Source organism: Leptospira chreensis (assembly GCF_016919165.1).
Taxonomy (GTDB): domain Bacteria; phylum Spirochaetota; class Leptospiria; order Leptospirales; family Leptospiraceae; genus Leptospira_A; species Leptospira_A chreensis.
Map to the genome: position 1 here is coordinate 57,672 of NZ_JAFFPS010000011.1, position 52,048 is coordinate 109,719.

At 40.3% G+C, this 52,048-nt stretch carries 46 protein-coding genes (1 of these 46 running past the window's edge); 22 read left to right on the forward strand and 24 right to left on the reverse strand.

The window, feature by feature from the left end:
* A protein-coding gene (locus JWG41_RS04270) for an HAD family hydrolase (protein ID WP_205268706.1) crosses the window boundary here: on the reverse strand, positions 1–457 show its 5' portion. The gene continues 200 nt to the left of window position 1, outside the view; the window shows 457 of its 657 coding nt (coding positions 1–457); it begins with the start codon at positions 455–457; its stop codon lies off the left edge, out of view.
* 97 nt (positions 458–554) lie between these two features.
* Positions 555–1,205 (reverse strand): TetR/AcrR family transcriptional regulator, encoded by a 651-nt coding sequence (locus JWG41_RS04275; RefSeq protein ID WP_205268707.1) that lies wholly within the window; start codon positions 1,203–1,205, stop codon positions 555–557.
* Positions 1,206–1,366: 161 nt separating this feature from the next.
* Here JWG41_RS04275 and JWG41_RS04280 point away from each other — a divergent pair, with 161 nt between their 5' ends.
* Positions 1,367–2,836: an aspartate aminotransferase family protein gene (locus JWG41_RS04280; protein WP_205268708.1), complete on the forward strand. Its 1,470-nt coding sequence runs from the start codon at positions 1,367–1,369 to the stop codon at positions 2,834–2,836.
* Between the two features lie 55 nt (positions 2,837–2,891).
* Here the strand turns inward: JWG41_RS04280 and JWG41_RS04285 are convergent, their stop codons facing one another.
* Complete coding sequence (locus JWG41_RS04285) at positions 2,892–3,215, reverse strand: type II toxin-antitoxin system PemK/MazF family toxin (protein ID WP_205268709.1); 324 nt, start codon at positions 3,213–3,215, stop codon at positions 2,892–2,894.
* Positions 3,209–3,457, reverse strand: coding sequence for an AbrB/MazE/SpoVT family DNA-binding domain-containing protein (locus JWG41_RS04290; protein WP_205268710.1), 249 nt, complete (start codon positions 3,455–3,457; stop codon positions 3,209–3,211). The genes JWG41_RS04285 and JWG41_RS04290 overlap by 7 nt, the downstream gene beginning before the upstream one ends.
* A 145-nt stretch (positions 3,458–3,602) precedes the next feature.
* Between JWG41_RS04290 and fliF the strand changes: the two genes are divergently transcribed.
* On the forward strand, positions 3,603–5,303 hold the full coding sequence (gene fliF, locus JWG41_RS04295) for a flagellar basal-body MS-ring/collar protein FliF (protein ID WP_205268711.1): 1,701 nt from the start codon (positions 3,603–3,605) through the stop codon (positions 5,301–5,303).
* On the opposite strand, the gene JWG41_RS04300 is transcribed toward fliF, so the two are convergent.
* Positions 5,300–7,861 carry an adenylate/guanylate cyclase domain-containing protein gene (locus JWG41_RS04300; RefSeq protein ID WP_205268712.1) on the reverse strand — a complete coding sequence of 854 codons (2,562 nt, stop codon included), beginning with the start codon at positions 7,859–7,861 and terminating at the stop codon, positions 5,300–5,302. The two genes, fliF and JWG41_RS04300, sit on opposite strands and share 4 nt — an antisense overlap.
* A 50-nt stretch (positions 7,862–7,911) precedes the next feature.
* Between JWG41_RS04300 and JWG41_RS04305 the strand changes: the two genes are divergently transcribed.
* Positions 7,912–8,835 carry an alpha/beta fold hydrolase gene (locus JWG41_RS04305; RefSeq protein WP_232373670.1) on the forward strand — a complete coding sequence of 308 codons (924 nt, stop codon included), beginning with the start codon at positions 7,912–7,914 and terminating at the stop codon, positions 8,833–8,835.
* Positions 8,836–8,911: 76 nt separating this feature from the next.
* Here the strand turns inward: JWG41_RS04305 and JWG41_RS04310 are convergent, their stop codons facing one another.
* Genes JWG41_RS04310 through dapA form a run of 4 tightly spaced genes read right to left on the reverse strand, consistent with a single transcriptional unit; the run spans position 8,912 to position 12,467 of the window.
* A complete protein-coding gene (locus tag JWG41_RS04310; protein ID WP_205268713.1) occupies positions 8,912–9,958 on the reverse strand; it encodes a CdaR family protein in 1,047 nt (348 codons plus the stop codon).
* A complete protein-coding gene (gene cdaA / locus JWG41_RS04315; RefSeq protein ID WP_205268714.1) occupies positions 9,955–10,785 on the reverse strand; it encodes a diadenylate cyclase CdaA in 831 nt (276 codons plus the stop codon). Before cdaA ends, JWG41_RS04310 begins: the two co-directional genes overlap by 4 nt.
* 1 nt (position 10,786) lies before the next feature.
* Complete coding sequence (gene dapB, locus JWG41_RS04320; RefSeq protein WP_205268715.1) at positions 10,787–11,590, reverse strand: 4-hydroxy-tetrahydrodipicolinate reductase; 804 nt, start codon at positions 11,588–11,590, stop codon at positions 10,787–10,789.
* Complete coding sequence (gene dapA / locus JWG41_RS04325) at positions 11,583–12,467, reverse strand: 4-hydroxy-tetrahydrodipicolinate synthase (RefSeq protein ID WP_205268716.1); 885 nt, start codon at positions 12,465–12,467, stop codon at positions 11,583–11,585. The genes dapB and dapA overlap by 8 nt, the downstream gene beginning before the upstream one ends.
* Positions 12,468–12,544: 77 nt before the next feature.
* On the opposite strand from dapA, the gene JWG41_RS04330 reads away from it, so the two are divergent.
* A complete protein-coding gene (locus tag JWG41_RS04330; protein ID WP_205268717.1) occupies positions 12,545–13,612 on the forward strand; it encodes an MraY family glycosyltransferase in 1,068 nt (355 codons plus the stop codon).
* 27 nt (positions 13,613–13,639) lie between these two features.
* Positions 13,640–14,623, forward strand: a complete 984-nt coding sequence (locus tag JWG41_RS04335; RefSeq protein ID WP_205268718.1) for a DUF368 domain-containing protein — start codon at positions 13,640–13,642, stop codon at positions 14,621–14,623.
* A gap of 255 nt (positions 14,624–14,878) precedes the next feature.
* On the opposite strand, the gene JWG41_RS04340 is transcribed toward JWG41_RS04335, so the two are convergent.
* On the reverse strand, positions 14,879–16,342 hold the full coding sequence (locus JWG41_RS04340; protein ID WP_205268751.1) for a sodium:proton antiporter: 1,464 nt from the start codon (positions 16,340–16,342) through the stop codon (positions 14,879–14,881).
* Positions 16,343–16,400: 58 nt separating this feature from the next.
* On the reverse strand, positions 16,401–17,405 hold the full coding sequence (locus tag JWG41_RS04345; protein ID WP_232373671.1) for an MBL fold metallo-hydrolase: 1,005 nt from the start codon (positions 17,403–17,405) through the stop codon (positions 16,401–16,403).
* A 108-nt stretch (positions 17,406–17,513) separates the two neighbouring features.
* Between JWG41_RS04345 and JWG41_RS04350 the strand changes: the two genes are divergently transcribed.
* From JWG41_RS04350 to JWG41_RS04370, 5 genes are all read left to right on the forward strand, one after another.
* A complete protein-coding gene (locus JWG41_RS04350) occupies positions 17,514–17,915 on the forward strand; it encodes a hypothetical protein (RefSeq protein ID WP_205268719.1) in 402 nt (133 codons plus the stop codon).
* 30 nt (positions 17,916–17,945) lie between these two features.
* Positions 17,946–18,722, forward strand: coding sequence for a YdcF family protein (locus JWG41_RS04355; RefSeq protein ID WP_205268720.1), 777 nt, complete (start codon positions 17,946–17,948; stop codon positions 18,720–18,722).
* Positions 18,723–18,821: 99 nt separating this feature from the next.
* Positions 18,822–19,214, forward strand: a complete 393-nt coding sequence (locus JWG41_RS04360; RefSeq protein WP_205268721.1) for a cytochrome c maturation protein CcmE domain-containing protein — start codon at positions 18,822–18,824, stop codon at positions 19,212–19,214.
* Positions 19,211–21,409, forward strand: coding sequence for a heme lyase CcmF/NrfE family subunit (locus JWG41_RS04365; protein ID WP_205268722.1), 2,199 nt, complete (start codon positions 19,211–19,213; stop codon positions 21,407–21,409). The genes JWG41_RS04360 and JWG41_RS04365 overlap by 4 nt, the downstream gene beginning before the upstream one ends.
* Positions 21,410–21,520: 111 nt before the next feature.
* On the forward strand, positions 21,521–22,081 hold the full coding sequence (locus tag JWG41_RS04370; protein WP_408611731.1) for a cytochrome c-type biogenesis protein CcmH: 561 nt from the start codon (positions 21,521–21,523) through the stop codon (positions 22,079–22,081).
* 128 nt (positions 22,082–22,209) lie between these two features.
* Here the strand turns inward: JWG41_RS04370 and JWG41_RS04375 are convergent, their stop codons facing one another.
* Positions 22,210–23,367 (reverse strand): aminotransferase class I/II-fold pyridoxal phosphate-dependent enzyme, encoded by a 1,158-nt coding sequence (locus JWG41_RS04375; protein WP_205268724.1) that lies wholly within the window; start codon positions 23,365–23,367, stop codon positions 22,210–22,212.
* A 74-nt stretch (positions 23,368–23,441) separates the two neighbouring features.
* Between JWG41_RS04375 and JWG41_RS04380 the strand changes: the two genes are divergently transcribed.
* On the forward strand, positions 23,442–24,197 hold the full coding sequence (locus JWG41_RS04380; protein ID WP_205268725.1) for an SIR2 family NAD-dependent protein deacylase: 756 nt from the start codon (positions 23,442–23,444) through the stop codon (positions 24,195–24,197).
* Between the two features lie 33 nt (positions 24,198–24,230).
* Entirely contained in the window at positions 24,231–24,587 is a 357-nt protein-coding gene (locus JWG41_RS04385) for a DMT family protein (protein WP_205268726.1), read from the forward strand.
* Here the strand turns inward: JWG41_RS04385 and JWG41_RS04390 are convergent.
* The 4 genes from JWG41_RS04390 to JWG41_RS04405 form a co-directional block, all read right to left on the reverse strand.
* Positions 24,573–25,250 (reverse strand): phosphopantothenoylcysteine decarboxylase domain-containing protein, encoded by a 678-nt coding sequence (locus tag JWG41_RS04390; RefSeq protein ID WP_205268727.1) that lies wholly within the window; start codon positions 25,248–25,250, stop codon positions 24,573–24,575. The two genes, JWG41_RS04385 and JWG41_RS04390, sit on opposite strands and share 15 nt — an antisense overlap.
* A complete protein-coding gene (locus tag JWG41_RS04395; protein WP_205268728.1) occupies positions 25,247–25,777 on the reverse strand; it encodes a phosphopantothenoylcysteine decarboxylase in 531 nt (176 codons plus the stop codon). The genes JWG41_RS04390 and JWG41_RS04395 overlap by 4 nt, the downstream gene beginning before the upstream one ends.
* Complete coding sequence (locus JWG41_RS04400) at positions 25,778–27,148, reverse strand: hemolysin family protein (RefSeq protein WP_205268729.1); 1,371 nt, start codon at positions 27,146–27,148, stop codon at positions 25,778–25,780.
* Positions 27,149–27,320: 172 nt separating this feature from the next.
* Complete coding sequence (locus tag JWG41_RS04405) at positions 27,321–29,930, reverse strand: hypothetical protein (RefSeq protein ID WP_205268753.1); 2,610 nt, start codon at positions 29,928–29,930, stop codon at positions 27,321–27,323.
* 56 nt (positions 29,931–29,986) lie between these two features.
* Between JWG41_RS04405 and JWG41_RS04410 the strand changes: the two genes are divergently transcribed.
* From JWG41_RS04410 to JWG41_RS04420, 3 genes are all read left to right on the forward strand, one after another.
* The gene (locus JWG41_RS04410) at positions 29,987–33,481 is read left to right on the forward strand and encodes a PAS domain-containing hybrid sensor histidine kinase/response regulator (protein ID WP_205268730.1); all 3,495 of its coding nucleotides are present in this window, start codon (positions 29,987–29,989) and stop codon (positions 33,479–33,481) included.
* 136 nt (positions 33,482–33,617) lie between these two features.
* Complete coding sequence (locus tag JWG41_RS04415) at positions 33,618–34,553, forward strand: family 2A encapsulin nanocompartment shell protein (RefSeq protein ID WP_205268731.1); 936 nt, start codon at positions 33,618–33,620, stop codon at positions 34,551–34,553.
* On the forward strand, positions 34,540–36,048 hold the full coding sequence (locus tag JWG41_RS04420; protein WP_205268732.1) for a family 2A encapsulin nanocompartment cargo protein cysteine desulfurase: 1,509 nt from the start codon (positions 34,540–34,542) through the stop codon (positions 36,046–36,048). Before JWG41_RS04415 ends, JWG41_RS04420 begins: the two co-directional genes overlap by 14 nt.
* Position 36,049: 1 nt before the next feature.
* Here JWG41_RS04420 and epsC read toward each other — a convergent pair whose 3' ends face one another.
* On the reverse strand, positions 36,050–36,916 hold the full coding sequence (gene epsC, locus JWG41_RS04425; RefSeq protein WP_205268733.1) for a serine O-acetyltransferase EpsC: 867 nt from the start codon (positions 36,914–36,916) through the stop codon (positions 36,050–36,052).
* 142 nt (positions 36,917–37,058) lie between these two features.
* Here epsC and JWG41_RS04430 point away from each other — a divergent pair, with 142 nt between their 5' ends.
* Complete coding sequence (locus tag JWG41_RS04430; RefSeq protein ID WP_205268734.1) at positions 37,059–38,936, forward strand: ABC-F family ATP-binding cassette domain-containing protein; 1,878 nt, start codon at positions 37,059–37,061, stop codon at positions 38,934–38,936.
* A complete protein-coding gene (locus tag JWG41_RS04435) occupies positions 38,933–40,690 on the forward strand; it encodes a PP2C family protein-serine/threonine phosphatase (RefSeq protein WP_205268735.1) in 1,758 nt (585 codons plus the stop codon). Before JWG41_RS04430 ends, JWG41_RS04435 begins: the two co-directional genes overlap by 4 nt.
* Here JWG41_RS04435 and JWG41_RS04440 read toward each other — a convergent pair.
* The 3 genes from JWG41_RS04440 to JWG41_RS04450 all read right to left on the reverse strand — a co-directional run bounded on the left by JWG41_RS04440 (position 40,687) and on the right by JWG41_RS04450 (position 42,319).
* Positions 40,687–41,358, reverse strand: coding sequence for a hypothetical protein (locus tag JWG41_RS04440; RefSeq protein WP_205268736.1), 672 nt, complete (start codon positions 41,356–41,358; stop codon positions 40,687–40,689). The genes JWG41_RS04435 and JWG41_RS04440 overlap by 4 nt on opposite strands.
* A 7-nt stretch (positions 41,359–41,365) precedes the next feature.
* On the reverse strand, positions 41,366–41,731 hold the full coding sequence (locus JWG41_RS04445) for a hypothetical protein (protein ID WP_232373672.1): 366 nt from the start codon (positions 41,729–41,731) through the stop codon (positions 41,366–41,368).
* A 177-nt stretch (positions 41,732–41,908) separates the two neighbouring features.
* On the reverse strand, positions 41,909–42,319 hold the full coding sequence (locus JWG41_RS04450) for a hypothetical protein (protein WP_205268738.1): 411 nt from the start codon (positions 42,317–42,319) through the stop codon (positions 41,909–41,911).
* Positions 42,320–42,560: 241 nt separating this feature from the next.
* Between JWG41_RS04450 and ilvC the strand changes: the two genes are divergently transcribed.
* From ilvC to JWG41_RS04465, 3 genes are all read left to right on the forward strand, one after another.
* A complete protein-coding gene (gene ilvC, locus JWG41_RS04455; RefSeq protein WP_015682044.1) occupies positions 42,561–43,562 on the forward strand; it encodes a ketol-acid reductoisomerase in 1,002 nt (333 codons plus the stop codon).
* A 51-nt stretch (positions 43,563–43,613) separates the two neighbouring features.
* Positions 43,614–44,933, forward strand: coding sequence for a thiolase family protein (locus tag JWG41_RS04460; protein ID WP_205268739.1), 1,320 nt, complete (start codon positions 43,614–43,616; stop codon positions 44,931–44,933).
* 282 nt (positions 44,934–45,215) lie between these two features.
* Complete coding sequence (locus JWG41_RS04465; protein ID WP_205268740.1) at positions 45,216–45,872, forward strand: HD domain-containing protein; 657 nt, start codon at positions 45,216–45,218, stop codon at positions 45,870–45,872.
* A gap of 114 nt (positions 45,873–45,986) precedes the next feature.
* On the opposite strand, the gene JWG41_RS04470 is transcribed toward JWG41_RS04465, so the two are convergent.
* Positions 45,987–46,853 carry a hypothetical protein gene (locus JWG41_RS04470; RefSeq protein ID WP_205268741.1) on the reverse strand — a complete coding sequence of 289 codons (867 nt, stop codon included), beginning with the start codon at positions 46,851–46,853 and terminating at the stop codon, positions 45,987–45,989.
* Positions 46,854–46,972: 119 nt separating this feature from the next.
* On the opposite strand from JWG41_RS04470, the gene JWG41_RS04475 reads away from it, so the two are divergent.
* Together JWG41_RS04475 and JWG41_RS04480 are read left to right on the forward strand one after the other, a co-directional pair.
* Complete coding sequence (locus JWG41_RS04475; RefSeq protein WP_205268742.1) at positions 46,973–47,815, forward strand: SH3 domain-containing protein; 843 nt, start codon at positions 46,973–46,975, stop codon at positions 47,813–47,815.
* Between the two features lie 5 nt (positions 47,816–47,820).
* Positions 47,821–49,074: a phospholipase C/P1 nuclease family protein gene (locus tag JWG41_RS04480; protein WP_205268743.1), complete on the forward strand. Its 1,254-nt coding sequence runs from the start codon at positions 47,821–47,823 to the stop codon at positions 49,072–49,074.
* Here JWG41_RS04480 and JWG41_RS04485 read toward each other — a convergent pair.
* The 3 genes from JWG41_RS04485 to JWG41_RS04495 all read right to left on the reverse strand — a co-directional run bounded on the left by JWG41_RS04485 (position 49,071) and on the right by JWG41_RS04495 (position 52,011).
* Positions 49,071–49,451: a DUF2237 family protein gene (locus JWG41_RS04485; RefSeq protein WP_205268744.1), complete on the reverse strand. Its 381-nt coding sequence runs from the start codon at positions 49,449–49,451 to the stop codon at positions 49,071–49,073. The genes JWG41_RS04480 and JWG41_RS04485 overlap by 4 nt on opposite strands.
* 155 nt (positions 49,452–49,606) lie before the next feature.
* On the reverse strand, positions 49,607–50,809 hold the full coding sequence (locus JWG41_RS04490) for a M23 family metallopeptidase (protein ID WP_205268745.1): 1,203 nt from the start codon (positions 50,807–50,809) through the stop codon (positions 49,607–49,609).
* The gene (locus JWG41_RS04495) at positions 50,806–52,011 is read right to left on the reverse strand and encodes a M23 family metallopeptidase (RefSeq protein ID WP_205268746.1); all 1,206 of its coding nucleotides are present in this window, start codon (positions 52,009–52,011) and stop codon (positions 50,806–50,808) included. The genes JWG41_RS04490 and JWG41_RS04495 overlap by 4 nt, the downstream gene beginning before the upstream one ends.
* Between the last annotated feature and the right edge of the window lie 37 nt (positions 52,012–52,048).

Genomic DNA, 52,048 nt, shown 5'->3' on the forward strand with positions numbered 1-52,048 from the left:
CTTCCATTAATAATGCATACATTGGCTGAAAGACCATTGGATTGGGTTTATGAACTGTTGTGTGTTCGGAGCCCTGAATTTGTAGAAACAAATTTGTATTGATTTGAAGTTCACTCAACTCACGAATGACGACCTTCTCACTTGATGAAGTTACAATTCCAAACCGAAAGGAGTTTTGATATTTTCTAATAAATTCAAAGGCATATAAGTGCGGAACATTCAAATCTTTCTTTGAAAATTCGATATATATGCTCCATAAGTAATGGATATCCTTAGAAAATCGCCCAAAAAGTTTAAGTAAAAATGCTTCTGCAGGAAGGCCCCAAGCCTCATCAATTTCTTTTTCGGTGATATTGGCCTTAAATATTTCTTTCGTTAGTTTATAGATCGTGTTGTAACGAGTTTTTCTTGTTTGGACCAAAGTGTCATCGTAATCGAAAATAATAGCCTTTATCATATCATCAATGTTATGGAATTAGTAAATTTCAAATCCCAACTTGTAATTAAATAAAACCGATCTCCCCACTCAAGCGTCGCCATCCAAACAAATCCCCTTAACCACCTAACGCCCTTCGAATCACTTTCATGACTCCTGCCACAACTTCTTCATCTTTCTCAAATACATCATTTCCTAAATAAATCTTCATTCGTTCTTTATAATATACTGTGGAATAGGAAAACTGTAAGGTCATAAAGATACTATCCAGTAAAAACGCAGACAGATTACTATCCACTTCAGAGGAAATGTTTCCTTCCTTTTTGGCTAGGTTTATCATTTCAATATAACATTTTGCGGACAAAGATTCTAACTCACCGGACAAACGCGTGATGAGTTCATAATTACTTTCCGTTGTCATTTCGTTGTAGAGACGGATGATGTCTTGGTTGATCCGCGAATGGGTTTGGATGATGCGAATGATCTTTTCTATTTTACCAAACAAATCCAAGTCCATGGCAAGCACAGACTCCAAAGTTTTTTCCAACTGTGTGATTCCATGATCCACAACGGTGAGAAAAAAATCCTCTTTGGTTTCAAAGTATTTATAAAGAGAACCAACACTGATCCCTGCTTTTTGGGCAATGGTATTAGTATTGGCACTTGTGAATCCGCGATTGGCGAATTCAGAAATGGCTATGGTTAAAATCCGGTTCCGCTTTTCTTCAGAAATCCGCTCAAAACTATCATTAAAATGCTTCGTTACCATATTTCCCTGTCCAATAAACGAAAAAGGCTGGATTTCTCCAGGAAATTTAAGCGAATTTCCAAAGAATCCGGCTTTCTCGCACTATTTTGTGAATTCCTTCTTGACAATGAGTGATGACTCACTCATTGTCAAGAAAAAAGACCCGGAAGAGGAAAGATTATATGGCCCAAGGCTTTTCCATGAACGAATACCCCAATGTAGACCAAATCTACAAAGACCTAAGGAAATTAATTTCCCTTCCCATCCGCTCCATTCGTAAAGACGCGATGGATGACATCCTTCATAACTACTTTGAAAAAAAATGCAGCAAATCCAAAGCCATGATCACAAAGGCTTCGGAGTATATTCCTGGCGGAGTACAACACAATCTTTCTTTTAACCATCCCTTTCCTCTTGTTTTTACAAAAGCATCCGGTGCCTATTTGTATGATTTAGATGGAAACAAATACATCGATTTTTTACAAGCGGGTGGGCCAACAGTGCTTGGTAGCAATCCTAGTATTGTTCGCAAAAAGGTCATCGAACTTCTAGATACAACAGGACCGGTTACGGGTCTCTTTCATGAATACGAATATAAGTTAGCACAGAAAATTGTAGAGTTAGTTCCTTCTGTCGAAATGTTTCGCATGTTAGGTTCTGGAACGGAAGCTTGTATGGCATCCATCCGAGTGGCAAGACTTGCCACAAAGAAAAAAAATATCGTAAAGATGGGTGGAGCTTACCACGGCTGGAGTGACCAATTGGCTTATGGACTAAGAATCCCAGGCACAAGACATTTCGAAGCCAATGGAGTTCCTAAATCCATTTTCAAATACACACAAGAATTTTATCCGAACGATTTGAACGCTTTGGAATCTGTATTAAAACGAAATCGTTTTCGCGGAGGCACGGCAGCCGTTCTTATCGAACCTGTGGGTCCAGAGAGTGGAACAAGACCTCTTGACTTTGATTTCAACAAAGGAGTGAGAGAACTTTGTAACAAATATGGTGCCCTCCTGATCTTTGACGAAGTGGTGACTGCTTTCCGAATTGGTCTCAGTGGGGCCCAAGGATACTTTGGTGTGGATCCTGACCTAACTATTTTTGGTAAAGTAGTTGCGGGAGGATATCCATCTGCCGGTGGACTTGGTGGTAAAAAAGAATACATGAAATATGTTTCTGCAGGACTCCAAACCGGCACCAAAAAGGCGTTAATCGGTGGAACCATGGCAGCCAATCCACTCAGTTCCGCTGCGGGTTACTTTACACTTTGTGAAATGGAAAAAACAGGAGCCCTCGAAAAATCGGGAAGGGCGGGCGACCGTTTAACCAAAGGTTTACAAAAACTAATTAAAAAATACGATCTCCCTTTTGTTGCCTTCAACCAAGGTTCCATTTGTCACTTAGAGACCGTCGGTACAATGTTACTCGATATCAATATTAAGAAGTTCTGGACCATTAAAAAAACCATAGCCGAAGCACACAAAAGAAAACACGCAATGGAAGAAATGGGAGCGGCTTATATGTCAGAAGGTCTTGTGACGCTCGCGGGAAGCAGGCTTTATACAAGTGCTTCCGATACAGATGCCGTGATTGATGATGCCCTCAAACGATTTGATCGAGTGTTCCAAAAAGTGGAAGGTGTGGCTTAATTAAAGATTATCCGATACAAGGAAATTGAATCAGAAGTCATAAAAGAAAATAAGTTCAGTCGACTAACATTTCTTTTATGACTTTTTTAATTTTTTGAATTGTTTTAGGATCAGACGAACCCAGTTTTTGAATCAACCTTGACTTATCAACAGTTCGAATTTGATCCAAAACGATAGAACCTTTTTTTCCCTGAAATGTTAATTCTACCCTTGTTGGGTAAGTTCTAGAACGAGTGGTCATAGGTGCTATCATCACAGTTCCAATAAACTGATTCATTTCGTTCGGAGAAATGACAATACAAGGTCTAGATTTTTTAATCTCAAAACCAATCGTTGGATCAAAATTGATTAGGTAGATGTCATATTGATGGATTACCATTCCCAATCCTTTGTTTCCAAATCAATGGAATCTGGAATGAGTAACTGATCCTCTTTTCTTTCCGCCATCGCTTTGAATTGGTCTTCCCAACCCACGCGCGGTTTGTTTTTATAAGGAGTGATGATGATTTTATTGCCCTCTACCAGTAGATCGACTTCATCTTCGATCTGACATTCCGCTAAAACAGTTTTAGGAATACGGATCCCTTTTGAATTTCCGATCTGTATGACAGTGGCCTTCATTGTAATTACAATGTAATCACATCAAAAACAGGTCAATTCCAATTCTGAGTCCAAACCCTTCGAATTTCCTTCCCTCCCCGAAAAGTACTTGTACGTTTCAGGAGAATCATGGCATTATGTCTCAAATCTCGACGAGGCCCGAACTATGCCTGAACCACTGCAAAAAATCATCGATAATCTCAAAGAGTTGCTAAACAAACTCGATAAAACCAAAAAAATGATTTTGGGTGGTGTACTCGCCGTTGTGGTGGTGGCAGTCATCATCCTCTCCAACGTCTCGTCTCAAAGAAACCGCGTGGTTCTCTTTAAGGATTTGGATTCCAAAGATTTCTCTGAAGTCACAAAGAAGCTAGATGCCCTTGGTTATTCTTATGGATCAAGCGAAACAAGCCTCATCACAGTAGATCCCGAACAAAGACAAGAGATCGTCACCAAACTCGCACAAGAGAATTTGATTCCTGCAGGTGTGACTGGTTGGGAACTTTTTGATATCGAAAAGTTTACAGAAACCCAATTCGACAAAGACATTAAAAAATACAGAGCCCTAAAAGGTGCGATTGAAAAATCACTCAATACATTAAGACCGATCGAAAGATCCGATGTCAACATTGCAATCCCTGAAGGTGATCTTTTCGAATCCAACTCCTATCCGGTAAAGGCAAGTGTCATTTTACACTTCAAACCGGGTGTTGAGGGAATGAGTAAAAAAGAAATCAAAGGGATTGTGAACTTAGTCGCACGTGCTGTTCCCAAATTAAAACCGGAAAACGTAAGTGTGGCCGATCCCGACGGAAAGATCATTTCTGATTTTGAAGAAGATTTAGAAAAAGAAAGATTAGAACTTCGTATCGTCCAAGAAAAACTTAGAATCGAAGAAGAAGAACGTGTCAAACGACTCATCGACATTCGTAATACCCTTCGCTGGTATTTGGGTGGAGAAGATCGAGTGGACATCACTCGTTTCGAATATTCATTTAATTGGGACCAAGAGTCCTTAACGGAAAACGAAGTATTACCAGTCGTTGCCGAAGAAGATAACCCAGATACACCATATAACGAAAGAAAGTTGGTAGATGGATACTCACTAAAAGTATCTTCCAAAGAAACCAAAGAATCTTTTAAAGGACGTGGGTTTACTCCCGATGGTCCTGCAGGAACAGAACCAAACCTTCCTCCTGGATACAAAGACACAGACTACCAAAAAGCAGAATACTCTAAAGACGAAAATATCAATAACTACGAGTTCAACAAACGTGTGAAAGATATCAAACGCCAACCTTGGAAGATCGAAAAGATTGGTCTTTCTGTGGTGGTCGATGGTGTTTGGGAAAGGAAAGAACGGGAAGACGGTCTTGGATACGATAGAAAATACGTTCCTGTTGCTGAAGGGGATTTAAAACTCGTTCGTAAAAACTTAGAAGCTGCGATTGGTTACACTAGATCACGTGGGGATCAAATCAGTGTCATCACGATTCCAAAAGATAGGACAGAACAGTTCCGTGCCGAAGATGAAGAGTTCCAAAAACAAAGAGCCATTCGAAATATGGTCATTGCTTCTCTCGTAATTTTAATCCTACTCATCCTTGCAATCCTCGTATATCGAGCGATCAAAAAAGAAATCGCAAGAAGAAGAAGACTCAGAGAAGAAGAACTTGCTGCTCAACAACAAATGATGCGGGAAGCTGCTCTTCGAGTGATGGACGAAGGGGGAGCCGAAGTCGAACTCTCCCTCGACGAAAAACTCAGACGAGAGTTACTCGAAAACGCAATCAACCTGGCAAAAGAAAAACCGGAAGATGTGGCTCAGTTACTTCGCACTTGGCTTGCCGAAGAAGAACAAACTTAAGCGCCGTTTTTCCAACGAATATTGGCACCATTTGAAATCCGGGAATAAACTTCCCGGAAGTATTGGTTCGGTGCCTTGCCATCAGGATCTTGCGAATAACGAGGCCTTAGGCGATTGACAAAATACATATCCAATTCCCCTTTATTTTTTCCGTGAATTTTCCCTCGATACTCCGTTACAAAAAAATACTTCACAAGTTCATAGGTTTCTTTGGAGACATTGATTTTTCCGGTTTCCCCACCCGACTCCATTCGCGAAGCCGTATTGACCGTATCTCCCCAAATATCATAAGCAAACTTGAATCGCCCCACAACTCCTGCTACCACAGGGCCAGTATGAAGTCCAAGTCGCAGCTCCCAAAAAGGTAAGTTCAGTGCGGATTTAATCTCTTTCAATTGGTTCATAAAACTTTGGATCTCGAGAGCCGCCAAACAAGCGTCAATGGCACTGGTTCTTGTTTCCACAGGAAGACCACCGGCACACATATAACTATCACCAATGGTTTTTAGTTTTTCTAAATTGTTTCTGAGAATGATTTCATCGAACTGGGTAAAACAAGCATCGAGTTCTTCGATTAGGCTTTGTTCATCCATTCCTTCCGCCACTTTAGTAAACCCTTTGAAGTCAGTGAATAAAACCGTTACGTTCTCAATTCGAGAAGGTGTGACACTTCCCTTTTGTTTTAACTCTTGAGCTATTTTGTAAGGTAAGATGTTGAGAAGTAACTTTTCTGATTCTTCTCTCGCCTCTTCTGCTTTGTCCTGCGCAATGAGAGCTTTTTCTCTTTCTTCATCAGCCTTTTGTTTTTCTAAATCCAATAGAAAATAACTGATATCGAGTTCTTCCGCTAAAGGACGAGACATGATGTAGACCACAAGGTAATTGAACAATACCAACGGTAACACAATCATTGTTAAATGGAATGCTGATTCCCCCACTCCATATTGTTCTCGAATCAGTGGAAAATATAAAATGGCCGCAATGGCCATAGTAATGAGACCTAAATTTGCCAAACGTTGGCTCAGTTGGATGGTTCGTCCTTCTAAAGACAAAGCACCATGACGAAGCACCGCATAACCAAGTAAAAATGCCGGCACAAATTGGAAATCTGCTAAAGGATAAATGGGGATTCCATGACTGGGTAACAATGCTGCTAAAAGTAAAATCGCAGATAATAAAAAGGAACCAATGATCCATTTAGAGGCAAAGTTAATATAATCTTTGTTTCTAAAAAAGGTCACAAGTATCAAAATCAAAGCAATGGCACCATTGACTCCCACAAGTAACTCCGCAGGACCTCCGTGATGGACTCTCGACCAAGGATAATCAAAATAACCTACAAATAAATAAGGGGACGGTGCAAGAACCGCTGCTGTCACACAAAGAAAATCAATGCCTTGGATCCAGAGAGGTGATTTTTGCCCAATGGCTTCAAATACCAAACGCACCATAATACTTGGAGCAAAGGCAAAAGCCACAAAGGTCATCTGTGAAATTCGCAGTTGTACTACATAAGATATATTTAACTTTAAGGGAACCGATTGGATGACATAAAAACCAGTAAGAATGAGTGCAAAGGCACAAAGTTGGTTGATCCTTGCCGATGGATTGGCTCCTGCCACGATAATCGAAAGGAACACTGCACCAAACACGGATACTACGGGAGGGATTCCCCAAGGATACCATTTTGCCGATTCATAAGCATCGGGAGAGAGTCCAAAAGAAACTCCAAAGGAAATAAAAATCAAAACAAAAGATAAAAGAGCAAATAAGAAATAGAACATCCCATTCTTTTGGAACAAAAGTTCATTTACGTCAAAGAAATCGGATCGGAAGACTCCATATGCGACAAGTAACATAGGAATGAATAAAAAGAATCCACCAGGATACACTTTGAAACCAAGAATACTCGGTGCATTCATCGTTGTGAGTAAAAATAATAAATTCACCCCATGAAACAAAGTGAGATGATAGTGTTTACGAATGTATTGGTAGTGTTTGATAAACGAAGGTAAAATGAGTAAAAAGTAACCTAGCGGTGCCAAAATCCCCCATGGCCGAACATAAGAACTTCCTCTCGGATATTTTCCAAAAGTGAATTCAAATACTGTTGTTTCAAATCCCTGACCAATCAAAACTCCGAAGTACAATACGAAACTGGCAAACCAACAAAGATAAGAATAATACAATAACAACTTACTTTGTTTTCCTGTCATATGATAAGCCAGGTAAAAGGCCGTAGGAGCCAAAGGAGCTACGAGGAAGTATAGTAGATCATTCCAAAAAACTAATGTTTCTACATCCTGAATCCAAGCCCTTGTCGTAAGTACAAGCCCAACAGATCCAAAACTAATAAAGGCGATGGTTAAGTTTAAATGGAAGATTTTATTATCATCATCCGATTTGCGAAATTTTTGAAAGGCAAAGTAACTAAGAAATAATCCTACAAAAAATGTAAGGATTCCGGGAGCTCCGTAAGGAATCTGATACCAAAAGTATTCCCAATCCGATACAATTCCTTCTGGTCTTACAAAATAAATAAGAGGGTATGATTCCATCTCTTTAAAGATCGGCTTTCGGGAAATCAGAAAGTAGCAAATTCTTCTATTTGACTCACTTCCTCTTTTGTTGTGCTATGTCGGATATGGTGGATCTTAACTTTCCAAAAAAGAACGCAACAGAATGGTTGGCAGCTGGTAAATTTTTTGAATATAAAAAATTTCAAATCTTCTTCATCCAAGAAGGAAGAGGACAAAACCTAATCCTACTCCACGGGTTTCCCACATCTTCTTGGGACTATTCCAAAATTTTCAACGGCCTTTCTCGATACTTCAATACCATTGCTATTGATTTTTTAGGATTTGGATATTCATCTAAACCCAAAAAACACAAATACACACTCATCGAACAAACCGATATCATTGAAAATTTTATCGAAAAAAATGCTCTCCGACGAGTGAAGTTTGTTTTTCATGATTATGCTGTCAGTGTGGGCCAAGAAATCTTAGCAAGGCATTTAGAACGTGCGGATCGTAAGTATGAAATCGATGGCGCTGTATTCATGAATGGAGGTCTTTTTCCCCATCTGCATAGACCCACATTCAAACAGAAACTTCTCGCCACACCCATATTAGGTGCTTTTCTATCAAGATTCTATGATGAAAAAAAATTTGGAGTGGCTTTTAGCCAAGTTTTTGGAAAAAATACAAAACCAAATGACAAAGAAATTTCTGTTCTTTGGAAATTGATTACTTATCCAAACAAAGTATTAATTCCGCACAAACTTCTCAAATACATCAAAGAAAGAAGATTACATGGGGAACGTTGGAAAAATGCCTTACTCCAAACAGAAGTGCCACTTCTATTCATCAATGGGGGAGAAGACCCCGTGAGTGGAAGTCACTTAGCGGATGAGATAGAAAAACTTCCGATCAAAAATAAAAAACTCATTCGTTGGGATGAGATCGGACATTACCCACAATGGGAAAATCCAGAAGAAAGTTTTAAAGAAATTTACGAATTTCTAAAATAGAATCATCCGCATGATATGATGTGATAAAGTTTGGGATTGATCAAATGTTACAGACTATCATGGAATGCGATGTTGTTTAAGATCTGTCAGAAGGAACGGAGCTGGGACCTTCCATTCCAGTTCCATCATCTGTTGGATCTGCATCCGGAATTTGTTCTTTGACTTTGTAACGAATTTCGATTTTTTCCGGACTGATTTGTAAAATCTCAATTCCTTTTAAATCTTTGTTTTTAATGATTCGGACTTTAGCAACTTGCGGCTGTAATTCGGGAACAATTTTGTTTTTGATAGGATCAAAGATATAGTTACAGGGAACTTGTGCAATAATTCCCGTAAGGATTTGTGCTGAACGAATTGGTTTTAAAGAAAAATACCGAATGGCTACTTGTTCTTCGGAAAGTTCCGCATCTAACTTACCATCAAGTCCCGAACAAACAATAGGAATCCCGGCGGCCGTTTGTTCTCCCGTTTTATAAGAAAGAGGGATGATGTTTACATTCACAGTCACATCCCGAGAACCAAGAACATTGACCCCTTTCGGAAGATCAGGAATCCGAACGGTCTTTGCAAACGGTTCTTTTCGATCCGTCAGCGAAATTTCTGGCAATAGAACCTTTATGATTTTTTCCAAGTCTTGTGGTTTTCCACTGAGAGTTACTTTTTGTGGACTCACAATTTGTGTTAGTTTTTCAAAGTTAGCTGGTGGTGCTCCCTCAAATACAACTTCCAAGGGAACCACTTTCAATCCGCGAGATTCAATTTCAACAGGAACTGTTTTTTTCAGTTTGGTGACCTTTACACCACTAGGAACACCGACGATTTTTTTAATAGGAACTTCAGTGACACCAAGTTGGACATCTTCCGGATCAATCACTGCTTTCATAAACTGTGAATAATAATTCACTACGTCTTTTAGTCCTTCCACGCGAACAGGAATTGTTTTTTCAGGATTTTTGGAATAATTTAAATTACCAGATAACTTTGGATAGTCGACTGGAACATTGATTGTTTTAATTAAAACTTTGGAATTCTGAAGATTGACATAGAATATACTAGCGATGATAAGAGATACTAATTTCGCTTTCCAGTTACGAACGAATTTTCCTGCTAACTTCAAAATCATATACTGACTCCGGAGTCCTTTTCTTTCGATTTACGATGAGACTCATCTTTGGACCTACGACTTCCGGTCATAAGACCACTCACAAGCGCTTTGAGTTCCAATGGTTTGACGGGATGTAACATTTCCCCTTCATAACAAATGGTAATATCACCTGTTTCTTCGGATGTAACAATGATAATGGCGTCAGTTTCTTCAGAAAGACCTAATGCCGAACGGTGTCTTGCACCGAGTGTGGCAATCTCCACAGAACTACTCATGGGTAAATACGATGCCGCACAAACAATTCGATTCTGCTCAATGATGACTGCGCCATCATGAAGAGGAGAATTTTTAAAGAAGATGGTTTGTAATACTTCGGATGTAACTTGTGCATCCAGTAACACTGCGTTTTCGGATATATCTTTTAAACTAATGTCTTTGACGAGAACGATGATAGATCCCGTTTTTTCCTGAGACATGATCCGAACCGCTTCGACTATGGGATCTAAATCAAATGTTGGTTTTAAGAAAAACAATCTCAGGAGTCGAATGCGAGCCAAGTCTCCTGTCAGCCTTCGTAACTCTGGTTGCAAAAGAACAATAATAGCAAATACAAGGGCTGGTCTGATATTCGTTAGGATCCATTCCAAAAGTTCAAACCCTAAGTATTCCGCAAGGCTTCCCGAAATCCAGATGATCCCCACTCCCAATAAAAGTTGGATCCCACGTGTTCGCCTAAGAGTGGTATAAGTTTTATAAATTAAAAATGCAACGATGATTACATCTAAAGTTATGGAGATATAATTTTTACTCCATGGAATGATGTATAATCCTCGAAAAAAATCCAATTTAGATTCCTAACACATCGAACATATTATAGAGGCCTTTGGATTTGCCGTGTAAAAATTCCGCAGCTTTGACAGCTCCCGTAGCAAAGGTTTTGCGATCTTGGGCCTTGTGAGTGATTTCAATTCGTTCTTCGGAACTTAAAAAATATACGGTATGTTCCCCAACCACTTCGCCGGCTCTCATTGTATGCATGGCGATTTCTTTTTGATCTCGTTCGGTATACATTCCATGACGACCATAGATGACATTGTCTTCCGAACGTTTGGTGGCATTTAAAAGTACTTCTTTCAAATACATAGCCGTTCCCGAAGGAGCATCTTTTTTATGACGATGGTGGATGTCTAAAACTTCTACATCAAAATCTTCGTCTAACACCTTTGCTGCGATTTCTGTTAATTTAAATAACAAATTCACACCCACAGACATATTGGGTGAAAACACAATAGGTATGGATGTGGCTGCTGCTTGGATAAGGGATTTATCAGATTCGGTAAGTCCTGTTGTTCCAATCACCAAAGGTTTTTTATTTGCCAAAGCAGAATTCAAAATGGATTCAAATCCGGTATGTGTACTAAAATCAATGAGGACATCAGAAGATTCACATGCTTTTTGTAAGTCGGTAGAAAGTAGGATTCCCGTTTCTTTGATTCCCGCATGATTCCCAGAATCGAAACCGGCATAGATCGCCCCTTCCCTTACCACGGCAGCACTTAACTCTGATTTTTTGGAAAGAGAAAGCACTTGGATGATGGCTTTCCCCATCCTTCCCCCAGCACCGATCACACCGATTTTGATTTTAGACAATGCCTTCCTCTTTTAATTGGAATACTGTTTTTTTGAAAGCATCTGCAGGAGATCCTTCAGACAATGCCGTCATCGGTAGACGAAGTTCATTTTCACAATACCCAAACCAACTCATAGCAGCTTTGATCGGAATGGGATTGGTTTCAATAAAGGCATTGATAAACACAGGAAGGAGTTTGTAATAAATCTTTTTGGAAGCTTCCAAGTCGCCTCGTAAATACAAAGAAACCATATCCACACAAGCACGTGGGAAAAGATTCGACACAACAGAAACAACACCTTTACCACCAATCGATAATACAGGAAGTGTTAGGTTGTCATCTCCAGACAATAAATCAAAGTTAGCTGGTACAGCGGCAATGACTTTTGCCATTTGGCCCAAATCACCAGTCGCTTCTTTGATGGCCGCAATTTTGGGATGGACCGCGAGTCTTGCGACTGTTTCCGGCAATAGATTGACGTTGGTTCGACCAGGAATGTTGTACAACATCACCGGTTTGGAAGATACATTGGCAATCTCTGTGAAATGACGAAACATTCCTTCTTGTGTGGGTTTGTTGTAATACGGATTCACGGAAAGAATTCCATCGACCCCGTCAGCACAAGCCGACTCTGTGAGCTCAATTGCCTCTTTGGTGGAATTGGAACCCGTGCCGGCAATGACCTGGATTTTCCCTGCCACTGCCTGAACGGTCTTTTGGATGAGTTCCTTATGTTCCTCGTAAGAAAGGGTAGGTGACTCCCCAGTTGTCCCACAAGGAACCACACCCGCCACGCCGGAACGGATTTGGTTTTCTAGGATTTTAAAATAACTATCATAATCGACTTTCCCCTGGCGGAAGGGGGTGATGACCGCGGTATAAACGCCCTGAAACATAAATTAAACATCGAAGAGGGACGGATTTTTGCAATAAAAAACTGCCAAAAGACCCCGTACCGATAAACTTTGCGAAAATGGTCTCTTTTTTCACGGTAATCTTAGCCATTCTCGCGGTTCTTAGCCTAATTTTGCATTCATTCTATGTCTATTCCCGTTTTGGCGTCAAAGATGTGCCAAACGAACGAAGCCTCCACGATGTGGTCACGAAAAAGTCCGGGGGGATGCTTTTCATTCCTCTGTTTCTCCTCTCTCTCCTTGGCTTCCTTTTCTGCTCGCAAGCAGAAAATTCCCTCTCCCTTCCCATGGAATTCTTCCAAAGATCAGACATTTATTTTTTGTTAGTTGGTGTTTTCCTATTTTGTATTTTAGGTTTTGTTGATGATTTGTATCACTTAAGCCCCAAACTTCGTTTGTTTTTAGAACTAGCAGTAGTTGCAGTATTTCTCATTTGGGTGAGTCCAGAGGTTCGATTTTTAGAGGGATTTACAGTCCCAAAACCAGTGCAGATTTTCATCCTTACCATTTTTTTCGTATTTGCAGTGAACTTAGTCAACTTTATGGATGGGATGGATTGGTATTTAGTCACCACTCTTTTTATCTCTTTCTTTTCTTTAAACTTAGTTTCTCCCCATTTTTATGCGGCGGATCATCTGGGTTACCTCTTGTATATGATTTTGTTTGTTTCCATGTTTGGATTTATATTTTATAATTTCCCCAAAGCAAAATTATTTATGGGAGATAGTGGCTCTCTGGGTTTGGGGTTTTTTGTTTTGGCATTACCTTTGTTTGTTGGTATGAAGAAAGGACCCAATCCAGAAATTTGGGATATCACATCTTATTTCTATCTATTTCCTTACTTCTGGTTGGATGGGATTTTTACTTTGATGAGACGATTCTTTCAAAAAAAACATTTGTTCTCCGCACATAGGGAACACCTCTTCCAAAGAATTACCGAAACCAAACTAGGGAAGATAGGATCTCTCAGTATTTTCTCTATTTTAAACATCACGATCGTCTGTATCCATTTTGTATTAAAAACTTATGCATTCACAAACCTTCCGACATTCCTTCTTCTATTCCTTTTTGCAGCGATGAGTTATGGATTTCTTTGGATTCTAATCCCAAGAAAAAACCTTGCATAAAGTCTTCGCACTCCCATTCTTTCCTTTATGCCTCTATCGAAAAAAGAAATTCTATTCTGCCTTCTCAATGGCTTTCTCATCGGGATTGCCAACCTCATCCCCGGTGTTTCCGGAGGGACCTTTGCACTCATCCTTGGACTTTATGACAGATTGATCACTGCCATCACTTCCTTAAACCTAGATACCATCAAAGCTTCGTTAGCTTTACTTACTGGTTTTTGGAAAGAAGACGTAAGAAAACGTTTTGCAGAAGAAATGAAACGAATCGATTTTTGGTTCCTTGTATTTCTTGGAATCGGTTTGTTATTATCCGTGATCTCTGGTGCCAAACTCATCCAGTTTTTACTCCAAAACCACCCACAAGCAACCCTTGCCCTTTTTATCGGACTCATCTTCCCTTCTCTCGCAGTTCCTTATAAACTCATCGAAAAACATAGTTTAGTGGTTTGGTCCTTCTTAATTCCGGGGATCCTACTCACCATTGTACCTAGTTTCTTTATGGGAGACACAACAGGTTCCGAAAATCCGCTGATTGCTTTTCTTACAGGAGCTGTTGCCATTTCCGCAATGATTCTTCCTGGAATCTCTGGTTCCTATATCATGCTCGTACTCGGTGAATACCAAATTGTGATTGGAAAACTTTCTACCATCCTCGAACCAAGCTCCATTATTTTTCTTGCGGCCTTTGGAATTGGATGTTTACTCGGACTTCTGATTTTTACTCATTTTGTAAAATGGTTATTTCAAAAATACAAATCCCATACGATGACATTTTTACTCGGCCTCATCCTTGGATCTTTCTTTATCCTTTGGCCGTTCAAAGACTATGCAAATGGTCAAACGATTGTAGGTCGAACGGGTGAAGTGAAACGAGACATTCAAATTGCGACTGCAAAGAATGTTTTACCGAAAGATTTTGAAGAAACGCAAATTCCACTAGCAGCGCTTGTTCTCGGACTTGTGCTTGGATTTGGACTCAACAAATTGGAATCCTTACAAGAGAAGAAATAGAATCTTCCACCCATCTTTACCATTCAGGCTTGGATGACTTACATCCAGGCCTGAACCTCAAAAACCATCCCTTAAACCATTCTTAGTTAGTGATTATAGCCACTAATGCCCATTAAATAAAAGAAATACTCCAGATTCAATTGGTATCATAGGAAAGGAATGATCCAAATCAGATGGGATCATTTTAAAATCTAAACTTTGAGGGGTTTTTTGGTAGTAGAAAACCGGGGAGGATTCCCCGGTCCATTTTAAATTTTAAACAAAGAACACAAAAGTAATTAGGATAAACACAGGAACTAAAATTCCCATAGAGTATGCTAAGTATCCACCAAAGGATGGCATCTTTACTTTGTTTTCTTCTGCAACGGATTTCACCATAAAGTTAGGAGCATTACCGATATAGGTATTCGCACCCATAAACACTGCACCCACAGAAATAGCTTTTAGAATTTCTTCGGCTTGTACATTTCCAATGAACTGACCTAGAGTGAGAGGTGCTGCACCAGCTGGTGTGAGAAGACCAGAAGCTAACGAACCAAAGGTGAGGTAAGTTGGTGCATTGTCTAATACGGAAGAGAAAGCTCCCGTTGCCCATAAGAACTGCCACTTTTGTGTAATTCCAAATTCTTTACCATGTGCTTCTAGTAAAACTAACGCCGGAATCATTGTCACAAAAATACCAATGAAAAGGTAAGCAACTTCTTGGATTGGATGCAGAGTAAAGTTATTGAACTTACGATCTGCTTCTTTAGAGGTAAACTTAGATAGACCAATGAGAACAAGCAGAACTGCCTCACGGATAAATCCCAGAGTTGGAGTTTGATTGATTTCGGGGATGTAGTTACTGTTTAAAAATGCAACAGCCAAAATCACACCGAGTAACCAAATGAAGTTCACTTGCCCACCAATTGAGAATGGTGTCGCGAGTTTATCGTCTTTTTTAAGGTCTTTTTTTGTTTCCTTTTTATAGGCGAGAGTGTCCCAAATAAAATAGACAACGAGTAAAATCCCTACTGCTACCAGCATCTCAGGCAATAGTTTGAATGTCCAAGTGAAAGGAACTCCTTTCAAATATCCAAGAAATAGTGGAGGATCCCCAAGTGGGGTTAAAGAACCACCAATGTTCGAAACAAGGAAGATAAAAAACACAACTGTGTGAACCACATGTTTTCTTTCACTATTTGTTTTTAACAAAGGACGGATGAGTAACATCGATGCGCCTGTGGTTCCAATAAAGGAAGCAAGGCCCGCACCAATTAACAAATATAATGTGTTATTGAGTGGTGTTGCATGGATGTCTCCCTTGATGACAATTCCACCGGAAATATAAAACAAAGATCCGAGTAAAATGATAAAGGGAACGTAATCGAAGAATACTGTGTGAACGATATTATGGCTGTAACCATAAATGAGAAGGACCACAAAAGAAATGGCTCCAAGTCCCACAGCAAGAATCAATTTGTTATTATTGTCTTCCCACCAATGCGAAGTTTTGTGAGAAGCAACCGGCAAAATTGCAATGGAAAGTAAAATGGCAACAAATGGCAATACTGACCAATATGGCAATTCCTGATGTACTGATTCGCCGTGAGACGAATGTCCTGTTTCTTCCTGAGTGGTTGGTTGCGTCGGAACCGGAGTCGGGTCTTCCGCAAATAAACCTGCTGTTGTCACAGACAAACAAACAAGGAATACTATCGTTGTGAGAAGCTTCTTCAACATGCTCACCATCCTATTTTTTTTAGGACAGCTTAGCTAAAATAGAAACCTCGTGGAACTAAAAAAACCGAGATTCTCCAATTTTTAAAGGAACGAATTGTCCTTCGGAGATTCCCGATCGTTTTAGCTCCTCTTTGGTGCGGGGCACAGGAGAATCCAAGGGTTCATCCGAGAGAACAAAGGTCATATAGTGCATCGGAACCAAATACTTGGCCTTCAGATCAACAAAAGCTTTCACGGTTTCTTTGGGATCTACATGTACGGGTTCCATCATCCAACGAGGTTCTGTCGCTCCCACAGGCAAAATCGCCACATCCACCGGTCCCAATCGTTCCGAGATTTCACGAAAATGGGTATAATATCCCGTGTCTCCCCCAAAGTAAACCTTCTCTTTTTTGCCCGAAATGAAGTAACTTCCCCAGAGAGTTTCATTCCGATCGAGTAAACCTCGTCCACTAAAGTGCTGGGTAGGAGTGAAAGTGATGGATAAATCATTTGTTTTTGTTTCATCCCACCAATCCATTTCCTTTACATTTTTCAATCCTTCACCTAACAGCAATTTTTTGTTCCCAAGTCCAGTCAGAACCAGTGGATGAAACTTCTCTTCGAGTTGCCTTAAAGTCGGGAGATCAGTATGATCATAGTGGTTATGCGAGAGAATTACGATATCGATCTTGGGAAGGTCTTCGATTTTGATTCCGGGAGGAGTATAACGTTTTGGACCAATAAAACTAACGGGGGAACACCTTTCGCTCCAGATGGGATCGGACAGAATGTTCACTCCATCCACTTGAATGAGGGTTGTCGCATGTCCAATCCAAGTTACAGAAAGTTTAGATGTATTGGCTTTGAGCTCCGATCCGTCATTCCCTACCACGGGAAAGGGAGGATAGTCGGCCGGATCCAAACTATTCGGCAATTGAAATCGTTGGAATTGCCAAACGATGACATTCCAAAACCCTTTGGTTTCAAAGTTAGGGTTTGGATTTTTGAATCCGTTTTCTGTGTGGTGAGATTTACGAACACTAGCATCCGCAAAACAGGACAAAGTAAATAAGACCAAAAAAGAACTTAGGTATAGGGACTTCACGAGGATTAGACCAAAACAAACTTCGTATGTTGGGAATTTTCGATTGCGTTTTTTAGAAATCGGAACGATCCTTCTTATACTATGTTTAGGTTTGAAGAGACAAAAGATCTGATGATTGCCTATGCAAAATGGCGAGATACGGTGGATCGCACGGAAGGAAGCGAAACTGTATTTGGAGCCAATGCCGAAGTTTCGGAAATTTCCCGGGATCTTCGCGAAGACGCCGAGTTCGAACTCAGAATTCTCATCCAAGATTTAAAAAAACAAAATCCATCCGCCATCAAAGAATGGGTAGAAATCACCAAACAGTCTTTAAACAAAATAGAAACCTCCATTCCCGAAGAACAAATCCAACAGCGTAAACAAATTGCACGGGATTGGAAGTATTCACGTTCACCCTTAGGAGTCTCTGTGCGTTACCCGCACCCTTCACAATATTGGGGAAGTGGGATTGGGGTTCTCGGACCTGATTTAGACTGGTAAGATTCACATGACCCAAGAATCCTATTCTCAATGGATTCAATCTTCTTTACACTTTCCAAACTCGGCACCATCCTACTCTACCCCCTTCCAATTTTTTTCCTTTTGGCTTTATTACTCCTACTGAAAACCAAACCAGGACATGGAAAGTTTCGCCTTTTCCAAATCATTTTATTTCTGTATCTCACATCTAACGCCTATGTTGCGAACTTCCTCATCCATTCTTTGGAAAAAGACTTTCCACCCGTAGCCATCTCCGATGTTCCCCCATCAGACGTAGCCATCGTGTTAGGTGGTATGATCCAAACCATATCTGCACATCCCGGAAGACCGGAACTCACAGACTCCGCCGATCGTTTGACAGATGCCATCCGACTCTATAAAGCAGGGAAAGTAAAAAAGATTTTGTTTACTGGGGGATCGGGACTTCTATTTGCAAATGCTTACAAAGAAGCAGACCTAGCCAAAGAATTGTTTTTAGGACTGGGAGTTCCCGAAAAAGATTTAATTTGGGAAAACCAGTCTCGGAACACTTATGAAAATGCTGTTGAAACCAAGAAACTCCTCGTGGAAAAAAAATTAGAATCCGCGATTCTTATCACCTCTGCCTTTCATATGAAACGCGCCACAGGATGTTTCGAAAAACAAAACATTCACTTTATTGCTTATCCCACAGACTACCGCGCAAACAATCTAGATTCTGGGGCTTTTGAGCTCTATATTCCCTCGGCAGGGTTTTTAGAACAAACCACACTCGGTATCAAAGAATGGGTGGGGTATTTTGTGTATCGTTCCAAAGGGTATTTATAACGATTCTAAATCTGCTCTTTTTTAAGACCTTTTTGTTTGACCGAAACCTGCAATCAGAGAGGCTAGAGGAAAGACGGGAATCCGTCTAAAGAATGGATTATGAATCGTAAGTTTTTAACTCTTTTATTTCTCATTGGACTCTCACTCGGCGGGATCGCTTATTTCTCCTCGCAGGAAACTTCTTATCTTCTTTTGGATGCATCGGAACTTGCTGCAAACCAAACCAAATACTCGGACCAAAACCTTCGTGTGCGCGGATTTGTGCGAGTGGGGAGCCTTGTCCGAGAAGGAAAAAAAGCCAAATTTGATTTAGAACTCAATGATCAAATCATTCCTGTTCATTTTACAGGAGCCACTCTTTTGCCAGACGCTTTCAAAGAAGGGGCAAGAGCCCGAGTGGATGGAAAGTTAGATCATGGTGTTCTTATCGCAAGCCATGTGGAAGCAAAATGTGCTTCTAAATACGAAGCGGGTTACGCTGAGGAACAATGAACAATTTAGGAACCATCCTTCTCGCATCTTCTCTCGCCATTTTAGTTTTTTCCGCATTACAAACCATCTACGGAATTTATAAACAAGAACGAAAAGCCATTGAACTTGGCCGACTTGCCTTAATGACAAATCCATTTGTCATTGTACTCACCTTTGCCGTTTTACTCACTCAACTTGTAAGATCTGACTATAGCAACTATTATGTGGTCATGCATTCCAGCGAACACCTACCATTGTTCTATAAAATGACATCCATTTGGTCGGGTTCGTCAGGAAGTTTGTTATTCTGGAATTTGATTCTCAGTGTATTCACCTTCATCGTGTTATGGCAAACTCGTAAGTCCATCGAGGATCGAATTCCTATGATGAATCTTATTCTAGCAGTTCTCTCTGGATTTTTTTCCTTTCTCGCTGTATTTTATGGAGATGCCCAACCATTTCGTGAGTTTGTTCCGGAAGCGGCTGCCGGTCGAGGACTCAATCCCCTACTCCAACATTGGGCGATGATCATCCATCCTCCGATCCTTTATGTTGGTTATGTCAGTATTTCGATTCCTTTTGCCATTGCAATGTCGGCCCTTGTATCGGGACAACTTTCTGAAGATTGGATGAAGTTCATCCGCAAATGGACTTTGTTTTCTTGGTTCTTTCTCGGAACAGGAATTTTACTCGGATCAAAGTGGGCCTATGAAGAGTTAGGTTGGGGTGGATACTGGGCTTGGGATCCGGTAGAAAATGCATCTCTTATGCCATGGCTTCTCACTAGTGCCTTTGTCCATTCGGTGGTAATCCAAGAACGCAGAGGGATGTTAAAGTTCTGGAATATGTTACTTGTGATTCTTGCTTTCCACTTTAGTTTGCTTGGAACTTGGATCACTCGTTCTGGGGTTCTCGAAGGCCCTCATAGTTTTTCTAAATCAACCATTGGAACTCCTTTTATCATTTACATCATTGCCAGTTTTCTTTTCTTCACAGGGTTTGTGATTTATAGAAGAAAAAATCTCACTCCAGAAAGAAACTTAGAAGCCATCACTTCCAAAGAAGGAAGTTTTCTTTTAAACAACTTCTTACTCGTGCTTTCTACCGCAGCGATCCTATTAGGTGTCTTCTCTCCCCTATTGTATGGAAAAGAATTCAAAGCTCCTTGGTTTAACTCTTGGGGAGTTCCTGCAGGAATTTTTCTATTACTGCTTATGGGAGCAGCACCACTTCTTGCTTGGAGAAAAGGGGCAGGAGCCGTATTTTTTTCGACTCTACTCAAACCCTTTATCGCCGGGATCATTGGTGGGGGATTGTACATCCTATTCTATTCCCAAAACTTTACGAAACCAGACAGTAAGTATGGAGACGTACTCGCAGAAGTGTATTCTGTTCTCACCGTCGGTATTGGTATTTTTACGATCTCTGGAATCATCCAAGAGTATTATAGAGGAATCCGAGCGCGCCGCGAAGAGTTTAAAAACGAAAACCTGTTTGTGGCTGGATACCGGATGTTACTCAAAAACAAACGCCGGTATGGTGGGTATCTAGTCCACTTCTCTCTCGTTCTGATCTTTATTGGTTATGCAGGGAATGCATTTAAAATCAATACATCCGTCAGATTTTTTTATGAACTCCAACCACCTACCTCTGAAGAGATTGTTTATCAGTCCATAGACAAAGCAATGATTGGTGGGTATCAAATTGAAGCCTCCACTCTCAAACTCAAACCCGTCCTCATCTCAGGCCTTGGTGGAGAACCGAACATTCAAAATGTGATTGTTTCCCAAGAGGGAACTTACGCGATCTTTCGAGGAACAGACAAACTTTCAGAGCTCGTCACAGAACGTAGGTTTTATCCACAGATTTCTCACCTAACGGGAGATTTCGAAACACATATTCCTACAAGTGAACCTGCCATCCTTTCTATGGCAAAAGAAGATTTTTATATCCAACTCGGCGCCATTGAAACCTCAGATCTTAAATCAGAAAACCCGGACCTTCCTTTGATGTTTATGCAGTATTACTTCACACCAGGAAGCGAAATGGACAAACTCAAATTCTTTCTCAACTTTCCAAGACAGATTGTTGCCAATTTAGAAGTTTGGGTGAACCCACTGGTAAAACTCATTTGGGCCGGATCTCTTTTGTATTTCCTCACAGGAATCTTTTTGTTACTCCCTCTTGGAGAAAACAAAAAGAAGTCGGTAGGTTGATCTATGAATCTAGATTATTTTCTTCATAGACAAAACCAAATGACAAACATCGAAAGACCATCCACATTGCCAAAAAGTCCGATCTCAAATCGATTGCCATCAAAAGTATGGATGGTGATCTTCGGATTCGTTTTTCTATTACCGAGCCTTTTATTCGCACAAAAAACAACCACCAATCTGAAAGAAGAAACGCAAGTGCGAACCTTCTTAAAAGTAACAGAACAAATTCGATGTATTTGTTTGCCGAGCCTTCCCATCCAATCTTGTTCCTTCAATATGTGCGCGGCTTCAAGTTACCTCAAAACCTTTATTGAAAACCGAATCAAAGACGGAATGAAGGAAGAAGAAATCATATCCAAAATGGAAAATGGTTTTGGAGATTCTGTATTACAAGATCCCATTGTGGTGATGTTTCAGGAAAACGGAAACCAGGGAATGGTGGATTCCATTGTCTATGGATTTGGATCAAAAATTTTAGCACAACCAGATGGAACCTGGATCAACTTCACCTTACTGGCACTCGGTGTTTTGGGACTTTTTGGAATTTATAAATTTGGAACTAGAAAAAAGAAAGAAGGTTTCGATACAAACTCCAAACCAACAACTGATAACCTAAAGTCCACCACAGAAGAAATCAAAAACAAAATCCGTAAGTTCGAAGAAGAATCGTAAGGTCCGAGTCAAGCTTCGTTACTTAAAGCAATATATTTATAAATGAACCCAATATATTCATTTATAAAAAGTAGATTCCTTAAAAAAGGATTTAAAGATCCTATCTGTTGTTTGGTTCAAAAAATAAACTAGAGGGGATTCCACTTCTTTCGAACAAGAATCAGTTCTTCCACCAACCGATGGATATCCTCTAACTTTAATTTTGCGTTCAAACTAATCCGCAGACGCGGAGTGGATACTGTCGGGGGCCGAATGGCTCTCACATCCAAACCCTGGTCCTGCAAATATCCCGCATAAAATAAAGCCTCTTTCTCTGTTTCCAACAAAAGGGGAATGATATGGGATGTGGAATTAGTAATCACAAATCCATTTTCTTTGAGTGACTCTTTGAGTTTACTTGCAAGGGATAAAAGATTTTTCCTTTCTTTGTCCATAGAACCAAGCAACGAAAGGGCAAAAGAAGCAAGTTCCGATACCATAGGAAGAGGAGCGGTAGAAAAAATAAAAGACCGCATTACATTCACTAAGTGGTCGCGCCCGATCTTTTTGGTTACAATGATCCCGCCTTCCAAACCCAACGATTTTCCGAGAGTATATACCCGGTAATCAATGGACTGAATTTCAGAAAGGCTTAGGTCTTGGAAAACAAGTCCCTTCCCGCCCGCGCCATAGATCCCAAAAGCATGGGCTTCATCCAAAACGAGAACAAATCCAAATTCTTTCTTTAAGGAAAGTAAGATTTTTAAATCGGGAGAATCACCATCCATACTAAACAAAGATTCTGTCACAACGATTCGTTTTTTTTTGTTTTTAGGATCTTCTACATTAGCTTTTTCCAACAACGATCGTAAATGGTTTAGATCCAGATGGTTGTAGTATTTTTTTTGGGCACCAGAGATACGTATCCCGTCTAGAATGGAGGCATGGTTGAGGCGATCGGTAAACACATAACAGTCGGGAGCGGCAATGGAATCCAAAAGACCAAAGTTGGCAGTAAAACCAGTGGAGACAAGAAGAGCCGCCTCCCCTTCCACAAAACTGGCAAACTCTCTTTCAAACCGGTCCATAGATTCGGCATTTCCCCGAACCAAACGCGAAGCAGTGGATCCAAAAGGATAAATATCCTTTTTCGACTGGAAAAACTCCAACATACTCGAATTAGTTGCAAGCCCCATATAGTCGTTAGAACAAAAATCAATTCCTTGGTAGATACGAGTTTCCCTAAACAATTGTTTTTCATGAATCGAATCTAGTTTTTTTTGGACTTCTTCCCAATGATTTGCCATTGACTACCAGTTTTCCTACTCCAGAATTTTTTCCGATTTAATTTTTTACCTATTTTGTTAGAATGATCCCATAGATGAGCCTCCTCTCTCCCGATGTAATCCATCGAATCCGTTCTGCTAAGAATATCTTATTCCTTACGGGAGCAGGTATTTCTAGCGAAAGTGGGATTCCCACGTTTCGTGGAGAGGGCGGGTATTGGAAAACTTTTAAAGCAGAAGAACTAGCCACACCGGAAGCCTTTGCGAAACATCCAGAAGTGGTTTGGGAATGGTATGACTGGAGGCGAGGAATCTGTCGTGAAGCAAAACCCAACGATGGCCATCTAACAATTGCAAAATGGCAAACATCTTCTCCCACGGTAAACTTGATTACACAAAATGTGGATGGACTCCATCCGAGAGCCGGGAGCAGGAACCTTCTAGAAATTCATGGAAATATTTTCCGAGCCCGTTGTACAAACTGTCAGGCCAAATACCATCTGGAAGAAGATGGATTAGACAAGCCTGGTTTAAAGTATTGCACAGCTTGTGAATCTTTGTTACGGCCAGACATTGTTTGGTTTGGGGAAAGTTATGACAATCGGCTCCTGACAAAGGCTTGGGAACAAAGTAAAATTGCTCATGTGGTCTTTGTGATTGGAACCAGTGCCAATGTTTCGGTTCCGGCCAATTTGGCCCTGACAGCCATTCGGAACGGTGCCATTGGCATTGAGATCAATCCGGAAACCACAACACTTACCGCGTCCATACAACTTCATTTTGGTGGAAAGGCGGGAGAAATCCTTCCTGAAATTTATAAAGAAGTCTTTCCTGAATCAATATCTCAATAGAAAAGTAAATTCAAACCACCAAAAGAGACTTATATGATCACTATCGTTTTACTGATACTTTCCAATATCTTTATGACCTTTGCCTGGTATGGGCATTTAAAATTTGCCAAGTCCAGTCATATGTTTTATATCATTCTTTTTTCTTGGGGGATTGCCTTTTTTGAATATGTGCTTATGGTTCCGGCAAATCGGATTGGATATTCTGTTTATAAATTCGAAGGGTTCCAATTAAAGATCATCCAAGAAGTGATCACCATCTTTGTGTTCATTCTGTTCGCAACTCTCTTTCTCGGAGAAAAACTCAAATGGAATTATATCGTAAGTTTTGGACTGATTCTTCTTGCGGGATACTTTGCGTTTGGTTTTGGAAACAAATCAAACGGACACTAAAAATTGAACGAGCGCCTCTGCGATTTTTTCTTTTGGCAGGGGTCCAATTTCTTTTTCCAAACCATTGGCACTATAAATACGAACACTAGAATCCACTTCTCCAAACCCTTTGCCCGCACCCACATAATTTCCCACAATGAAGTTAAGGCCTTTTCTTGTTAGTTTGTCCTTTGCATACTTTTCTAATTCTCTAGTTTCAGCAGCAAATCCAACACGAATGGAATTCTCTATTTTCTGTTCGGTGACGAATTCAGTGACTTGTTGTAAAACATCGGGATTTTCTTCTAACTCGAGAAGAAGGCCTTTGGTTCCTTCTGAAGTTTTTTCTTTTTTGATTTTATGTTCTGCGGTCATGATGGGACGAAAATCAGCAGGAGCCGCTGCCATCACAAGCAAACTGTCTGCGGTAATTTCTGCTAGAACCGCATCTCGTAACTGCATGGTTGTTTCGACTTCGATATTTCGTTTAGCGCCTGCTACATTAGTATATCGTTCCAATGTGTTTCCATGGATGTAGACCACTTCGACAGGGTATAATAAAAAAGATTTTGCGATTTCATAACCCATTTTTCCAGATGAGGCATTGGAAATGTAACGTACAGGGTCAATCCATTCCCGAGTTGGGCCAGAAGTAACGATCACTCGTTTGAATTTTAAGTTCATGAATTTGAAATATGGAGTTTGATAATTTGTTCCGTGATGGATTCGACGGTTGCCAGTTTTCCGTATCCTTCATCACCACAAACAACGATGCCTTTGTCAGGAGAAACAATAGTCACACCATCCGATTCCAAAGTTTTTAAATTCCTTTGGACAGCGGGATGTAAATACATTCCCGGATTCATAGATGGTGCAACTAACACAGGAGAAGTGCAAGCTAGGTATGTGGATGTGACCAAATCGTCAGCAATCCCATTGGCCATTTTTCCAATGATATTGGCGGAAGCCGGAACCACGGCAAGTACCGAGGCAATGTTTTTGATTTCGATATGGGCCATACCGGTATCAAATTCATCCACACGAACTGGTTTTCCAGTTAGGGCTTCAAAGGTAATTTTTCCAACAAACTTTGTCGCGTTGGAAGTCATAATTACACGAACAGGATATCCTTGTTTGGTAAGTCCTCTTACCAAATCACAAGCTTTGTAAGAAGCAATAGATCCTGAAACAGCAATTACAATTTCTTTCATCTATCTGTCCTCGTAAGAAAGTTCCCGTTCCATTTCGGAATCATTGTCTTCTTCTAATTTAGGAGTAAACAAAATGGAGATGATTTTATTTCCTTCCATTTTTTTTACCTTAAGACTTCCTTTTTTGATTTGAACGATGCTACCTTCTTTAGGCATATCTTCGTTCTTTTCCATAAAATAACCAGCGATGGTTCGGACTTCTTCCATATCGGAAGGTTCTTCCCCTTCTAAGATACCAGATAAACTAGAAAGTTCAGTTTCTCCGTCGAGAGTGATGGCTTTTGTTTTTTTATTCGTTGAAGTTACATCCACTTCATCACTGTCTGTTTCATCTCGAATTTCACCAAAAAATTCTTCTATGATATCTTCTAAGGTAAGTAAACCAGAAACTCCACCATATTCATCAATGACAATTGCCATATGTTGTTTTTTCTCGCGAAGTTTTGTCATCACACGTTCAATGGACATAGATTCAGGAACTTTTACAAAGTCCTTCTCCATAATCACTGTGATTTTTTCTTTTTTGCCTTTGGCAGAAAGATGAGCTGCTTGCCATTTTAAATATTTCTGCACATGGACAATCCCCACAATCCGATCCAAAGTTTGGTCATAAACGGGGTAACGAGAAAAGTTATGTTCTGCAATGAGCGGAAGCATTTTATCAATCGTTGACTCATGAGGAATACCAATGATAGAAAGCCTATGTGTCATTACATCTTTGGCAGTGTGTTCGGAAAAATCAAAAGTCTTTTGGATGAGTTGCATCTCAGCATTGTCAATCCGACCTTGTTTCCTTTGTTCTTCGATGATGATCATGAGCTCTTCTGCCGAGTGCACATATTTATCACCTGTCCGTTGTAAGCGGAATAAAGTGAGAATCCCTCCCGCCAAACGATTCATAATGAATGTGACAGGAAAAAATAAATAGTAGAACAACCACATAGGAGCAGAAACTCCAAGGGCGATGGCTTCTGTATTTTGAATGGCAAGAGTTTTCGGAACCAACTCTCCCAAAATCACATGGAGTAAAGTGATGAGAGTGAAAGAAACGCCAATGGAAATACTATGGATGGTAACAAGATCCAACTCAATATGAAACATATGGAGGAATCCAGAGACAACACTTGCGAACAAGGCTTCCCCAATCCATCCAAGAAGTAGGCTTGCGACTGTGATTCCCACTTGGCAAACCGATAACATATCATCAATTTTAGAGACGGCCTTTTTAGTAATATGAGCCATAGCTCGGTTTTCTTTGACAAGCTCCTCTAGGCGAGAGGGGCGAATGGAAACCATGGCAAACTCAGCTGCTACGAAGAAACCATTGACAAAGACGAGGAGGAGGATGAGAAAGATGCCGATTATTTCCATAGAAACTCGAGCACCACTAAAGTATTATGATCAGGGTCCATTGGTATGAGGAATAGAATTAAGTATTTTGGACTGATCTCCCAGTGTCGCCTATAATTTTGGCCTATTTTTGCCAGAAATGAGAAAGGAACTGGAAGTTCGTCCAAAGAATTCTACGGACATTATGTCACCATTATTGTGCCGTTGCCTGGATCCAAACCCCATCTTCGCGGTAACGCGAGGGATCTGCAAGGCCCGAAACCGATCCTGCATCCAAAACAGGAAGGGTCGGAAGGTATGCGATCTTTTTTGTTCCCGATCGAAACCAAAAATGCAACCAATTGTAATGCCAAGAATAATCAGACCAAGATTTTCCAAGAACACGTTCGGTATAGACCACCATCCGAGGAACGGTTCGGTAATCGATCCTTCGAAATAATTTTAAAAATGGAATCTCTTCCAAGTTTCCAACATCCGATTTACAAGACCAAGAAAGATTGGCGACTGAATTCACCGAACTCGTGTTTGCTGGAAAGTCCCAAAGGTGTAATCTTTCCTTTTCTTTTAAAATACGAGAACCTTCAAAATAAGCCGTCTCCACAAGATTCATTCCCTTACCTTCCAAGGAACGCATATTGGACGGACATTTCCAAGAAAACACACCAGGCGTTTTCTGTGTGTCCGATTGCGGGAGAAGAGAAAAGAAAAATACGAACTGAGTCTCTTTCATTTCTTTTTTGAGAGAACGCATCAAACTCGCGCCCGATTCATTCAAATAGATTTGTACTGTTTCGTTTTCTTTTCCCGAATGAATCAGTTCTCGAACCGAGTCAATGGCATCGGAGGTATCTGGTCTTTGGGAACGAATCACCTTCCAACTCAGTTGGTTTCTTCTGGATTCTTTCGGATTGAAGGTAAAAAGATAAAACTCATCCTTATACGGTAACAAAAGTACGGTGGGAAGTTTTGCTGATTCTAAATTTTTTACGGACTCTTCTTCGTTTTTTCTCTGGAACTGGCTTTCTGTTTCCCGGCTATCTGCATAAGTGGAATCAAAAAACTTAGATTCGCGTGCTGTAGAAAAACCAGAGAGGTATTGGAATTGTTTGTCCACAAATTGGATTTGGAACAAAGAGTGGGGATTTCCTTTCTGAGAACGAATCCATTTAACGGAATTGTATTTGTAAATAGAGTCCAGAAGTCCCCAAACATCGTTGTCATCTCGCAAATGACTGAGTGCATATTCAAAAAACAAATCCGTCGAAAAAGCAAGTGGCCTGTAATTGCGAATATAATATAAATCTTCGTATACATTGTTTTGCAGGTAGTCGGCAACTCCATCTCGAATGTTTCCATTCACCGGACCCTTTTTACCAGAAGCCGTGTGGGCAAAAACAAATCCAAAGTTCCGAAGGAACTCTGCTGCATAAAAAGTATTTTCCTCATCCAAAATTCCCCGACTCTTTGTTAACTCAATCGTGGACTTACGAAATTCCTTTCGATATATTTGGTTGTAGCCTTGTAAGATGGTGGCCGCATATTCCAATCGCCTCCATTTTTTTTCTTGGGCCATGTAGATGATTTCATCTGTCATCCGAGAAGACAATTCAGGATTTTGATCCATTAACATCTGCGAAATTCTAAGTTTGGGCCAGATGTCCGCTTCCGTCAGTTTTTCTGGGTCTTGGATTTTTTGTAAGGCTTTGAGTGCAGCCTCAGGTCCACTGACTTTGTACAAAGATACGGAAATCAAATCTTTAACTCCCGTAATGGACATGGGTTCATTTAAAAAGGGATGATGGATGTCCGCCGACCAGTTGTTTAAATCCAACTTCAAATAGTATTCTAAAGATTTTTTGTAATCTTTCTGAAAATAAGCAAGTGCACCTAACTTTACATAGACTCGATTGAGGATCGATGCCTTCTTTCCTCTGGCTGACCTAAGAAAATTGAGCAATGATTCTTCGGCTCCCGAATAGTCCCCACCCAAGATTTGAAAAAATGCCATCCGTTCGTTGGAGTTTTCGCCAATCGATCCATCTGTGATTTTTTCCAAATCCATAATCATTTTCTGTAAATGGATTCCTTCCCTTACAAATCCTAAAAAGGAAAGTTTGGCGGGAAGATCTTCGTCAATTCGATCCAAAAGGGGAATCCATTCCAAATTGGGATCTTCAAAAAAAGGAGAACTGACTCGCATAATGTTCACAAAATGTTTATGCATGTCCTTCTCTTTCCCAGAAGGAAGGTCAATGTAGTACTGCAGACGGAATACACGGCATAAAGAATAGTACGGTTTGGTTTTTTGGCAGTCCATTCGGATCATGGACTTTTTTTCATCTTCTCCCGCTTGGAAAAGATTGGTTCGCATGTTTTTTGCTAGGTTGCGAAAGTAAGTGTTGGGCTCTTTTTGGATGTAATTGTCTAAAATTTTGATGGCTTGGACTTCTTCCCCTTGCGACTGTTTCCAGAGAGAAGTCAGCAAAAAATCGGCAAAGGCATATTCGCCTTTTTTGGTGCGTAGGTCATAGAGTATATTGGCAATACCCACTTTATCTTTTTTACGTAGGTAATACTCCCCTAACATGAGATAGTAGTCTATCTCTTGGATTTGGGACATCCCTTCCGGGTTTTTAAATCGGAATTCATCCCTTCCATTTAAGATTTCTTTTCCTTGAATGAGGAGTTTGGAAGAAGATCCCGACACCACCCAACCATGATTTCTTTGGGATTGGCCTAATAAATTTCCTGCCGGTAGTGCGGAAATACAACATAGAAAAATAGAAAGTGACAGGCGATTCATCATCGTATCCATTATTCTTTAGGATCAATCGTTTAGGTCAAGTGACATAACAATTCATGGCAGAAAGTTTCAACTACCAATCCATTGTGGAGAGTTTTGACGAATTTTTAATCTACGTAGACCCCTTTTTGGAAATCCAATTTTCCCGCACTTCTCCCAATCTCTATTTGCCACCTGAATCCATTTCCACGGGAAAACATATCAACGACCTACATATCATTCCCAGGGATGCCCTCATCCTGACTAACCTTTGCCAAGAAACTTTGGCAAGAAGGACTCCCTTCCAATTCACAACAAGCCTACTCGGAAACCCGTTTCGAATCTCAGGAAGGTATTTGGAATTCAAAAATACACCCGGAGTCATCCTACGCGGCGAACCTAACTTTAGCATCGAAAATGTAATTTTAGACAGTGGCCCTTACGTGATCTTTCGATTTAAATTTGATTCGGAATTTTTAACTACCTATGTATCTCCCAATGTTTCTCTCAACCTAGGTTATCAAACCGGTGATTTCAAAAAAGGAATGTTAAAACCGGAGGATCTTGTCCATCCCGATGATAAAGAAAAGGCAGACAAAGAAGAAAGAGAACAAATCAAAAACAAATCGCGGACTTACCAAAGAGAATACAGATATAAAAAACAAGACGGAACTTATATTTATGTTTCTGATTATAGTGTAGTCAGCTATTTCAGCTCCCTTCCTACCGAAAAAATTTCTTACCTCATCGACATTACAGAAAGGAAAGACAAAGAGTTAGAAATTTTAAAACAACGGGACGAACTAGCCAGGATCAAACTTCTTTTCGAAGAAACCAATGCGGCGGCAAACGTAGGAGCTTGGGATGTTGATTTAGTCAATCATACATTGTATTGGGCAAAAGAAACAAAACGAATTCACGAAGTCTCTGAGGATTATATCCCGGAATTAGATACTGCATTTGATTTTTATCCCATTGAGTCGGATCGGAAAATTTTATTATCCTCTTTTAAGGAAGCCGCCACCAACGGAACTTCTTATGATTTGGTTCTACAAATTAAAACAGTGACTGGAAAATTCAAATGGGTAAGAACCATTGGACATTCTGTATTTAAAGATGGGATATGCATTCGAGTTTTTGGAAGTTTCCAAGACATCACAAGAAGTGTACATTTAGATTTACAACGAGAAGAAGCACTAGCCAATTTAGAAACCATCCTTGATGCCACTACACACGTAACCATCATTGGAACGGATACAAATGGAATCATCACCCACTTCAATAAAGGTGCCGAATACCATTTACAATTCTCCTCAGAGGAAGTAGTTGGAAAAACTTCGCCAGAAATTTTTCACATTCCTGAAGAAATACAAGCACGAGCGAAAGTTCTTTCCAATAAATTCGGAGTCCCGATCTCTGGATTTGAAACTTTTATATACAAAGCAAAGTTAGGTGAATACGACTCCAACGAGTGGACTTATGTTCGTAAGGACAAAAGTAAATTTCCTGTCCAACTAGTTGCCACTGCCAGTAAAAATAAAAAAGGGGAAATTACCGGCTATTTAGGCATAGGGATCGATATATCGGCCCATAAGGCCACCGAAGAAGCGTTACGTGCCAGTGAAAGTCGTTGGCAATTTGCTCTAGAGGGTTCGGGAGATGGGATTTGGGATTGGAATTCCCAAACCAACAAAGTTTTCTTTTCCAACCAATGGAAAAATATGTTAGGGTATGCGGAAGATGAAATTGGGTCCGATGTATCGGAATGGGAATCAAGAGTCCATCCTGAAGACAAACCAAACTACTTTGCTGCTTTAGATAGACATTTTGATGGGGAAACCAGTGTTTACGTCAACGAACACCGGATGTTATGCAAAGACGGAACTTATAAATGGATTTTAGATCGTGGAAAAGTGGTGGAATGGACAGAAGATGGTAAACCCCTTCGAATGATCGGAACCCATACCGATACCACAGAACGGAAGTTACTCGAACAAGCTCTAATTGTGGCTCGTGAAAATGCAGAGAAAGCCTCCCAAGCAAAATCAGACTTTCTTGCCAATATGAGTCACGAAATTCGAACCCCACTCAATGGTGTGATTGGTTTTTCCGACCTTTTGATGCGAACGGACCTAAGCCAAGTGCAGAAAAAATATATGGAGACTGTATATCTTTCCGCCAATTCCCTACTCGATCTCATCAACGATATCCTAGACTTTTCAAAAATAGAATCGGGAAAGATGGAACTCTATAAGGAGAGGATCAACTTATACGATTTACTCCACCAAATTGCGGAAATTGTAAAACACAAAGCCTACGAAAAGGGACTGGAGCTCATTCTCAACATTTCACCAAAAGTTCCAAGAAACATATTTGTAGATTCTTTGCGACTCAGACAAATCCTTTTGAATTTAATTGGTAACGCTTTAAAGTTTACTCTAAAAGGGGAAATCCAAATTAAAATATCTGCTGAACCAAAAGAGAAAAACGAATACCTATTTCTTTTTGAAGTGATTGATACAGGAATTGGTATCAGTCCAGAAAACAAAGATAAAATTTTTGAAGTGTTTTCTCAAGCAGATACATCCACCACACGTCAGTTTGGTGGAACAGGCCTTGGATTATCAATCTCAAGCAAATTATTAAACTTATTTAATTCTAAAATGGAATTGGAATCGGAACGCGACAAAGGATCACGTTTCTTTTTCAAAATCCTCACCCTTGCCGACAACGAAAGAAATATAGAACCAGAACTGAACCAAATCAAAAAAGTAATGGCCCTAGATGACAACGAAACCAATTTATTTGTGATCGAAGAAATGTTATCACATAAAGGAATTCAGGTAGATAGCTTCCGATCTCCAAAAGAAGCTTTGGATATCATCGGTTCTGGAGTTTTTTATGATGTGGTCATAGCGGATTATAATATGCCCGAGATGAGTGGCCTTGATTTTATAGAAGAACTTTTAAAAACCGTAGACTCCAAACACTTCAAAAAACCATTTTTATCCCTCCACACTTCCTCCAATGAGGAAGGTATTTATGAAAGAGGAAAAAAACTGGGAGTTCAATCTGTCCTTTTAAAACCCATCCAAACCAATATCCTATATGAAAGTTTGGACAAACTGGTTTCTGGAAAAACCTACGAAGCCGAAAAGGCAAATTTCGAAACCGTAAAACCCATCCAAACCAATGAAAAAATTAAGGTAATGATTGTAGAGGACAATCCGGTCAACATGATGTTAACCAAAGCCATTGTTCAAAAATCCTTACCAGGTACTATCATCGTTGAAGCAGCAAACGGAGTTTTGGCGGTAGAAAATTTCATCCAAACAGAGCCACAATTAGTATTTATGGATGTCCAAATGCCAGAAATGAATGGATACGATGCCACAAAAGCCATTCGAAAACTAGAAAATGGAAAACTTGTGCCTATCATTGCCCTCACCGCAGGAACTCTGTCAGGTGAAGAAGAACGTTGTCTCAACTGTGGAATGAACGATTATATCTCAAAACCAGTCGTTTTAAAGACCATAGCCGAAAAGATGAAACACTGGCTCCAATTGCACTAGTCCGCCAATCTACTAGTCAATTTCTACAATATACAGCACAAAACTTCTCTCTATTTTCATCTAAGGGAACGATTCTCGTTTTCTGTACGCTCACCAAATCAGTCAATAAAGATCCATTTCAAAAAAGAGGTCATTTATGGCAGAACAAACCCAACACGCTTTGGGAGATTTAGCCGCACGCCAACTGGCAAATACGGTAAAAACGAATGCACAATACAGTGCGATCACCCCACGTTTCCTAGTCAGATTACTTGACTGGAAACCGTTAGAGGCAGGTGTTCTTCGTGTCAACCGAGTCAAATCCAATACACAAGTTGATGTACTTTGTGGACAAAAGGGAGAACAAGAACTTCCAGAAACATTTGTTAACTACGAAGAAAAACCACGTGAATACACCCTCAGTTTAATCTCTACTATCCTTGATGTACAAACCAGAGTTTCTGATTTATACAGCTCTCCACATGAACAAATTAACGAACAACTTCGTTTGGCGATTGAAAGTGTAAAAGAAAAACAAGAACTCGAGTTAATCAATAACGAAGATTACGGACTACTTAAAAATGTTCCGGCTCACCAAAGAATTAATACAAGAAAAGGGCCACCTACTCCAGATGATTTAGATGATCTTATCACTAAAGTTTGGAAAGAACCTTCTTTCTTCTTAGCTCACCCACTCGCAATTGCTGCGTTCGGTCGTGAATGTACAAGAAGAGGAGTTCCACCGGCCACCGTTACTATGTTTGGTGCTCAATTCTTAACTTGGAGAGGACTTCCACTCATTCCTACCGACAAACTTCTTGTCAACGGAGAAACAAATCCAAAGTCAGCAGCAGGAACATCTAGTATCTTACTTCTTAGAGTCGGTGAGAAAAAACAAGGGGTAGTCGGTTTATTCCAATCCAATTTACCAGGCGAACAAACTCCAGGTCTCTCGGTTCGATTTATGGGAATTAACAGATCTGCAATTGGTTCGTATTTAATTTCCCTTTACTGCTCAGCAGCCATACTTACGGACGATGCCATTGCGGCACTAGACAACGTAGATGTGGGAAATTATTATGAATACAAATGATCCGAGTTTTCTAAAACTAAACCCGGATTCGTTTGCAAATGTTTCTCCTTCCGGTTTCCCTGATGAGAAAACACTCGAGAAATTGGCAAAGGAAATGTTTGGCGTTTTACAATCTTATGGTGGAAGTAACCTTCCCACCAATGGTTTGCCATCACCAAATATCCCTCAGGAGACATTACCCTACTTAGAAGATTTGAAATTAACGGATACTGGTTTTTCTTATTCCGATTTTCAGTCCTTCCCAATCACCAACATACCACAGTCAGGTGGTGGGAATCTCGCATCCGCAAGGAGAGATTTTCCTATCTTAACGGAAACTGTGAATGGGAAACCTCTGGTATGGCTCGATAATGCGGCAACCACTCAAAAACCAATCTCTGTGATTGAAAGGTTATCTCATTTTTACTTACATGAGAATTCCAATATCCATCGTGCAGCCCATACACTTGCTGCTAGATCCACCGACGCTTATGAAAAAGCAAGGTCTCTAGTCCAAGAGTTTATTGGTGCTGGGAGTGTAGAGGAAATTGTTTTTGTCAGAGGAACTACGGAGGGAATCAATCTCCTATCCAATATTATCTCCGACAAACACATCCAAGCCGGTGATGAAATTCTAATCACCCATTTGGAACACCACGCAAACATTGTTCCTTGGCAGATGGTCTGCGCGAAAAAAGGTGCAAAGTTAAAAGTGGCTCCTGTGGATGATTCTGGACAAATCATTCTTAGTGAATATGAACGTCTGTTAAACTCGAAAACAAAAATTGTTTCGATCACACAAGTTTCGAATGCACTGGGAACTGTGGTTCCGGTAGAAGAGATGACAAGGTCTGCTCATAAAGTAGGAGCCCTTGTGATTGTGGATGGAGCTCAGTCTGTATCCCATATGCCAGTAAACGTACAAGAGATCGATTGCGACTTCTTTGTGTTTAGTGGTCATAAACTCTTTGCACCGACCGGGATCGGCGTGGTTTACGGAAAAAAAGCCATCTTAGATAGCCTACCTCCATGGCAAGGTGGTGGGAACATGATCAAAGATGTCAATTTTGATCACACTACCTTTCAAGAAGCGCCGTTTCGATTTGAAGCAGGAACAGGGAACATCGCTGATGCGGTTGGACTTGGAGCTGCGATCGAATATCTGAACAGATTCGGAATGAAACAAATTTCAGCTTTCGAACACGATCTATTGGAATATGGCACCAAAGAACTGTTAAAGGTTCCAGGCCTCCGGTTGATTGGAACTGCCAAAGACAAAGCGGGCGTGTTATCCTTTGTGGTAGATGGATTCAAAACAGAAGAAATTGGAAAACGATTAGCGGAAGAAGGAATTGCTGTACGTGCCGGCCACCACTGTGCTCAACCCATTTTAAGAAGATTTGGATTGGAATCAACAGTAAGACCATCACTCGCGTTTTACAATTCTTGTGAAGACATTGATGCACTCATCCGAGTGTTGTACCAATTAGGGAGTCGGAATAGGTTAGGAATTTAGTTCAAATAGTGAAATCCAAACCTTGGACTTCATTAGAACTTCTGACTCGCACTTCTGACTTTTGATACACAACAGAATACGGAGGGATGCTTTGGGTAATCCAGGCATTTCCTCCGATGATCGACTGTTTGCCGATGACAGTTTCCCCACCGAGAATCGTTGCTCCCGCATAAATCACTACTCCCTCTTCGATCGTAGGATGGCGTTTTTGTTTCGCCAAAGACTTGTTTACCGATAGGGCTCCGAGAGTGACCCCTTGGTAAATTTTCACATTGTCCGCAATCTGAGTGGTTTCTCCAATCACAATCCCTGTTCCATGATCCATAAAAAAAGCTCTACCGATCTCTGCCCCAGGATGGATGTCAATTCCCGTGGCTTCGTGGGCCACACCAGATAAAAGTTTTGGAAAAATAGGGATTGAAGATTTGAAAAAATAATTAGCAACTCTATGTACAGCACCAGCGTAAAACCCAGAGTAGGCGAGGATCACTTCGTGGATACTTTCTGCCGCAGGATCTCCCAAAAAGGCAGCCTCGGCATCTTCCCACATCCATTGATACAAACCCGGAAGTTTGGCTACGAAGTTGTGTAGAATATCATCTAAGGCAACCACACGACCGAGCTCTTTATCCGCATAAGTAGCATAAGGTTCTAAAAGATTTTTCCAACGGATTCGAAAGAGTTCCAACTGGTCCATGATTTGGTCTTTGGAAGTAAAGTTACGTTCGGAATGGTATCCAGAAAATAGAATGGAAAACAATTCTTCTAAAAAGCGGCTTGCCACTTGTTTTCCACCCACTACGGATTCCGGGATGGATTGGCGATTTAGTATGGAAGTATATAATTCATCTTGTCCGTTTGATAACATATACCTACTAACTGGGATTGTGAAAATGCGAGAATTCGCAAAATAGACAGGAGACCAAAAACCAAATCAAAGTTGATAAATCAGATGTACATTCATGTCAAAATATTGAATGAGATTGTCCGATTGACCCCATTTCCATCTCATGGACATTGTGCTAGTCTCTGTTTCCAAACTTTCCAAAACCATCGGCGAAAAAAAACTCTTTCAAAACCTTGATTTCTCTATCAGTGAAGGAGAAAAACTCGCCATTGTTGGTATCAATGGATCTGGTAAATCCACCCTACTACGAGCCATCCTCGGCAAAGAAGAAACGGACTCCGGCCAAATCATCAAAAACAATAATCTTAAAATCTCCATCTTGGACCAAAATCCGGTCTTTGATCAGAACGAAACCATCCTCGATCATATCTACAAAGGTGATAACAAACTAGTCAAAACCATTCGCCGTTATGAAGACATTTGCGAGAGAATGAGTGAAGGTGTGGATGGACTCGATGATGAGTTTACAGAGATTTCTCAAGAGATGGACAGACTGTCCGCTTGGGATTACGAACAACAAGTTAAATCCATATTAAAAGAGTTAGGTGTTGAGAAGTTAGAAAGAAAGATGTCTGAATTGTCAGGAGGAATGCTTAAAAAAGTTGAACTGGCAAAATCTCTCATCGATGAAAGTAACTTACTGATTTTAGATGAACCCACAAACCATTTGGATGTAAAATCCATTTTATGGTTAGAAGATTATCTAGCAGGTCTTGACAAAGCCATCATTCTCATAACCCATGATAGATATTTCTTAGATCGTATTGTGAATAAAATTTTGGAACTCGATCGGGGTAGTCATTTTCTATATGAAGGGAACTATTCTATTTATTTGGAGCGCAAAGTAGAAAGAGAAGAAACCCTTCAAAAACAAGAAGATAAAATCAAACAATTTTTGAAACAAGAAGTGAAGTGGTTGAAACGTCAACCGAAAGCTCGTTCCACAAAACAAAAAGCACGGATTGAACGTGCCGGTGAACTCCAAAACCGAGAAAAACGCGAAGAACAAAAAGATTTAGAACTGAGTGTCGCGGCCAAACGCCAAGGGAAAACCATTTTAGAAATTCATAATCTGAAAAAAGGGATCGCAGACAAACTACTCATCAATGACTTTACTTATACTTTTAAAGCCAAAGAAAGACTCGGAGTGATTGGACCCAATGGAATTGGGAAATCCACACTCCTCAATCTAATGGCAGGTCGCATTACACCTGATAGTGGGTACATCAAACCAGGGATGAACACTAAGGTAGGTTATTTTGACCAAACCAGTTCCGAACTTCCACTGGATCGGAATGTTCTCGATTATATCAAAGATGTTGCCGGTGAAATGATTGAAACAGAATCGGGAGAAAAAATCTCTGCGGCAAAGATGTTGGAAAGGTTTCTCTTTGATGGGAAATTACAATATACACCGATCGCCAAACTCTCTGGAGGCGAAAGGCGCAGACTTTTTCTCGTGCAAATCCTGATGACTGGTCCAAACTTTCTGATCTTAGATGAACCAACCAATGATTTAGACATTCAAACACTGTCTGTTTTGGAATCCTTCTTGGATGAATTTCCAGGAACCGTTGTGATCGTATCGCACGATCGTTATTTTTTAGACCGAACCGCAGAAAGCCTACTGATCTTCCGAAAAGAGGGAAAACTAGACCATTACATTGGAACCTTCTCTTCCTTTTTAGAAACCGATACTTTGGAATTAGAAAGTGAACCAAGTTCCCCAAAACAGGTTGTAGTTCCAGAAGTGACAGTCGGAGCGGGGAAACCACAGAAATCCAAACAAGACCAAAAGAAACTCTCCAAATTAGAATCAGAGATAGCCAAGTTAGAGTCCACAAAAGTAGAATTAGAAAAGAAATTGAGTACATTCGTAAATGATCATACGGAACTACAGAAAATAACTGAAGAAATCCAAAAGATAGAGACGGAAATTCTTTACAAAATGGAGGAATGGGAAATGCTTCATTCCGAATGAAGACTGTCCTTTATACGCGAATTTTTATTTGGACACCCATCATTTTTATTGGGTACTTCATCTCAGCACAAATTGGTTTTAAAATTGCCTTCTTAAATAGCCAAGTTTCTCCCGTTTGGCCCCCAGAAGGTGTGGGTCTTGCTTCTCTTTTACTTCTCGGTCCCGTTGCCTTACCTGGAATTTATCTGGGAGCAACCTTAGCTAATTTTTTTAATAACCCACATTTACCAACAGCATTCATCATAGGAATTGGAAATACACTCAGTAGTTATATCAACTATCGAATCATCCAAAGAGTGTCTGAAAAAACAGATCCCATTTACTCTACTAAAAACTTAATTTATTTCTTAAGTATTGGAACCATTCCTGGATCGTTTATTAGCACAGTAATGGGTGTCACCAGTTTATGGTATTGGGATTTTTTATCCACAGAACTTTATTTCAATGTGTTCTTTACTTGGTTTTCGGGAGAGATGTTGGGATTTCTCATTGTTGCTCCCCTACTCTATGTTTGGTTCCATCCGAAAGCTAAACTAAAGTTGGAACTTCGTAAACAAATCGAACTACTGCTTTGGATCATTTTGGTGTATATATCGGGAACCATTGCTTTTAGTGATGAGTGGCCCCTTCTCTTTTTACCCATTCCTTTTGTCATTGTCACAAGCATTCGTTTTCGCCAGTTTGGTGCCACACTTGCAACCGTGGTATTAGCATTCACAGCTGTTTCTCTTACCATCGAAGGGAAAGGGGTTTTTGCGAGAAGAGATGAAACAGGACTTTCGATCAACGACTCCCTAATCTTTTTGGATGCCTTTTTGTTTTGTATCAGTGGGATTGCTTACTTTTTGGTGACAGCAACCAGAGAAAGAGAAAGGGCACAACTCGCTTCTTTAAAATCCTTACAAGTTCTGAATGAACTAAAAGAAAAAGCCAACGAGGAACTAGAAAAAAAAGTTTTAGAAAGAACTGCCGTCATTGAAGAACAAAGAAGCGAAATCGAAAAACAATTGGATATGGCCAAACGGATCCAGGAATCTCTTTTCCCTCAAAAGGAAGTTTTTCCCGAAGGTGTGGAAATTCTTTTTAAAAACATTCCTATGATGAAAGTGGGAGGAGATTTGTATGATATTGTTTGGAGACCCGAAAAACTAGAGTTAGGTGTTTTTATTTGCGATGTTTCTGGTCACGGAATTCCTGCGGCCCTACTCAGTGCCCTTGTCAAAACCTCCCTCGATAAATGGAAGGAAGACCCTTCCGACCTAAAAGAAAATTTAGAATCGATTCGAAACCAAATCATTCCCAATCTTCGGGAACATTTTGTAACCGCCAGTTTACTCCATCTCCATACAGATTCTGGGGCACTGACATTTGCCAGGGCCGGCCACTTTCCTCTTTTTATCATCCGAAAGTCGGGAGCCCTTGTGAGTTTGAAACCTATGGGAAGGATCATCACACCTATTTTTGCCATCCTTGCAGAAGAAGAGAAATTCCAATTGGAAACAGGAGATTTGATTGTGATGTTGACCGATGGCCTAACAGAAGCTAGGGCACCTGAGTCCTTTCAAATGTTTGGGGAAGAAAGACTCCTGCATTTGATTCGAGAGATGCGAAGCCTTCCTTTAATTGAAATTCGAGACCAAGTCTTCCAATCCGTAATCCAACTTTCGGGAGGGATCACTGCCATCCAAGATGATTTGACCTTTGGCCTCATTCGTTATACAGGAAGTGTAGACCAAAAGGCCGAGGCCCTCTAGTTACTTGATTCTTTAGGCAAATCCAAATAGATCTGGTCAATTGCTTCTTGGAAACCACGTAAATACAATGTAGAGAAAATACTCGGTTCGTGGGACAAATTTCCATAGTCTCTCATTTCGAATAGAAACGGAACAGGTAAATACCAAGGGCTAAAATAACGAGTTCCGGAATGGGTGCTTACTTTTTCAGAGACCAGACTATTTTTATGATATAACTTTACCGTAACATCCAAAGCGACTTTTTGTTTGCAAGGGACAATACAGAAAGTAAGCATTTGTAATAATTGCGTAAGATTACCTTCCTCCCAATTGCTTCGAGGTCGAGCTGCCGTAACAAAAAATACATAGTCTGTTTTTACATTTGTCAGTTGGAAATCTTTATCATCGATATTGTGAATGTAGATTTCTTTCCACTGATACCTAGACTTACCGACCTCTATTTGTTTATTTGCAAAATATTGAGTCACTGATTCTCCAAATAGCGGACCAACCTCTACCGAACCTGAATATTCTTTACGAACGTACATTCTGTTTTGATTTAGAATCGTAACAGAATCGCTGATTTTCCCTTTTGTGGAATCTTTTGGGATATTTCTTAAACCACGATCTAAATTAGCAAAGGAACAATGGAAACATAAACTGAATAAACTAAAATAAAAAAACTTCACGTATGCTTCATTCCTTTGTTTGGGGAGATTCTAAAAATTCTTCGATACAAGGAAGTAGAATCTCTGTTCTTTCCTTTTCACTCATGGGACCCAAGTCTCCACCTTTTCTCATAAACTTAGTATAGTCAGCATAGTTGACCATAGATACTAAATTGTAGAGCTCTACTTGTTTTGCTGTACTATTTCGAACCATAGCGGTGCAGGAAATATAGGAACCGAAAGAAGTAAGATTTTTACGGAAAAAATTGAATTTATATTCTTCTTCACCGATTTGTCTGGATCCAAACCTCTCCTGAAATTGTTTCTCTTTTGCATCCATCCACTGGTGGATGTCCATTCCTTCCGGAAGAGTGACAGGATTCTTGGGATACATTCTCCGTTCTGGTGGAAGGAGGCTTGCACATCCTATCAAAAGAAAAACGGAGAGAAGAAGAAAAAAACGGAATGAAGTCACCAAACGATAGCGGGACTTTGTTCTCTTCGGACAGATTGTACGGTATAATACAAGTAAGTCCGAAGAGAGTTTACAAATTTTCAAAGGATCCAAACTCTATAACCTCCATTTCCCGGGATTACCCATATTGTGGTATCTACCCGCGGGAACATGAAGGGGATTGTGGCCTCCTCCTCCGTGGGTTCTGGGGACTTGGAACTGGTTTCCTCCACCATGATAGGGATATGGAACCCCATAACTTCCCCTAGACCCTTGGTAGGGATAAGGGTAATCGCGGTAGTTGTGGCCATTCTGACTCGGATGCCTTGCATAATAGGAGTCTTGTGCTAAATCAGGGGAGATACAACCTCCTCCGACAAGCGCCAAACCACCTACAAAAAATAGGGAACAAAAAAACCTAACGAGTCTTTGACGGTTCAGTTTTTCTACGGATTCAAAATTGATTCTGTTCATCATGAATCCAGTATAGGGGTTCGGATCCGATTCTCCAATGGAGGGTTTCCGCATTTGCGGTTAACACCTATGCGCATGGTTTTTGTTGGATCAAAATAGTTGAAGGGAAGTAGAAAAATATTATGTCTCTTACGCGCCCTTGATGTGGAGGAGGCGTAAGCCGTCCGTAGGACCGAAGCGAACGCGGAGTCCGGAACCAGCAAGGAAAGGCGCCCTAATTCGTTCTTGTTTCCCTCCTCATAGTTAAAAATGATGGAAAAATAAGTTAAATTTTCCGCAGGAAGTGTGCCCATCCATGGCAAATATCTATTACGACGACAGTTGCGATCTAAATCTCCTTAAAGGTAAAACCATTGCAGTGATTGGCTACGGAAGCCAAGGTCACGCCCAAGCTCAAAACATGAAAGATTCTGGTTTGAAAGTCATCATCGGACTTCGCGACGGATCCAAATCAGTAAAAGAAGCTAAAGAAGCTGGTTTTGAAGTTTTCAGTGTTGCGGAAGCTGCAAAAAAAGCAGACATCATTCAGATCCTCGCTCCAGACACCATCCAAGCTGACATGTATAAGGCGGATATTGAACCGAACCTTACTGAAGGAAAGGCTCTTGTATTCTCTCACGGATTTAACATCCATTACGATCTCATCACTCCTCCAAAAAACGTAGACGTGTATATGGTAGCGCCAAAAGGTCCAGGACATTTGGTTCGCCGTGTTTACACAGAAGGTGGTGGAGTTCCTTGCCTAATTGCGATCTACCAAGATGCAACGGGCCAAGCAAAAGCTCGCGCTCTCGCACACGCTAGTGGAGTCGGTGGAGGAAGAGCAGGAATTTTAGAAACATCTTTCCGTGAAGAAACAGAAACTGACCTCTTCGGAGAACAAGTAGTTCTTTGTGGTGGTGTTGCGAACCTCATTATGAGCGGATTTGAAACTTTGACGGAAGCGGGATACGATCCAGAGATCGCTTACTTCGAATGTTTACATGAAGTCAAACTCATCACTGATTTGATTTACGAAGGTGGACTAGCACGTATGCGTTATTCCATTTCTGATACTGCAGAGTATGGAGATTATATCAGCGGACCACGCATCATTGATGCAGGAGTCAAAGCTCGTATGAAGGATGTTCTCACTGATATCCAAAAAGATAAAGGTGCAGCGTTCGCTAAACGTTGGATGGCCGATACAAAGGCTGGATACCCTGAATACAAAAAACTCAAAGAGAAAAATGCCGCTCACCCTATCGAAGCCGTAGGAACAAAACTACGTTCTATGATGAAGTGGCTTGCGAAGTAATTTTAAAGGTAACTAAAGTTTTAGTCTAAAGAAAGGAAGAAGGGATTTTATATGAAAGTAACACAAAAGATAGTACTCGCAGCACCTGCACGAACTCCTTTTGCTCAAATTGGCAAGGCGCTCTCACAGTACTCTGGACACCACCTCGGAAAAATCGTTGGTGAAGAAGTAATGAAACGCAGTGGTTTGAAACCTACTGATATCGACGGTGTGATCGTCGGTGAAGGTTTTTCTAACGCACCAAACTCAGCACGTGTGATTGCAAACTTACTTGGACTTCCTATGGAAATTCCTTGCCTTACTGTTGCAAACAATTGTGTATCTGGATTGGAAGCAGTGGCGGAAGCAACTCGTCGCATTTCACTTGGTGAAGGAAAAGTATTTCTAGTGATTGGTGAAGAATCTCAAACTTCTATGCCATTCGTTGTGAAAAACGCTCGCCTTAACAAAAAAACAAACAGTTTGGATGCTCTTACAAAACTTCTTCCGAATGACCTTCCTGAAGGTGTAGAACTTCGTGATACATTGGAAGACGGACTTGGTGATGGCGAAACTTCTTTTGGTATGCAAGTAACAGCAGAAATCCTCGCTCAAAACTACGCTCTCCCACGCGAAACACAAGACAAAGTAGCTTACGAATCTTTCAAACGTGCTTTTGATGCGACTCAAGAAGGTCGTTACAAACCATATATTATGGAAGTGAAAGACGATGAAGGAAATATGTTACAAGCTGACGAAGCAGTCCTTCTTCGTGAAGGTCTTGTAAAAAACCCAACTCGTATGGGTCGCGCGATGTTACTCTTTGACAACCCTCAAATGAAATTTGACCAGTTCAAAGAAAAATACAGCAAATACTTAAAGAAATCACATGGACCTACTCTTTCTATCTTCAATGCAAGCCCACGTTCTGATGGAGCGGCTGGTATCATTGTAGCTTCTGAAGATGCAGCTAAAAAATTAGGTCTTACTGCAAAAGCTTATATCAACGGTTTTAACATGCGTGGTGTGGATCCAAACCTTATGGGTCTTGGCCAAGCAGAAGCAACTTTAGCTCTTCTTGGAGAAACAGGTGATAAAATCGAAAACATCGACATCATCGAAATTCACGAAGCATTTGCTGCGACCGCAGTAGCGGCTCTTGAAGAAATCAAAATCAGAACTGGTCTTGATTGGGAAAAGAAGTTTGATGAGAAAAAAATCAACCCGAACGGTGGATCCATCTCCATTGGACACCCGTTTGGTGCTACTGGTGTGAGACTCCTTCACAACGCAATCATGGACTTTGACGAAAACAAAGACGTGAAAAAAGTGCTAGTGACTGCTTGTGCACACGGTGGGATCGCAGGATCTATGATCGTAGAAAGAGCGTAATCGAATTTAAGATTCGATTCGTTCGATCAAATGATCGAAGTAGAAAGCCAAGGGAAACCTTGGCTTTTTTTATGGGGAAAGGGGTTGGTACTTTTTCGATTCAATTCCCCCAAAAGTGAACTTATTTAGAAAGAATTTTTGGTTTTGGGAAAGGGGATTGTAGGAAAGGAAAAGATATGATAAGAGGTATGTATTGGGAGGCGGGTCTAGTTCCCCACCCAATTAGGGCGGGGATATATAGATTCGCAATCCGCAAACCATTCTTTAACAGAAGGTATTCCCATGAAGATCGAAGAGAAGTGTAAAACAAAATTCCAAGCCCTACTCCAAGGTTTTAAAGACATCTCTGTATCTCAGAAGGATTCTCTTTGGGAAGAAATTAGGTCTCGCTACTCGGAATCCCACCGCACCTACCACAACCTAAACCATCTCTACCAAATGTTAGGGGAATTTGATTCGGTATCTAAGGAATTACAAGATCCAGAGATCGCACTCTTTGCCTTATTTTACCATGATTTGATTTATGATGTCACTTCCAAAACCAATGAAGAAGAAAGTGCAAAGATCGCCAAAAATAGATTATCCGAATTAGGAATTTCACAGAAACGGATTGAGATTTGCATAGAACACATCCTGGCGACCAAATCACATCGATTAGGTGACAAATGCCATCCAGATACATCTTATTTTTTAGATATTGATATTTCCATTCTTGGAAGCGAAGAATCCAAATACTATGAATATGCAAAAAACATTCGCAAAGAGTATTCGATATTTTCTCGCGAAGACTACCAAAAGGGAAGAATCCAAGTATTGAATCATTTTATCGAAAACATTCGACTCTTCCATACAGATATCTTTTTTGATGAGTATGAAATGCGAAGCCGCCACAATGTGAAACTAGAGATTCATAGTTTGCAAAAAGGTGAACTTATTTAGAAACAATTTTTGGTTTTTGGAAAGGGGTTTGTAAGAAGGGAGAAGTTGTGGTAAAAGGTGAGTATTGGGAGGCGGGTCTAGTTCCCCACCCAATTAGGGCGGGGATATAAAGATTCACACCCCAAACCGCCCGAGCATCGGAACAAGGCCTTCCCTCGTTTGTCCCGCGGTATCATAGCCGGGAAAAATCTTAGACAACTTCAGATAAAAATGTTTTTCAATTCGTTTGGTTCCATTGGTTGTTTTTTCAAACACATCTTTGGTGAACAAATGAAATTCAAAATATCCAGTTTTGAACTTCCCATCAGCACCTATCCGACTCCCCACTCGAAATCGTAAGGGCTGATTGTTATCCAGAGATTCAAAACAAGGCTCTTCATCAAAAGACAAAGTCTTAGAAATATAAAGTTTTTCCTTCACTCCCATCTCTTGGAAGTCTCTGGCACCCGGAAGTTGAACCAAAACTTTGCCTTCTCTTCTAAATTCTAAACTATAGGATAGGATATCCAAATTGGATACATCGATAGAATTTATATCTATTGTTAGATGGTGATCTAAGACCTCAGTGGAGCGAGTGATCACACTTCCTTCCCTTTGGCCAATCGTAATGATTTTATTTACATTTATGGGAATAACGTATTTAAAAACCAAACCAGGATCTGGTAGATCTTTACCTTGGACGGTCATTGGCAAATGGATCGGTGTTTGTGTGATCGTATGGATATCAGCAATTGCAACATCAGACACAGCTGTTTGTTTTTGATTGGATGAAGTAGTTATCTCTTTTAAGTTCGATTTTGATTTGAATGCTTCTAACGATTTTAACTTGGCAATCGTCAGCCTTTGCATGACAGTAATTAGGACAAGTACGGCAATCAGTAATACAAGCACAAATACCCAAGTTTCATAGGCATTCATTCTCTCTTCCAAAATTCGTATTTGATCCATTGAATACGGTTTCATTACTTGCGCGAGTATCATTCACTATCCTTTGCGATGAAAAGCCTATACTATCATTGTCGACCTATCTTTCAGAGAAAAATACCATTCCTATGGAAAAGAGATCGACTATTGGCACTCAATTCCCTATTTTTTGGACTATGTCGGGCTACAAAACTTTACAATGCATTCTACTTCTTCTATTTGTTTATCCTCTTTATTCCCAAAACCATTGGGATGATTACATACACGAAAAAACTGTTAAATCCACCTATCGTATATTTGGTGATAATGTCAACTTAAGAGAATCTGATAACCTAAAATCAAAAGTCAAAAAGAAACTTTCGATGGGAGCTGTTGTCACCATTCTCGCAAAAACGAACCAAATCATGGAACAAGATTCAGTAAAAGAGTATTGGTACCAAGTGAAGTCGGAGAAAGACACAGGTTATATCTGGGGAGGACTGATTGCCGATTACTCCTTCACTTTAGAAAAGAACATAGTTTTATGTAGAAACTTAGGAGTCAAACGCAGCACACTTGAATTAAAATTAATCCAAGGTGACAAACTTCTAACTCAAACCAAATGGGAATCTGGTGCCGTCAGTAACGAAAACTGGAGTCATAAAATCTACCCTGCTTCACAATTTTCACCGAGTCCCAAATTTTTATTCGGATTATCATATTTTGTTTTTTCTGAAATCGAAAATGGATCTACAAATGAGCAACTGATTAGTATCAGTTCCGATTCAAAATTTGTATCTCATTTTTCATGGAACCTAGGATCTTGTGATCCTCCAACTTGCGGCGAGTCATGGTTGGTATTTCCAGGTGAAACATTACCCGTAGATCCAAAAAAGAAAAGAAAGGTTACCAAAGGAAAAACCAATACAATCCAAGAGTTAACACATATCTTTGATATCGATAACGCAAATTCTCACGAATACTTCACATCAGAATACAAATGGGACGGAACCAACTTCCAAAAAAAGGAAAGCCAATAAACTTTATGAAACAATTTATCACAACAATTGTAATTTTAACTTTTGCATTCCCACTATTTGCGTGGAACAACCATGCAGGAATTACCTATTTGATTTTAAAAGATCATTGGAAGGGAAAAAATTCTCCTAAGGTCAAAGTTGAATCCTTAAAATCTTTTTTGACAAAAGAAAAAACATCGATCCAAGACAGTTTGTCTATTTCTGAAGAATGGGCACTGAAACGACTTCCTCACCTAACTCCTACAGCTGAAAGTTTGAAATTTTCTAAAACAACAAAAGACTCAGAGCTTGTTGTCAGTTTTTACAAAGCACTCCGAGTCAATCCAAACCATAAAGCAGCATTATACGTCCAGTCGGTTCCAAAAAGAAATGGATCCAAACTTCCTTTGGACCAACTCACAACTCTCAACGACAAAGGAAAGTTGGGAAACGAAACCTTTTTAGCCTTACAAGAAGGCCAAATGATCGGTGCTGACGAAGTTTTAGTTTCGGCAACAGATGAACCTGACTACGATTTAGATTTGTATCTATTTGAAGACAGTGGAAGTGAAGTAGGAAAAATCTATGGATTTGGAAGCCAACCATTCGGAAATCCAGCTGTAGAATTTTCATCTCAGGCTCCCTTTCATATGGGATTTTACTATGAACCTGGGATCATTTTTGCGCTTGCTGGATTTTTAAAAAGAACTTATCCCGAATACCGCATCCACCAATTTACTGAACTTTCTAATTTAGCATTCCGAACAGGCCACCCATATTGGGGATATCGATTTGCTGGTTGGGCATTACATTATATCCAAGACCTCACACAACCCTACCACTCTTCCGTATTACCAAGAGTCAGCGCTGCAAAACAAATTGGCGTACAACTTGTATCTATTGTGGGATACCAATCACCAAAAGATAATATGATTCGATTCATTTCAGGAAGACATACTTTGATCGAAGAGTATCAATATTACCTGATTCGAAATTTGATCGAAACTAAAAATTGGGACCACCCTGTGGCAAGTTCCATCACAGATTTTTCAGCAAAAGGTGCAAGTGAATGGCAAGGGATTGATTCTTTAAGAAATAATGTTTGTAAAGAAGCTTATGATGCTGCAGAACCAGCGGATGAACAGTTGGAACATTTAGAAATTCCTAAATATGAAACTCTATATGAACCAAACCATCCCATCCATACAATTCTTGGATCTCTGCTTCAGAATACATCCAAACATACAAGAGCCTATTTGGATGCTCTAAAAACTAACTAATCGATATCGTCGGCAGCGAATCTTTCTAGTAATTCCAAAGGAATTATTTCTAACGCACGTTTGTGGGTAGACTCCAAAAATACTTTTGGAGGAACCCCGTTGCGGTAGGCCTCTAACCAACGCGAGGCACAAAGGCACCAACGTTCTCCTGGTTTGACACCAGGAAAGGAATACTGTGGCCAAGGGGTGATGAGGTCATTCCCACTTTCTTTCTGAGATTCCAAAAATTCCTCTGTTGCGAGAACACATACCGTATGAGAACCAACGTCATCATCGGATGTATTACAACATCCATCCCGAAAAAAACCAGTCAGAGGATGTGTGGAACAAGGAGCCAGGGGTCCACCGAGTACATTCAATGATTCATTCATTTCCATTAGAATATCAAACTAGGGTAGGATTCGATTCTGGGAAGATGTTTCTCAAAATAGGTGCGAAAAAAAGATGGGGGTTTGCACCCCCAGTAGAACGACCAAAAGGTCTTGGAAAGCCCATAGCCAATCTACTATACATATATTTACTTGTCAAACGATTATGCTTTTACATTGAAAAAAAGAATCTTTTTTTCTTCCCCATTGATCCGGACTCGCACCTTCCAACGCCCAACGAGTTTCGGGTTACTCGCTATCGATACGTATCGGGCCTCTAAAGCCAAATTCTTATCAGCGGCCCAGTCCAATTTCATCGGCTCAAAACCTTTCCCATCAATGGATATATCCACCTCAATCCGATGGTTTCCGGGTTTCACAAACTCTAAGGAAACGAGAAAACTTTCTCCCAATTGGAATGTATTTTCACCGCATTGCACTTTTTCTCGTTTTGCATTCAGCCGACAAATTTGAATGTCTTCCTCAAAAATGTCGATAGCCGTTTGATCCACTCCTGGTTTTGGATGCCAATACATATGATACTCTTTAAGAGTTTCTCTCTCGGAGTATTGTGTTTTAAACACTGTGGGAATGGTTGTGACTTCTAATTGGCGATTTGGTTTGTGTACTTCAAAATGTAAGTGTGGACCTTGCGTATAACCAGTATTACCTGAGTATCCAATCAATTGACCTGCATCCACCATATCACCAACTTTTACGACAACACCGTTTTTCATTAGGTGAGCATAATTTCCCAAAGTACCATCATCATGTTGGATGATAATAAAATTTGCCTTTGATAACAAATCCCTGCGAAACCCACCTTCCGAATACCGAGACTCGGTTGCCATCACATACCCTTTCCTAGCAGCATGAACCGCAGTCCCAATGGGAATCCCAAAGTCTAGGGCATAAACAGAGTTTCCAAAATGGGTGACAGAGCCGTTATAACCTTGCACCACCTTTGTCCGAATACCTGGGGCATAAGGTAATAAATAACTTACAGAATCATCATGTACACTATCCCAATCTCCCGGACGAACCCGATAGGAAAAGGAATGGAAGGCATTTTTAGTTTTATCTTCTAGTAAAAATTTTGTAACAAAAACAGGAGAAGTACCCTTTACCACAACAAATTGGGGAAAGGTTAAATCTGTTTTGAAGTTAACAAGAGTAACATTGAGTAAAACAGAATTGGTAACTTTGGGATGGGGGTTGTGATTACGGATAGAGAGTTCAATTCCATCCTCATCCTTTGTCTGCACCAAACAAATCCACTCTTGATTGCATTCTTCAGTTACAGTCGGTTCCGCATACAAACCAAACGAAACACCAAAGAATAATAAAATAAATAAAAACCTAATCACTTTACACTCGTTAATTGAAATTGAATCTCTTTTTGTAAGACTCCATCGATAGATACCGCCGCAGTCCAATCACCTTCTAGTGGCTCCGAAGGATCTTCTAACTGGGCCTCAAAATAGGTATCCCACCATTCAGGATTTGTCTCCCAATTATACAATTTCTGTAAGGAGGTACCATTTTTACGAACGGAAATTTGTATCTTGTAACGAGATGGCTTCAAAAGAGGAATATAAAAATACAAAGGGGAAGTTTTAGAGAATAAGGATACATTACATCCCAATCGCTCTAGATTCTGAATCGATTCACAAATTTGGATTTCGTCCACATCAGCAACGGTTTTTACCATAGACTCCTCTTTATCCCTACGCCAATGGAGTTGTCCTTCAGTGACAATTTCTGAATCGGAAGATTCTGTTCGAAAAAAGGTGGGAATGGTTTTTTTACGTAACCGAGAAGTGGGTTTGTATACTTCAAAATGTAAATGAGGACCGTCACTAAATCCCGTGCTTCCCGCATAACCAAGAGGAGCACCAGTAACCACACGTTGCCCTCGTTTGACAAGCACACCCATATAACGGAGGTGAGCATACTGGCCGATGGTTCCGTCGTCATGGAGAATCTTTATATAGTTAGCGGAATGGATGTATTTCATTTCAAATCCGCCCTCGTTGTTTTTTTCCTCCGTATCAATGACAAGACCATCTCTTGCGGCCGTAATTAAATCCCCTTCTTTGAGTCCGAAATCGATCGAATAACGGTTGTCACCTTGGTGACTTTTACTTCCTTTATATCCTTGGTAAATACGAACCTTCAGTCCCTTTTCAAAGGGTAACTCATAAATCACTTTTGAATCATGGGAACTGGAAAAATTCCCTAGTATCCATTTGTATTTAATTTGATAAACCCAGCGTTTCTTAGTTTTGATCGCATTCAGACGAAATAGTTTTTTTGATTTTGGGCCCTTTAGAACGGTAACCATAGGAAGTTTTAAGCTACTTTTCATATTCTTAAAAGTAGCATTGGCAGATATCGTTGTATCTGTTTGATCGATTGCGATTTTGTTTTGAAAATAGATATCTACTCCTGTTTTGTCCTGAACATAAATAACACAGAGCCTACCCATGGAACAAAACTCGGAATGTTCTTTGGCAATTAAAAAACTAGCAGGACAAAGTAGAAATAAGATAAAAAAACCAAATCTCATAAAACAGGAATCATTTTAGAGATAGGAACACTTAAAA

Excerpts from the sequence above, each read along its gene's own strand:
- JWG41_RS04400 (WP_205268729.1), bottom strand. The coding sequence starts at position 27,148 with ATGGAAATAATCGGCATCTTTCTCATCCTCCTCCTCGTCTTTGTCAAT.
- JWG41_RS04450 (WP_205268738.1), bottom strand. The coding sequence starts at position 42,319 with ATGCGGAAACCCTCCATTGGAGAATCGGATCCGAACCCCTATACTGGA.
- JWG41_RS04415 (WP_205268731.1), top strand. The coding sequence starts at position 33,618 with ATGGCAGAACAAACCCAACACGCTTTGGGAGATTTAGCCGCACGCCAA.
- ilvC (WP_015682044.1), top strand. The coding sequence starts at position 42,561 with ATGGCAAATATCTATTACGACGACAGTTGCGATCTAAATCTCCTTAAA.
- JWG41_RS04470 (WP_205268741.1), bottom strand. The coding sequence starts at position 46,853 with ATGATACTCGCGCAAGTAATGAAACCGTATTCAATGGATCAAATACGA.
- JWG41_RS04405 (WP_205268753.1), bottom strand. The coding sequence starts at position 29,930 with ATGAATCGCCTGTCACTTTCTATTTTTCTATGTTGTATTTCCGCACTA.
- JWG41_RS04280 (WP_205268708.1), top strand. The coding sequence starts at position 1,367 with ATGGCCCAAGGCTTTTCCATGAACGAATACCCCAATGTAGACCAAATC.
- JWG41_RS04300 (WP_205268712.1), bottom strand. The coding sequence starts at position 7,861 with ATGGAATCATACCCTCTTATTTATTTTGTAAGACCAGAAGGAATTGTA.
- JWG41_RS04355 (WP_205268720.1), top strand. The coding sequence starts at position 17,946 with ATGGATTCAATCTTCTTTACACTTTCCAAACTCGGCACCATCCTACTC.
- JWG41_RS04480 (WP_205268743.1), top strand. The coding sequence starts at position 47,821 with ATGAAACAATTTATCACAACAATTGTAATTTTAACTTTTGCATTCCCA.
- dapA (WP_205268716.1), bottom strand. The coding sequence starts at position 12,467 with ATGTTTCAGGGCGTTTATACCGCGGTCATCACCCCCTTCCGCCAGGGG.
- JWG41_RS04275 (WP_205268707.1), bottom strand. The coding sequence starts at position 1,205 with ATGGTAACGAAGCATTTTAATGATAGTTTTGAGCGGATTTCTGAAGAA.
- JWG41_RS04435 (WP_205268735.1), top strand. The coding sequence starts at position 38,933 with ATGAAGACTGTCCTTTATACGCGAATTTTTATTTGGACACCCATCATT.
- JWG41_RS04290 (WP_205268710.1), bottom strand. The coding sequence starts at position 3,457 with ATGAAGGCCACTGTCATACAGATCGGAAATTCAAAAGGGATCCGTATT.
- JWG41_RS04430 (WP_205268734.1), top strand. The coding sequence starts at position 37,059 with ATGGACATTGTGCTAGTCTCTGTTTCCAAACTTTCCAAAACCATCGGC.
- JWG41_RS04395 (WP_205268728.1), bottom strand. The coding sequence starts at position 25,777 with ATGAAAGAAATTGTAATTGCTGTTTCAGGATCTATTGCTTCTTACAAA.
- JWG41_RS04375 (WP_205268724.1), bottom strand. The coding sequence starts at position 23,367 with ATGGCAAATCATTGGGAAGAAGTCCAAAAAAAACTAGATTCGATTCAT.
- JWG41_RS04445 (WP_232373672.1), bottom strand. The coding sequence starts at position 41,731 with ATGTATCCCAAGAATCCTGTCACTCTTCCGGAAGGAATGGACATCCAC.
- JWG41_RS04410 (WP_205268730.1), top strand. The coding sequence starts at position 29,987 with ATGGCAGAAAGTTTCAACTACCAATCCATTGTGGAGAGTTTTGACGAA.
- JWG41_RS04465 (WP_205268740.1), top strand. The coding sequence starts at position 45,216 with ATGAAGATCGAAGAGAAGTGTAAAACAAAATTCCAAGCCCTACTCCAA.
- JWG41_RS04385 (WP_205268726.1), top strand. The coding sequence starts at position 24,231 with ATGATCACTATCGTTTTACTGATACTTTCCAATATCTTTATGACCTTT.
- JWG41_RS04390 (WP_205268727.1), bottom strand. The coding sequence starts at position 25,250 with ATGAACTTAAAATTCAAACGAGTGATCGTTACTTCTGGCCCAACTCGG.
- epsC (WP_205268733.1), bottom strand. The coding sequence starts at position 36,916 with ATGTTATCAAACGGACAAGATGAATTATATACTTCCATACTAAATCGC.
- JWG41_RS04330 (WP_205268717.1), top strand. The coding sequence starts at position 12,545 with ATGGTCTCTTTTTTCACGGTAATCTTAGCCATTCTCGCGGTTCTTAGC.
- JWG41_RS04485 (WP_205268744.1), bottom strand. The coding sequence starts at position 49,451 with ATGGAAATGAATGAATCATTGAATGTACTCGGTGGACCCCTGGCTCCT.
- JWG41_RS04475 (WP_205268742.1), top strand. The coding sequence starts at position 46,973 with ATGTCGGGCTACAAAACTTTACAATGCATTCTACTTCTTCTATTTGTT.
- JWG41_RS04370 (WP_408611731.1), top strand. The coding sequence starts at position 21,521 with ATGGTGATCTTCGGATTCGTTTTTCTATTACCGAGCCTTTTATTCGCA.
- JWG41_RS04365 (WP_205268722.1), top strand. The coding sequence starts at position 19,211 with ATGAACAATTTAGGAACCATCCTTCTCGCATCTTCTCTCGCCATTTTA.
- JWG41_RS04420 (WP_205268732.1), top strand. The coding sequence starts at position 34,540 with ATGAATACAAATGATCCGAGTTTTCTAAAACTAAACCCGGATTCGTTT.
- JWG41_RS04380 (WP_205268725.1), top strand. The coding sequence starts at position 23,442 with ATGAGCCTCCTCTCTCCCGATGTAATCCATCGAATCCGTTCTGCTAAG.
- JWG41_RS04350 (WP_205268719.1), top strand. The coding sequence starts at position 17,514 with ATGTTTAGGTTTGAAGAGACAAAAGATCTGATGATTGCCTATGCAAAA.
- JWG41_RS04495 (WP_205268746.1), bottom strand. The coding sequence starts at position 52,011 with ATGAGATTTGGTTTTTTTATCTTATTTCTACTTTGTCCTGCTAGTTTT.
- JWG41_RS04285 (WP_205268709.1), bottom strand. The coding sequence starts at position 3,215 with ATGGTAATCCATCAATATGACATCTACCTAATCAATTTTGATCCAACG.
- fliF (WP_205268711.1), top strand. The coding sequence starts at position 3,603 with ATGCCTGAACCACTGCAAAAAATCATCGATAATCTCAAAGAGTTGCTA.
- JWG41_RS04460 (WP_205268739.1), top strand. The coding sequence starts at position 43,614 with ATGAAAGTAACACAAAAGATAGTACTCGCAGCACCTGCACGAACTCCT.
- JWG41_RS04310 (WP_205268713.1), bottom strand. The coding sequence starts at position 9,958 with ATGATTTTGAAGTTAGCAGGAAAATTCGTTCGTAACTGGAAAGCGAAA.
- JWG41_RS04335 (WP_205268718.1), top strand. The coding sequence starts at position 13,640 with ATGCCTCTATCGAAAAAAGAAATTCTATTCTGCCTTCTCAATGGCTTT.
- JWG41_RS04360 (WP_205268721.1), top strand. The coding sequence starts at position 18,822 with ATGAATCGTAAGTTTTTAACTCTTTTATTTCTCATTGGACTCTCACTC.